At 74.0% G+C, this 40,392-nt stretch carries 41 protein-coding genes, 1 tRNA gene and 2 pseudogenes; 20 read left to right on the top strand and 24 right to left on the bottom strand.

From position 1 onward, the window contains the following. Positions 1-395: pseudogene (locus FRAQA3DRAFT_RS25395) on the top strand (hypothetical protein); the annotation flags it as partial. Between the two features lie 11 nt (positions 396-406). Here FRAQA3DRAFT_RS25395 and FRAQA3DRAFT_RS25390 read toward each other — a convergent pair. From FRAQA3DRAFT_RS25390 to FRAQA3DRAFT_RS25375, 4 genes are all read right to left on the bottom strand, one after another. Continuing rightward, on the bottom strand, positions 407-931 hold the full coding sequence (locus FRAQA3DRAFT_RS25390; RefSeq protein WP_009741911.1) for a hypothetical protein: 525 nt from the start codon (positions 929-931) through the stop codon (positions 407-409). Further along, complete coding sequence (locus tag FRAQA3DRAFT_RS37695; RefSeq protein WP_232291764.1) at positions 913-1,185, bottom strand: hypothetical protein; 273 nt, start codon at positions 1,183-1,185, stop codon at positions 913-915. The genes FRAQA3DRAFT_RS25390 and FRAQA3DRAFT_RS37695 overlap by 19 nt, the downstream gene beginning before the upstream one ends. 138 nt (positions 1,186-1,323) lie before the next feature. Next, positions 1,324-2,304 carry a zinc-binding dehydrogenase gene (locus FRAQA3DRAFT_RS25380; protein WP_009741910.1) on the bottom strand — a complete coding sequence of 327 codons (981 nt, stop codon included), beginning with the start codon at positions 2,302-2,304 and terminating at the stop codon, positions 1,324-1,326. A gap of 130 nt (positions 2,305-2,434) precedes the next feature. Then, entirely contained in the window at positions 2,435-2,950 is a 516-nt protein-coding gene (locus FRAQA3DRAFT_RS25375; protein WP_009741909.1) for an NUDIX hydrolase, read from the bottom strand. Between the two features lie 237 nt (positions 2,951-3,187). Between FRAQA3DRAFT_RS25375 and FRAQA3DRAFT_RS25370 the strand changes: the two genes are divergently transcribed. The 3 genes from FRAQA3DRAFT_RS25370 to FRAQA3DRAFT_RS25360 all read left to right on the top strand — a co-directional run bounded on the left by FRAQA3DRAFT_RS25370 (position 3,188) and on the right by FRAQA3DRAFT_RS25360 (position 5,568). Beyond that, complete coding sequence (locus FRAQA3DRAFT_RS25370; RefSeq protein WP_009741908.1) at positions 3,188-3,595, top strand: molybdopterin-binding protein; 408 nt, start codon at positions 3,188-3,190, stop codon at positions 3,593-3,595. Between the two features lie 121 nt (positions 3,596-3,716). Beyond that, entirely contained in the window at positions 3,717-4,769 is a 1,053-nt protein-coding gene (locus tag FRAQA3DRAFT_RS25365; RefSeq protein ID WP_009741907.1) for an ABC transporter permease, read from the top strand. A 52-nt stretch (positions 4,770-4,821) separates the two neighbouring features. Next, the gene (locus FRAQA3DRAFT_RS25360) at positions 4,822-5,568 is read left to right on the top strand and encodes an ABC transporter ATP-binding protein (RefSeq protein WP_009741906.1); all 747 of its coding nucleotides are present in this window, start codon (positions 4,822-4,824) and stop codon (positions 5,566-5,568) included. Between the two features lie 24 nt (positions 5,569-5,592). On the opposite strand, the gene FRAQA3DRAFT_RS25355 is transcribed toward FRAQA3DRAFT_RS25360, so the two are convergent. Next, positions 5,593-6,387, bottom strand: a complete 795-nt coding sequence (locus tag FRAQA3DRAFT_RS25355; RefSeq protein WP_009741905.1) for a DUF1918 domain-containing protein — start codon at positions 6,385-6,387, stop codon at positions 5,593-5,595. 192 nt (positions 6,388-6,579) lie between these two features. Beyond that, entirely contained in the window at positions 6,580-8,004 is a 1,425-nt protein-coding gene (locus FRAQA3DRAFT_RS25350) for a phosphoribosyltransferase (protein WP_009741904.1), read from the bottom strand. Positions 8,005-9,150: 1,146 nt separating this feature from the next. On the opposite strand from FRAQA3DRAFT_RS25350, the gene FRAQA3DRAFT_RS25345 reads away from it, so the two are divergent. From FRAQA3DRAFT_RS25345 to FRAQA3DRAFT_RS25330, 4 genes and pseudogenes are all read left to right on the top strand, one after another. Beyond that, positions 9,151-9,873 carry a hypothetical protein gene (locus tag FRAQA3DRAFT_RS25345; protein ID WP_009741902.1) on the top strand — a complete coding sequence of 241 codons (723 nt, stop codon included), beginning with the start codon at positions 9,151-9,153 and terminating at the stop codon, positions 9,871-9,873. Positions 9,874-9,967: 94 nt separating this feature from the next. Next, positions 9,968-10,041, top strand: a tRNA-Ala gene (locus tag FRAQA3DRAFT_RS25340). A 391-nt stretch (positions 10,042-10,432) separates the two neighbouring features. Continuing rightward, a pseudogene (locus FRAQA3DRAFT_RS25335) lies at positions 10,433-11,245 on the top strand (ferritin-like domain-containing protein). A 146-nt stretch (positions 11,246-11,391) separates the two neighbouring features. Continuing rightward, positions 11,392-11,652, top strand: a complete 261-nt coding sequence (locus FRAQA3DRAFT_RS25330; RefSeq protein ID WP_009741901.1) for an acyl carrier protein — start codon at positions 11,392-11,394, stop codon at positions 11,650-11,652. A 104-nt stretch (positions 11,653-11,756) separates the two neighbouring features. Here FRAQA3DRAFT_RS25330 and FRAQA3DRAFT_RS25325 read toward each other — a convergent pair whose 3' ends face one another. Continuing rightward, positions 11,757-12,305 (bottom strand): YbaK/EbsC family protein, encoded by a 549-nt coding sequence (locus FRAQA3DRAFT_RS25325; protein ID WP_009741900.1) that lies wholly within the window; start codon positions 12,303-12,305, stop codon positions 11,757-11,759. A 317-nt stretch (positions 12,306-12,622) separates the two neighbouring features. Here FRAQA3DRAFT_RS25325 and FRAQA3DRAFT_RS25320 point away from each other — a divergent pair, with 317 nt between their 5' ends. Then, on the top strand, positions 12,623-14,182 hold the full coding sequence (locus FRAQA3DRAFT_RS25320) for an MFS transporter (protein WP_198287213.1): 1,560 nt from the start codon (positions 12,623-12,625) through the stop codon (positions 14,180-14,182). On the opposite strand, the gene FRAQA3DRAFT_RS25315 is transcribed toward FRAQA3DRAFT_RS25320, so the two are convergent. Together FRAQA3DRAFT_RS25315 and FRAQA3DRAFT_RS33660 are read right to left on the bottom strand one after the other, a co-directional pair. Further along, positions 14,164-14,907 (bottom strand): response regulator transcription factor, encoded by a 744-nt coding sequence (locus FRAQA3DRAFT_RS25315; RefSeq protein WP_009741898.1) that lies wholly within the window; start codon positions 14,905-14,907, stop codon positions 14,164-14,166. The two genes, FRAQA3DRAFT_RS25320 and FRAQA3DRAFT_RS25315, sit on opposite strands and share 19 nt — an antisense overlap. Further along, a complete protein-coding gene (locus FRAQA3DRAFT_RS33660; protein ID WP_369809377.1) occupies positions 14,894-15,106 on the bottom strand; it encodes an ATP-binding protein in 213 nt (70 codons plus the stop codon). The genes FRAQA3DRAFT_RS25315 and FRAQA3DRAFT_RS33660 overlap by 14 nt, the downstream gene beginning before the upstream one ends. 30 nt (positions 15,107-15,136) lie before the next feature. Between FRAQA3DRAFT_RS33660 and FRAQA3DRAFT_RS36335 the strand changes: the two genes are divergently transcribed. Continuing rightward, positions 15,137-15,274 carry a hypothetical protein gene (locus FRAQA3DRAFT_RS36335; RefSeq protein ID WP_198287235.1) on the top strand — a complete coding sequence of 46 codons (138 nt, stop codon included), beginning with the start codon at positions 15,137-15,139 and terminating at the stop codon, positions 15,272-15,274. A 38-nt stretch (positions 15,275-15,312) separates the two neighbouring features. Here the strand turns inward: FRAQA3DRAFT_RS36335 and FRAQA3DRAFT_RS33655 are convergent, their stop codons facing one another. Genes FRAQA3DRAFT_RS33655 through FRAQA3DRAFT_RS37690 form a run of 3 tightly spaced genes read right to left on the bottom strand, consistent with a single transcriptional unit; the run spans position 15,313 to position 16,453 of the window. Beyond that, positions 15,313-15,435, bottom strand: coding sequence for a WD40 repeat domain-containing protein (locus tag FRAQA3DRAFT_RS33655; protein WP_232291763.1), 123 nt, complete (start codon positions 15,433-15,435; stop codon positions 15,313-15,315). After that, complete coding sequence (locus tag FRAQA3DRAFT_RS38970) at positions 15,396-15,920, bottom strand: hypothetical protein (RefSeq protein ID WP_369809481.1); 525 nt, start codon at positions 15,918-15,920, stop codon at positions 15,396-15,398. Before FRAQA3DRAFT_RS38970 ends, FRAQA3DRAFT_RS33655 begins: the two co-directional genes overlap by 40 nt. Then, the gene (locus FRAQA3DRAFT_RS37690) at positions 15,815-16,453 is read right to left on the bottom strand and encodes a serine/threonine-protein kinase (protein ID WP_232291762.1); all 639 of its coding nucleotides are present in this window, start codon (positions 16,451-16,453) and stop codon (positions 15,815-15,817) included. Before FRAQA3DRAFT_RS37690 ends, FRAQA3DRAFT_RS38970 begins: the two co-directional genes overlap by 106 nt. Positions 16,454-16,691: 238 nt before the next feature. Here FRAQA3DRAFT_RS37690 and FRAQA3DRAFT_RS25300 point away from each other — a divergent pair, with 238 nt between their 5' ends. Next, positions 16,692-17,393, top strand: a complete 702-nt coding sequence (locus tag FRAQA3DRAFT_RS25300; protein WP_009741897.1) for a cyclase family protein — start codon at positions 16,692-16,694, stop codon at positions 17,391-17,393. A 115-nt stretch (positions 17,394-17,508) separates the two neighbouring features. Here FRAQA3DRAFT_RS25300 and FRAQA3DRAFT_RS38965 read toward each other — a convergent pair whose 3' ends face one another. From FRAQA3DRAFT_RS38965 to galU, 6 genes are all read right to left on the bottom strand, one after another. Beyond that, positions 17,509-19,155, bottom strand: coding sequence for a hypothetical protein (locus FRAQA3DRAFT_RS38965; RefSeq protein WP_369809479.1), 1,647 nt, complete (start codon positions 19,153-19,155; stop codon positions 17,509-17,511). Between the two features lie 714 nt (positions 19,156-19,869). After that, a complete protein-coding gene (locus tag FRAQA3DRAFT_RS25290; RefSeq protein WP_035921484.1) occupies positions 19,870-20,502 on the bottom strand; it encodes a GNAT family N-acetyltransferase in 633 nt (210 codons plus the stop codon). A 9-nt stretch (positions 20,503-20,511) separates the two neighbouring features. After that, positions 20,512-21,048, bottom strand: a complete 537-nt coding sequence (locus FRAQA3DRAFT_RS25285; protein ID WP_009741893.1) for a molybdenum cofactor biosynthesis protein B — start codon at positions 21,046-21,048, stop codon at positions 20,512-20,514. Beyond that, complete coding sequence (gene moaC / locus FRAQA3DRAFT_RS25280) at positions 21,045-21,572, bottom strand: cyclic pyranopterin monophosphate synthase MoaC (RefSeq protein WP_009741892.1); 528 nt, start codon at positions 21,570-21,572, stop codon at positions 21,045-21,047. Before moaC ends, FRAQA3DRAFT_RS25285 begins: the two co-directional genes overlap by 4 nt. Continuing rightward, positions 21,569-22,882 (bottom strand): gephyrin-like molybdotransferase Glp, encoded by a 1,314-nt coding sequence (glp, locus tag FRAQA3DRAFT_RS25275; protein ID WP_009741891.1) that lies wholly within the window; start codon positions 22,880-22,882, stop codon positions 21,569-21,571. The genes moaC and glp overlap by 4 nt, the downstream gene beginning before the upstream one ends. Positions 22,883-23,164: 282 nt before the next feature. Further along, positions 23,165-24,097, bottom strand: coding sequence for a UTP--glucose-1-phosphate uridylyltransferase GalU (galU, locus tag FRAQA3DRAFT_RS25270; protein ID WP_009741890.1), 933 nt, complete (start codon positions 24,095-24,097; stop codon positions 23,165-23,167). 379 nt (positions 24,098-24,476) lie between these two features. Here galU and FRAQA3DRAFT_RS25265 point away from each other — a divergent pair, with 379 nt between their 5' ends. Continuing rightward, positions 24,477-25,313, top strand: coding sequence for a 5-formyltetrahydrofolate cyclo-ligase (locus FRAQA3DRAFT_RS25265; RefSeq protein WP_009741889.1), 837 nt, complete (start codon positions 24,477-24,479; stop codon positions 25,311-25,313). Between the two features lie 44 nt (positions 25,314-25,357). After that, on the top strand, positions 25,358-25,732 hold the full coding sequence (locus FRAQA3DRAFT_RS38960; RefSeq protein WP_083873676.1) for an FmdB family zinc ribbon protein: 375 nt from the start codon (positions 25,358-25,360) through the stop codon (positions 25,730-25,732). A gap of 684 nt (positions 25,733-26,416) precedes the next feature. On the opposite strand, the gene FRAQA3DRAFT_RS25255 is transcribed toward FRAQA3DRAFT_RS38960, so the two are convergent. Then, positions 26,417-26,647 carry a hypothetical protein gene (locus tag FRAQA3DRAFT_RS25255; RefSeq protein WP_173402713.1) on the bottom strand — a complete coding sequence of 77 codons (231 nt, stop codon included), beginning with the start codon at positions 26,645-26,647 and terminating at the stop codon, positions 26,417-26,419. 78 nt (positions 26,648-26,725) lie between these two features. Between FRAQA3DRAFT_RS25255 and FRAQA3DRAFT_RS25250 the strand changes: the two genes are divergently transcribed. Both FRAQA3DRAFT_RS25250 and FRAQA3DRAFT_RS36330 read left to right on the top strand, forming a co-directional pair. Beyond that, on the top strand, positions 26,726-27,025 hold the full coding sequence (locus FRAQA3DRAFT_RS25250; RefSeq protein WP_009741886.1) for a hypothetical protein: 300 nt from the start codon (positions 26,726-26,728) through the stop codon (positions 27,023-27,025). 267 nt (positions 27,026-27,292) lie between these two features. Further along, positions 27,293-27,436: a hypothetical protein gene (locus FRAQA3DRAFT_RS36330; protein ID WP_009741885.1), complete on the top strand. Its 144-nt coding sequence runs from the start codon at positions 27,293-27,295 to the stop codon at positions 27,434-27,436. A 154-nt stretch (positions 27,437-27,590) separates the two neighbouring features. Here FRAQA3DRAFT_RS36330 and FRAQA3DRAFT_RS25245 read toward each other — a convergent pair whose 3' ends face one another. Beyond that, positions 27,591-28,352 (bottom strand): alpha/beta fold hydrolase, encoded by a 762-nt coding sequence (locus FRAQA3DRAFT_RS25245; protein ID WP_051054639.1) that lies wholly within the window; start codon positions 28,350-28,352, stop codon positions 27,591-27,593. A 359-nt stretch (positions 28,353-28,711) separates the two neighbouring features. Between FRAQA3DRAFT_RS25245 and FRAQA3DRAFT_RS25240 the strand changes: the two genes are divergently transcribed. From FRAQA3DRAFT_RS25240 to FRAQA3DRAFT_RS25225, 4 genes are all read left to right on the top strand, one after another. Beyond that, positions 28,712-29,437 (top strand): GntR family transcriptional regulator, encoded by a 726-nt coding sequence (locus tag FRAQA3DRAFT_RS25240; RefSeq protein ID WP_009741883.1) that lies wholly within the window; start codon positions 28,712-28,714, stop codon positions 29,435-29,437. Between the two features lie 65 nt (positions 29,438-29,502). Beyond that, entirely contained in the window at positions 29,503-30,327 is an 825-nt protein-coding gene (locus FRAQA3DRAFT_RS25235) for a cysteine hydrolase family protein (RefSeq protein ID WP_009741882.1), read from the top strand. 14 nt (positions 30,328-30,341) lie between these two features. After that, complete coding sequence (locus FRAQA3DRAFT_RS25230) at positions 30,342-32,768, top strand: allophanate hydrolase (RefSeq protein WP_009741881.1); 2,427 nt, start codon at positions 30,342-30,344, stop codon at positions 32,766-32,768. A gap of 35 nt (positions 32,769-32,803) precedes the next feature. Next, the gene (locus tag FRAQA3DRAFT_RS25225; RefSeq protein ID WP_009741880.1) at positions 32,804-33,085 is read left to right on the top strand and encodes a metal-sensitive transcriptional regulator; all 282 of its coding nucleotides are present in this window, start codon (positions 32,804-32,806) and stop codon (positions 33,083-33,085) included. 147 nt (positions 33,086-33,232) lie between these two features. Here the strand turns inward: FRAQA3DRAFT_RS25225 and FRAQA3DRAFT_RS25220 are convergent, their stop codons facing one another. Beyond that, positions 33,233-33,769, bottom strand: coding sequence for a MarR family winged helix-turn-helix transcriptional regulator (locus FRAQA3DRAFT_RS25220; protein WP_009741879.1), 537 nt, complete (start codon positions 33,767-33,769; stop codon positions 33,233-33,235). A 58-nt stretch (positions 33,770-33,827) separates the two neighbouring features. Between FRAQA3DRAFT_RS25220 and FRAQA3DRAFT_RS25215 the strand changes: the two genes are divergently transcribed. Continuing rightward, positions 33,828-34,652, top strand: coding sequence for an alpha-ketoglutarate-dependent dioxygenase AlkB (locus tag FRAQA3DRAFT_RS25215; protein WP_009741878.1), 825 nt, complete (start codon positions 33,828-33,830; stop codon positions 34,650-34,652). A gap of 27 nt (positions 34,653-34,679) precedes the next feature. On the opposite strand, the gene FRAQA3DRAFT_RS25210 is transcribed toward FRAQA3DRAFT_RS25215, so the two are convergent. The 3 genes from FRAQA3DRAFT_RS25210 to FRAQA3DRAFT_RS37670 all read right to left on the bottom strand — a co-directional run. Continuing rightward, complete coding sequence (locus FRAQA3DRAFT_RS25210) at positions 34,680-38,099, bottom strand: serine/threonine-protein kinase (RefSeq protein ID WP_198286973.1); 3,420 nt, start codon at positions 38,097-38,099, stop codon at positions 34,680-34,682. Positions 38,100-38,915: 816 nt separating this feature from the next. Next, positions 38,916-39,554, bottom strand: a complete 639-nt coding sequence (locus FRAQA3DRAFT_RS25205) for a two-component system response regulator (RefSeq protein ID WP_035921478.1) — start codon at positions 39,552-39,554, stop codon at positions 38,916-38,918. 136 nt (positions 39,555-39,690) lie between these two features. Next, the coding region (locus FRAQA3DRAFT_RS37670) for a response regulator (protein WP_009741875.1) at positions 39,691-40,392 on the bottom strand (702 nt) is incomplete at its 5' end.

The raw sequence follows: 40,392 nt of genomic DNA, 5'->3' as shown, positions 1-40,392 counted from the left end.
CCGAACGGCGCGGCGCGCAGCCCCGCCCGGCCCAGGTCGCCCCGCCGGCCGGGCGGATCGGCAGCACCACGCCCGGCACGACCGGCGCCGGCCGCATCGCGGCGGCGCCCGTGGCCGCGGCGGCGGGGCTGGCGGCCCCGCCCGTCGGCGTGGCGGCCCCGCCCGCCGGCGGCACGCCCGCGGCTGCCCAGCAGCAGGCGCCGCCAGCCCAGGCCCAGCAAGCACCACCCCAGGCCCAGCAAGCACCAGCACCACCCCAGGCCCAGAGCCAGAGCCTGGCACAGACGCAGCCTCCGGCCGCGGGGACCGCCGACACCGCGGCCGGCACGTCGACCGCCCCCAAGACCGGTCTCACCCCGGTTCAGGTGGGCATCGTCCCGCTCACCCCCCGCTGACGGCACCGCCGTCAGCCGGCCGGCGGGGGGCGGCCGGCCTCGGCGCCGGGTCCCGCCGGGCGGCGCACGGCGCCGGCCGGCCAGATGATCTGCACGGGCCGGCGCCGCAGCCGGGCGTAGTCGACGACGTCGGCCGTACCCCCGTAGCCGCGGGCCGGCAGGCCGTCCCAGACCGCGATGATCCGGTCGGAGGCATCGACGAGAGCCCGGCTCGCGGCCATCAGGCTGGCCAGGTCGGGGGCCGGGCGGTCCTGCCGGCGGACCTCGGCGGAGCAGCGCAGCAGCCGGTCGAAGTCCCGGCGATGCGCGGCGGGTTGGAAGTCGCGGTACCCGTCCGAGGGGATCACGGAGATCAGCCGGCCACCGAGTGCCAGGACCACGTCGGCGAAGACGGTGTCCGCGCCCTCGGCGAGGCAGGTGATCCCGGCGAAGCCCGTGTCGGCGAGGGGCGTGAGCAGCCGGCGCGCCTGCGCGGCCACGTAGCGGGCCTGATCCCCGGTGAGACCCCGATGGCCCGTCACGCCGACGATGACCACGCCGTCACCCCACCCTGCGACGGACGTGTGAGCAGGCCCGCGAACCGGGCCGCGGCGGGTGCGATCGGCATCGGAGGGCCACCCGGCGAATGTAGTGTCGCGGCCTTACCCCGCCGGTGCGCTTGCGCGGGAAGCCCGCGGGTGCGGGCACGCTCCCAGACCAGCGGGTCGAACGGGGACAGCAGGGCACGAGCGGCGGGCAGCCGGAAGTAGTCGGCGCGCTCGCGGCCGAACGCGGCAATCCCCCGCCACATGCCCTCACCGGCCAGTGCCGCCCGCGCCCGCCAGCGGAACAACGGTTCCCAGGTGACCGGGACGAGCGAGGCCTCGTGCGCCAGTACTCGTAGGCGTACCGCTCGACCTGGACGAGCCGGTCGAACATCTCCTGAGGCTCAGGGGAGCAGGACGACCTTGCCAGTGGTCGCGCGGCTCTCCAGGGCCGCGTGCGCGGCCGCGGCCGCGGCCAGCGGGAAGGTCTGCACCGCTGGCACCAGGGTGCCGGCGGCCGCGGCGGCGAGCGCGGCCTCCTCCAACGCCGCCAGTCCCCCGGGCCGGCGGAACATCCGCGGCCCGAGGACGGAGGCGACCAGCAGCCCGCGTTCCGTCACGTCCTCGGTGGTGATGACGGTGGGCGACCCGGCCGACCAGCCGAACGTGTAGTAGCGGCCGACCGGCCCGGTCAGTTCCAGGGCGGCGCGGCCGGCGGCGCCGCCCACCCCGTCCAGCGTCACGGTCACGGGGCGGCCGTCGAGGGCGGCGCGGACGGCGTCCGGCCAGTCGGGAAGGGTGTAGTCGACGGCGATGTCAGCACCGAGGCGGCGCGCCGCGGCGACCTTCGCGGCGCCCCCGGCGACGGCGACGACGACCGCCCCGACGCCGCGGGCCGCCTGGACGAGCAGGCTGCCGATGCCGCCGGCCGCGGCGGTGATCAGCACGACGTCCTGCCCGGTCAGCTCGGCGACGTCGAGGATGCCGATCGCGGTGCGACCGGTGCCGATCATCGCCACGGCGGCGGGCGCGTCGAGGCCAGCCGGGATGGGATGGACGTTGTCGATCTCACGGACGGCGAGCTGGGCGTAGCCCTGGCCGGTCAGGCCTAGATGGGCGACGACCCGCCGGCCGAGCCATTCCTCGTCGACGCCCGCCCCGACGGCGTCGATCGTGCCGGCGACCTCCCGGCCGGGGATGGTCGGCAGCTCGGGGCGCTGGAACAGTCCGCCGGTCCAGCCCTGCCGCAGGGTGGTGTCGATCAGGTGGACGCCGGCCGCGGCCACCGCGACGCGCACCTGGCCGGCCGCCGGCACCGGGTCGTCGACCTCCTCGTAGCGGAGGTTGCTCGCCGGGCCGAACTCGTGCAGCCGGACTGCGTACATGATCTGTCCTCCAGGTCGCGGTCTTGGTCCGGGTGGCCGGGGGCCGCGCGACGCCCATGCCGGTCCGGCGCCAGCCCGTGGCCGAAGGCTAAAACCTGAAGTCGGATTGAGGTCAACAGCGCCTCGGCGGTCAGCGGCCGCTCGCCCCGTACCAGGCCGGCCGGGCGTGCAGCAGCCACTCGGGGATGAGCTGGCGCAGGGTGGCGGGGCGTAGCTGCAGGTCGGGGAGGCTCGCGAGGGATACCGAGACGATGTCCAGGTCGTCGAGCCGGCTACCGAACTCCGCGGCCCGGGACCGGTCTGCCGCGAAGACGACGTCAAGCACGCCGACCCGCTCGTCCCGCTCGGTCGCGGATCCCTCGATACAGCCGGCGAACGCCAGATGATCGGGCTCGATACCCGCCTGCTCGTCGAGCAGGCGGCGCAACGCCCCCTGCACCGTCTCCCCGGCGTCGACCTGGCCACCGGGCAGGTGGAACCACGTCTGGCCGCGTTCGTTGGCGAGCAGGATCCGGTCGCCCTCGACGAGCAGCGCGCGGACGTTGATCCGCACCGGCGCCGCGGCCGGCTCCGTGGGATCGAGGGCCGGGCCGCTGGCGGTGCTGGCGGTGCTGGCGGGGGCGGACGGGCGAGCGGACGGCGTCACGGGCGCTCCAGGGACGGCAGTCGGCGGACGGGCAACATCCGCATGGTGCCCCGTCGGGGCGGATGCTTGGGCGCCAACCGGCCATCCCGCCGGCGACGGGCCGGCGGAGGCCACGATCGGGCCGATCCCGCCCCACCGGACAAGCTCCGCGCAGGCGGACGATACACCGCCGAAATCACCGCAAAATCGGGTTAACTACTCCGAACTTGCCGAACCTGCGGGGTTATCATCACAAGCATGCCGAGATTCCGGATCAGTGAGGCGGCAACGCTGCTCGGTGTCAGCGACGACACCATCCGCCGATGGGCGGACAGCGGCCGACTGCCTACCGTGCTGGACGACGCCGGTCGCAGGGCGATCGAGGGTGCCAACCTGGCCGAGTTCGCCAAGGATATGGCAGGAGACCAGACAAGCGCGGCGACCCCCGTCGTCGCCGAGTCGGCCCGCAACCGCTTCCCCGGGATCATCACCCGGGTCACGCGGGACACGGTGATGGCCCAGGTCGAGATCCAGGCCGGGCCGCACCGGCTGGTCTCCCTGATGAGCCGGGAGGCCGCCGACGAACTCGGCCTCGAACCCGGCGTCCTCGCCGTCGGCGCGGTGAAGTCGACCAACGTCGTCATCGAGATGCCCGACCGCCGCTGACCGGCCCGCGGTCCGGGTCCCGGGGATCACCCACTCCGCAGCGGATCACCCTCGCCACAGCGGATCACCCGGTCCGCAACCATCACCCGTGTCACCCCAGTGAGAGGGATCCGCGCCGGCGATGACGAGCCCAGGTGGTACCCCGCTCCCGTGGACCGCCCCGGCGCAGCGGGCCGTGACCGGTTCCCGGCTGTCCTTCCGCTCGCGGAACCGATCGGGGCGCGGCCCCGCGGACGCACCGGACGGCCACGACACCCTGCCGGCTCGCGGCCCGGCCCGACGACCCCGCATCCGGCCGTCGGGCCGCACGGCCCGCCGGGAGACCCGCCGCCGGGCGCCGTGGGCGCTGTGGGTGCCGGGCGTGATCGCGGCGTTGTTCCTGCTCCTGCCGCTCGTCGGCCTGCTCGTCCGGGCTCCCTGGTCCGGGCTGCCCGATCTGATCACCGAGCACGACGTCCGCGAGGCACTGTTCCTCTCGTTAGAGACCGCCACCGCGGCGACGGCGCTGTCGCTGGTGTTCGGCATTCCGCTCGCCTGGCTGCTCGCCCGGACCAGGTTCCCGGGGCGGTCCCTGCTGCGTGCGCTGGTCACGCTGCCGCTGGTGCTGCCGCCCGTCGTCGGTGGCGTGGCGCTGCTGCTGGCGCTGGGCCGGCGCGGCATCGTCGGGCAGCACCTGGACGCCTGGTTCGGGATCACCCTGCCCTTCACCACCGCCGGGGTGGTGGTCGCGCAGACCTTCGTGGCGATGCCCTTCCTCATCGTCTCGGTGGAGGGCGCGCTGAACAGCGCCGATCGCCGCTTCGAGGACGCCGCCGCCACCCTCGGGGCAGGCCCCTGGACGACGTTTCGCCGGGTGACCGTCCCGCTGGTCGCGCCCGCCGTCGCCGCCGGTGCCGCGCTGTGCTGGGCCCGCGCGCTCGGCGAGTTCGGTGCGACGATCACCTTCGCCGGTAACTTCCCCGGCAGCACCACGACGATGCCGCTGGCCGTCTACCTGGCCCTGGAGACGGACTCGGATGCCGCCATCGCGCTGTCCCTCGTCCTGCTGGCCGTCTGCGTCGCGGTGCTGGCAGCGCTGCGCGCGCGCTGGTTCCCGGGCGTCCGGCGGCTGCTGCGGGGTCGGGCGTCCCGCGAGACCCCGCTCACCGTCGGCCCCGAGGAAGGCACCCGTTGACCGCCGGAGTTCCCCGGACACCGAACGCCGCCGCCCCCGAGGGAGGCCGCCCATGACCGCCGGCATACCCAGGACCGCGCACACCGGGCTGCCGGAGACGGGGATGGGGATGGGGATGGAGCCGGAGTCGGGGACGGCGGCGGGCGGCCTCGACGCCCGGGTGACGGTGCGCCGCGGCCAGTTCGTCCTGGCCGTCGACCTCCACGTCGCCCAGGGGGAGACGGTCGCCGTCCTCGGCCGCAGCGGCGCCGGCAAGAGCACCCTGCTGCGCACGCTGGCCGGGCTGCTCCCGCTCGACGAGGGGCGGATCACGCTGGCCGGGCAGGTCCTCGACGACCCCGCTCAACGCCGTTTCGTCCCGTCCGAGCGCCGTCCCGTCGGCGTCGTGTTCCAGGACTACCTGCTGTTCCCGCACCTGCGCGCCCGCGACAACGTGGCGTTCGGCCTACGGGCCCGCCTCGGCCAGGGCCGCCGGCACGCCCGCGACCGGGCGGACTCATGGCTGGAGCGGTTCGGGATCGGCGAGCTCGGCGACCGCCGGCCCGGTGCGCTGTCCGGCGGCCAGGGCCAGCGGGTGGCGTTGGCCCGCGCGCTGGCCACGGAGCCCCGCCTGCTGCTGCTCGACGAGCCGCTCGCCGCGCTGGACAGCACCACCCGGGGGGAGGTCCGCACGTTCCTGCGCACGGTCCTGCCGACGCTGTCCGCCCCCGTGCTCATCGTCACGCACGACCCGACCGACGCCGAGGTCCTCGCCGACCGCACGATCGCCCTCGAGGCCGGCCGGGTGGCCCAGGCCTGACCTGCGGCGGTGCCGGCCCCGCCGTCAGTGCGCGCGGCCCGCGGCCGCCCTCCCGCCGCCGCGGCGGACCTCCGCGTCCGGGCCGGGGTACACGAAGCTGACGTGCCCGGTGTCGGACCAACGCACGGCGAACGGCGGGTCGCCCGCATCCGTCCGCACCTCGCAGATCTCCCCGAGCCGGTCCGGCGTCCTGGGGATGTGGCTGTGGACCACCAGGGTGTCGCCGGGGTGGGCGTGCAGCGGGGTGCGCCGGCGGGCGGGCGCGGCGAAACCGGCCATGCGGACCGCCATCGCCGTAACCCCGGCCGCGGTGGCGGTGGCCGTCATGGCCGTGACCCGTCCCGTCACGACGGGCGCTGCCGCCTCTCGGTGCGGGGCGAACGTCTCATCGCGCAGCGGATGCACCAGGTCGGCGATCTCCCGCTCGCTGCGGATCAGCAGATCGTCGATGGAGACCATGCCGACGATGCGCCGACCGTCGAGGACGGGCAGCCGTCGGATCGCGTGGTCACGGAAGATCTCGTAGGCCCGTTCGACGCCCATGCCGGCGGGCACGGTGATCACCTCGGTGGTCATCAGCGCGTCGATCCGGCCGTCCGGCCCGATCCCCCGTGCCACCCCCCGCAGGACGATGTCACGGTCGGTCACGATGCCGACCAGCCGATCGCCGACCTGCCGATCGCCGACCTGCCGATCGCCGTCGACGACGAGCAGTGCGCCGACCCCCGTTCGCCCCATCTCCCGAGCCGCCTCGCTGATCGTGGTGGATCTCGCCACGGTCACCGGCGGCCCGCTGACTACCGAACCGATGTAGGCCATTCCTGCCCCCTCCGCCCGTCGCCCCGCCCCGGGTGGGCCATGCGCTCCACCGACGTCGTTCCCCTCGTTTCGAGGAGCACGCACCCGATAACGCAGAGCGCCGGATCCGGGCGGGAATTCAGCCTCCGGGCGGGCTGGTCGGGCGCTGTGCGCATGGCCCAGCAGCGTCAGGCGGTCGACGAACAAGGTCGGTCAGGCCCGGTGCGCATGGCCCAGCAGCGTCAGGTGGTCGACGAACCAGTCCCGGGCGAGCGCGGCCACCCGTTCCAGCGCGCCCGGCTCGCCGAACAGGTGGGTCGCGCCCGGCACGATCTCCAGCCGGCTCTCGCAGCCGGTGAGCCGCTCTTGCGCGCGCCGGTTCAGCTCGAGGACCTGCTCATCGAGCCCGCCGACGACGAGCAGGGTCGGCGCCCGCACCGCCGGCAGCACCTCCCAGGCCAGGTCCGGCCGCCCGCCTCGGGAGACGACGGCGGTGACGTCGGCGATGTCGGGGGCGGCTTCCGAGGCGGCCTCGGCGGCTGCCGCCAGCGCCGCCGCGGCGCCCGTGCTCGCGCCGAAGTAGCCCAGCGGTAGGGCAGCGGTCGCGGGCACCTCCCGCAGCCAGGCGGTCGCGGCCAGCAGCCGCCGGGCGAGCAGCCCGATGTCGAACACGTTCCCGACGTCGCGCTCCTCGTCCGGGGTGAGCAGATCGAACAGCAGCGTGGCGAGCCCGGCGGACGCCAGAGTGTCGGCGACGAACCGGTTGCGCGGGCTGCTGCGGCTGCTGCCACTGCCGTGCGCGAAGACGACCACCCCGCCCGGCTGCGGGGGCACACTCAGCCACCCGGCGAGCCGGACCCGATCCGCGGGAATCGCCACCTCCACGACCCGGCCGGCCCCGGGGCCCCCGCCGTCGCGTGCAGCACTCCCCGCGCGCGCTCCCCCCGCGCGGGCAGCCTCCACCTCGTCCGCATCACCTGTCCCGGTTGCGCCCTCCACCCGGCGGGCGGCAGCCCGGCGCAGCAGGTCGGTGACCTCCTCGTCCGGTGTCTGATCGAAGTCGGCGTAGAACTCGCCGATGCCGAAGAAGCTCGCCGGCGCCTGGACGCAGATCACCTCGTCGGCCTGCTGGCGCAGCCGGTCGATGCGGTCGCGGGCGGCGACGGGCGCGGCCAGCACGACCCGGTCCGCGCCCTGGGCCCGGACGGCCTGGCAGGCGGCCAGCGCCGTCGAGCCGGTCGCGATCCCGTCGTCGACGATGATCACCGTGCGGCCAGCGAGGGGGATCCGCGGCCGGCCGTCCCGGAAGCGGTGGGCGCGCCGCTCCAGCTCCACCGCCTCCCGCGCCTCGACCTCGGCGAACCCTTCTGGACCGACATGGGCCAGCCGCAGGGTCTCCTCGTTGACGACCCGCACCCCGCCCTCCGCGATCGCGCCCATGGCGAGCTCGGGCTGGAACGGCACACCGATCTTGCGGACGAGGATCACGTCCAGCGGCGCACCCAGTGCTCGCGCCACCTCGAACCCGACCGGGACCCCGCCGCGGGGCAGCCCCACGACGACGACGTCCTGGCCGCGCAGGTGCGCCAACCGCGCGCCGAGCTGCCTGCCTGCGTCCACACGAGTGTCGAAGATCACGGCTGTCTCACCGTCCTCCCCGTTCGGACTGGACGTCTGCGCCGTCGTGATTCCCGGGAAGGCCAGGACCGATCCACCTCTGGGCTACACAACACCGCCCGCTACCGCCCGATCGAGCCCCACCAGATCCGATGCCCACGGGGCAGCACCGCCAACCCGGTACTCCCGGTCGGGCCATTCGGTCGACAGGCGCGGATCCCGCCGGACGCAGTGGCCGCAGGGCAGGCGCCAAACGCCGGTCGCCTTGCCAGGCTGGCATGGGGGAGCCGCCCCGCCGAGGCCGGCCGCGCGATCGGTCGGCCCGATCCACCGCGGCCACCGGCCCGGCCCGGTCCGCCGGGCACCCGGCCGCGCCGCACCCCCGACCGCCCGGCCGGCCGCCGGGTCACCCGCCCGACGGCACCCGTCGGAACTGCGCGGACGGCCGGGCGCCCGCGACGCTGCCCACCACCCGGCCGCTCACCGCCGGGGCGACGGGATACCCCACGGGAGCTGTTACGGGAGAGCCGACGGGAGATGCCCCGAACGCCCCACGGGCCATCCCGCCCGACCGCGTCCACGCCGCCCCGGGCAGGCCCGCCGGGCGTCCGCGGACCGGCACCCGTCTCGGCCCCCATGCATAATGGAGAGGTGACGCTCCGCTTGCAGCACGGCGCCGCCCCTCACCGGGCGTGGCGAGTGGTCTGTCGTCCCGGGGGCTGTCCGTGTTGTCCCAGCCCTCGCGCCCACTGAGGTTCGCCGCCAGCGTGACGAGCCGGTCGCCCCGATAGTTTCGGGGCTGGCCCGGGTGCGAGGGGCCTCGGAGTTCGGTGCATCGAACCTGGGCGCGAGACCATCCTGACCGGCGGGCCAGCCCCCGCTGATCGTCCGTCGTCCCGGTCACCGGCCCGAAACGAGCCGGCAGTTTCCTCGGATCGCCACCTCCGCTGGACGTGGCGCGATGCACCGCTCCGTCATCTCCCGCTGATCGCGGGCATCCGGCGCTCGCCGATGCCCCCGAGGGTTCCGCGACGTACCGCTGTCGGCGCCGGCATCCGGCCGCGGTGGCGTGCCGCGTGCGATGCCGGCCAGGTCCGGCGGTCAGATCGCCGAGCCTCCGGCGGGAGTTCCCCGACATGCGTATCGACCAGGAAGGCAGCATCCGCCGTGTCCTTCAAGGCGTGGATGGCCCGTCTGCGGGACGAGGGATACCTCGTCTGCCCGGGCAACTCCGCGGTGCCGGTTGAGATACGAGGCGTCCGCCCGGACGGTGTCGGCCTGCACTTCCGCTGCCGGGGCACGTCCGTCCGGCTCGCCGTGTACCGGCCCGGTCGGGCAGCGTGGCAGGTAGCCGTCCGGGATGAGGGATGGTGCCCCGAGGAGGCACTGCAACTGTGGGTCCACCGCCCCCTGGACGGCCCGCCGCCGCCCGCCGAGGCACGGCTGGCCTTCCCCGGGGACGGCGGGCCGGACCAGGAACTCGTCGTCGACGGCGCCCGAGCGTGGGGCTGGTCGCGCCACGAGGCGGGCCTGCTGCGGCCGACCGCCGCCGCCTACCTGTTCGACCATCTCCTCGCGACCCTCACCGGTTCCGGGGCGCAGGAGGCCCTCGGCATCCGCGGGCATGGCGGCTGGACCGGCCCGGACCGCCCGGTCGGCGCCGGCGTCGCGCCCGCCCGCACGGGCTCCCCGACGCGCCGCACAGGGGCCCCGGTCCGGACCGGCGCCGCCGTCACCGCAAGCGCCGCGGAGCACCCCGGCCGCCGCGCGGACCTCGCCGAGGTGGCCCTCCCCACCGCCCGCTCCGAGGCGCACAGCGAGACCCGATCCGAGACTCGCTCCGAGGCCCGCTCCGAGGCCCGCAGCGACCGCGCCGTCCGGATCGGCTGACCACCGTGCGGGCCCGCGGATGGATGACGACGCACTCCGAACGGGGGTGGTCGTCGCATGGCCCCCGCCGTCCTGTAAGCTTCAGTTACTTCCAGGGGGTGTAGCTCAGCCTGGTAGAGCGCCTCCCTCGCACGGAGGAGGCCAGGGGTTCGAGTCCCCTCACCTCCACAGGCGTCGTCATGTTCGAAATTTGACCTTGACGCTTCTTGGCACCGCAAGAACCAGCGCCGTTCGGGTACAGCCCGAGCGGCGTTTCTCTTTGCCCATCGTGGGCCCTGGAGGAGCGCGGGTGCCATAGTCGGCGGGCCGGTCGCGGCGCTCGGCGGCGGCGGTGGCGAACAGGACCGTCAGGTCCTCGGCGGCGGGCTGGCGCGGGTCGTCCAGCCGATGCCCGTCGCTCGCCGCAGACGAGTTGCCTTGTCGAACGGCCGGCCGCACGAGTGCGGTAATAGCTGATCGCGATGGGCCGATTGGGATCTGAGCAGTGGGTTGTCGCGGCCGGACGGAGAATAATAGTAGGACCGGAAGGCATGGCAGGAAGCTCGGAGGGAGCTCACAAATGCCGACCGCCGCCCCCGAAGAAGCCCACGGTTTCGAGATTTTCCAACATTACGAGCGCCTTCAGTGGAAGGTTTCGGAGCTCGGGTTGGAGAACGTCCGGCGCGATCTGGTCGACCCGGCCTACATTTCCCTCGTCAAGGGTGTCGTCATGGGCGAGGCGACCTCGTTGCCCGGGCTGCACGGATTCCTCAGCGAGTTCGACGACGACTACGACTGCTCGGCCTTCGTGGCCGTCTGGGCCTACCAGGAGCTCCAGCACCACTACGCCTTCCGGGCCTGACTGAAGGCGGTCGACGTGCACATCGACCAGGCCAGGATCGAGGCGTTGCGCGAGCCGTACGAGCGTGGCATCACGCCAAGCGCCACCCTGGCCACGAACGTGATCTCCGAGATCATCGTCAACACCGCGTACCGGGCTCTCGCCGCCTGGGTGCGTGAGCCCGTCCTGTCCGACCTGTTCCTGCGGGCGAGCCGCGACGAGGCCGGCCACGCCCGCGAATTCCTGTTCTATCTGAAGCGGCGGCTGAACACGCACCCGCACGAGCTCACCTCGGTCCTGGAGCGAATCCACTTCTACGCGACGAGCTCGCGGCTCAACCACCCGGTCGGGGTCTACAAGCATCAGCTCGTCGAGGAGATGCGGGGATACGAGACCGTCGATGACGTGATCGACGTCTATCTGCGGTTCTCGCCGCCGGACGAGCAGGACCGGCTCCAGGCCAAACTGCGCCGCGCGCTCGGGAGCGCGGTCGGCCGGGACCTGACCCGAAACTCCGACATCCGGCAGGCCCTCGCCGACTCCATGGCCTGACGGCGCAGGCATCGCCCGCCCGCCATCACCACGGCGCCGGCCGGCGTGGCCGGCGCTCGCCCGTCGCTTCGACCGCATCGACCGCATCGACCGCATCGACCGCATCGACCGCATCGACCGCAGATCGAACGATCCGAGGAGTCCCGATGTCGTCATCCCACGCCGAGATCGTCAGCACGGTGACCGAGATCGTCGCCGGCGCGCTCCGCCTGCCCGCCGAGTCCCTCGCCGTGGACCTCAACCTGCGGACGGTCGAGGGCACGGACTCGGTGAAGGTCCTGCTCGCAATCGCCCGAATCGAGCGCGAGTACGGAATCGAGATCGAGGATGAGGACGTCTTCACCCTGACCACCATCAACGACGTCGTCCGCATCGTGCAGGCGCAGCTGGCAGAGACGACGGTTTGACGCCGAGCTCGCCAACCGGCCGCGTCCACCGCCCAGTCACCGGACTTCCTTGCCTCTCCAGAGGGTTCGGTGTCCGATTCGTCCCTCTGGAGAGGCAAGGGGGGTCAGGTGCCGAGGTCGTCGAGGACCTCGGCGGTGGGGAGGGCGGCGAGCGCCGCTCCCGGCAGCCACAGCTTGGACCGGCGCAGGCCGGAGCCGACGACGACGCGGGGATGCTCGGCGACCGCACGGTCGATCAGCAGCGGCCAGTCGGCGGGCAGCCCGACCGGGGTGATGCCGCCGTACTCCATTCCGGTTCGGGCGACGGCCGTGTCCATCGGCGCGAACGACACCTTGCGGGCGGCGAGCCGGCGCCGGACCAGCCCGTTCACGTCCGCCCGGGTCGTCGCGAGGACCACGCACGCCGCGAGCGTCGTCTCGGCCCCGCGCCTGGCCGCGACGATCACGCAGTTCGCCGAGTCGCCCGGGGCGACCCCGTACCGCTCGCAGAACGCGGCCGTGTCGGCCAGCTCGGGGTCGATCTCCGCGACCTCGACCTTCTCGACGGGCGGCGCGGACCCCGCGTCCGACCAGGACGACAGGGCCGCCGCGGTCGCCGCCGCGAGCAGGTCCGGTCGGCGTAGGGCCGGCACCGGCTGGAGAACGTCGGTCACAGGAGCGAGATTACGGCGCCGCCGCGGTCCGCAATCCGTTGACTCATTCCCGTAGTGGCGCGCTCGCGCGGCTACGCGACGCAACCCTTCGGTGGACGGTCACATCTCAGGGGCGGGATGCGACAGGAGGGGCGACGGCCGAACCCGGCCGTCCCGACGCGGCCCGCGGCGATCACCCGCCGGGCCGCGGGACGCCTCCGCTGGAAGGACCTCCCCCTTTGGACACGATCACCGGCGGGTCGCGAGCCGCCACCGGCCGCACCGCGTCAAACGGCCCCGGCTTCCCCGGCACCGCCGCGGCGGCCTCCACCCCGACGATCGGCTCCGGGCCGCTGCTGGCGACCCGCCGCGGACAGGGGCTGCTCGCCCTGCTCTGCGCGGTCGCCTTCCTGGACTTCGTCGACGCGTCGATCGTGAACGTGGCCCTCCCCGACATCCGCCGCGACCTGGACTTCTCCGCCCAGGGCCTGCAGTGGGTGCCCAGCGGCTACCTGCTCACCTACGGCGGGTTCATGATGCTGGGCGGCCGGGTCGCCGACCTGCTCGGCCGGCGCCGGGTCCTGCTCGCCGGGACGGTGCTCATCGGGCTGTCATCGCTCGTCGGCGGGCTGGCCGGTGATGCGGGCGTGCTGGTCGCCGCCCGTCTGGCGCAGGGCCTCGGCGCCGCGCTCATGCTCCCCGCCGCGCTGTCGATCCTCACGACCACCTTCCGGGAGGGTTCCGACCGGCACCGGGCGCTGGGCGTCTGGGGCGGCGTCGGCGGGCTCGCCTCGGCGGTCGGGGTGTTCCTCGGCGGAGTGCTCGCCGAGGGGCCGGGCTGGCGCTGGGTGTTCTTCGTCAACCCGATCGCGGCGGCGCTCGTCATCCCGGCCGTCATCAAGCTGATCCCCGGCGACCGTCGGCGCGCGCGGCTGGCCGATTTCGACGCGGTCGGCGGCGTCCTGGTCACCGGCGGGATGCTGCTGCTCGTGTTCGCCCTGGTGGAGGCGCCGGACCGGGGGTGGGGATCGGGTCGCACGATCGGCGAGATCGCCGGGGCGGGCGTGCTGCTGACCGCCTTCCTGATCAACGAGCGGATGGTCCGCCGGCCGTTGCTGCCTCTGTCGATCTTCCGGCTCCGGGGACTCGGCGCCGCCGACGTCACCGGGCTGACCGCCTTCGCCGGGCTGATCGCGATGTTCTTCTTCCTCACCCTCTACCTGCAGAACGTCCTCGGCTACTCCCCGATCCGGACCGGGGCGGCCTACCTGCCTCTGTGCGCCGGCGTCGGCATCGCCGCCGGCATCTGCTCGCAGCTGCTCGCGCGGGTGGGCACCCGGCCCGTGATCGTCGTCGGGGCCCTGCTGGCGGCCGGCGGCCTGTACTACCTGTCGCGCATCCCGGTCGACGGCTCCTACCTGACCGACCTCCTGCCCGGCCTGATGATCGTGTCGTTCGGGCTCGGCTCGGTGTTCGTCGGGGTCACGACGGCGGCCAACGCCGGGGTCCCGGCCGATCAGGCCGGGCTCGCCGCCGCGCTGCTGAACTCCTCCCAGCAGGTCGGCGCCGCACTGGGGCTGGCGATCTTCTCCGCGATCGCGACCGCCCGCACGGACCATCTGCTCGCCGAGCACGCCACCCCACCGGCCGCGCTGACCGCGGGTTTCCAGCGGGCGCTGCTCACCGGCTGCATCTTCCTGCTGGCCGCCGCGGTCATCGGGCTGCGCACCGCGAACGCGCACGGCGAGCCGCCCCAGGCCCGCCCGGAGGGCGGATCCACAGGCTCCAACCAGGAGGTGGCGGGTAAGGAGGTGGCGGGCCAGGAGGTGGCGGGCCAGGAAGCGGCGGGCCAGAAGGCCGCGGGTCGAAAGGCGGCGGGTCAGGAAGCGTCGTCGTAGCCCTCCCGGACGGCGAACCGGGCCAATTCCACCCGGTTGCGGAGCTGGAGCTTGCCCAGCACGTTGTGCACGTGGTTCTGCACGGTGCGGTGGGAGACACCGAGGCGCTGCGCCGCGTCCCGGGCCGACAGGCCCTTCGCGACCAGACGCAGCACCTCGATCTCCCGCGGCGTGAGCCGGGGGGTCGACGGCGTCGCGGCATCGCGGGCCGCCCGCGACATCTCCCCGAGGACGAGCGCGGCGAGTCCCGCGCTGAAGACGGCGGCTGCGGCGGCCGTGCGGCGCACGGCGTCGACGAGCTCCTCGGGCCGCGCCGACGTGACGACGTAGCCCGACGCCCCGGCCCGAACCGCAGCCAGGACGTCGGCCTGCTCGCCGGAGGCCGAGACGACAAGCACCGCGCCGGTGAACCCGTCGGCGACCGCCGCCGGGCCGAGCAGGGCCCGGATCACCTCGACGCCCGAGCCGTCCGGGAGCGTCAGATCGAGTACGACAAGGCCGGGTCGGGTTGCCGCGACCACCCGCAGAGCCTGCGCCACCGAGCCGGCCGTGCCGACCACCACGAATCCCGCCTGGTCCAGGTCCCGGCTCAGGGCCTCCCGCCACAGCGGGTGGTCGTCGACGACCACCACCCGGGCCGGGGCGGGCCCCTGCGCCGCCGAGCCGTCCACGGCCGGTCCACCGCCAGCGCGGTGGCCGGCCCGCGGCCTGTCAGCGTGGGACACGCAGCTCGACCTCCGTCCCCGCCCCGGGTCGGCTCGTCACGATCACCGTGCCGCCCAGCTCCCGGATGCGCCCGCGTACCGAGACGGCGAGCCCCAGCCGCCCCTCGGCGGCGGCCCGCTCCATCCGCCCGGCCGCCATCCCCACCCCGTCATCGCGGACGGTCACGACCACGATGTCGCCGTCGTCCTCCACGAGCACCCACGCCGATGGCTCGGCCTGCTCTACGTCGTGACCTCGGCGTTCACCCTCGCCAAGTGCGTGCGCGACCAACAGGAGGCGGCCAGCGTCGTCAGCCGCGTGGACCAGGTCCGACTGGAACGGCTCATGGCGGAATACGACCCGCTGAAATCGCCGGTCGGCCGCTGAGTCGACGCCGGCCCCCTTCGCACCCGCACCGCGCGGCCTCACCACACGTCCCACAGGCGGACCGTCTTGTCAGACGACGCCGTGGCGAGGTACCGCCCGTCCGGCGAGAACTCCAGCGATTTCACCTGCTCGGCGTAGGAGCCAGGACCCAACGTCCCCACGGCGACCGGATGAGCGGGATCGGTGGCGTCCCACAGCCGGGTTTCGGTTCGAGGGACGGTTCGCCCGACGACTCGGCAGACCCCTCGACGGGCGACCCCTCGACGGGCGACGGCTCGACGGGCGACGGCTCGACGGGCGACGGTTCGAGGAGCCGGCGCAGGTCGTCATCGAGATGCAGGGGGAGACCGCAGCGTCTCGCCCAGCCCTCGCCGTGAACCTCGCGCGCGGCCGTGGCGAGCTCAAGGGCGAAGGCGTGCGCGTCAGGCTGCCGGTCGTCCGACCGCTTCGCCAGGGCCCGCAGGACGACACCGGCGAGCGAGGGTGGGACGCCGGGCGGCGACGGGGGCGCTACGGTCAGGTGATCTCGCCAGAGCAGGCTCACCGGCTGCCGGGGGTTGAACGGCGCCGTGCCGGACAGCAGCTGGTGGAGCAGGACGCCCAAGGCGTACAGAGCCGTGCCGGGGCCGAGGCGGCGCCCCTCGATCTGTTCCGGCGCCATGTACATCGGCGTGCCGGCCAGCCGGCTGGCCGTGGCGGCCGGCTGGCCGTGGCGGCCGACCCGTCGAAGAGCTTCACGATGCCGAAGTCGGTGACCTTCACCGTCCCGTCCACGGCGAACAGGATGTTGTCGGCCTTGATGTCGCGATGCAGCACCCCGCGGCCATGGGCGTGGCCGAGCTCGGCGGCGACGGCCAGCCCGACCGCGCAGCTCTCGATGGAGCCGAGCCCACGGCTGCGGCGGGCGAGGGTGCCGCAGCCGAGAAGCTCCATCACCACGAGACACAGGCCATCCGCCTCGACGTGGTCGTATGCCCGCACCACGTGTGGATGGTCAAGCCCCGCCAGCAGCCGCGCCTCGACGCCGAAGTCCACCGACACGCTCTCGGTGCCCTCGGCGGTCATCACCTTGATCGCCACAGGCCGGTCCAACCCTCGGTGCCGGCCGGCGAGGACCAGCCCGAACGAGCCCGAACCGAGCTCGGCGCCCAGCTCGTACGCCGGCAGTGCCGCAGCCACCCTCGCCCGATCGACGATCAATGCGGTGCTCCGGGCGGAGCGGACGGCCCGACCGTCCCCGACATCCCGATCATGGTGCGAGCAGCGTCCCACATCGACGACGAAGCGTCACCAATCCGACGGGAACGCGACACCTCGTCCTGCCCACCGGGGATGGAGGACCCGTCCGGGGGATCGGCAGGCATGGTGGTGGGACGGCTCGCCGCGCGCGGGCGCCCCGCCGCCACCGGAGGTCACCATGCCGACCGTCCCCGTCGAACGCGGTGCGCAGGGCGGCGAACTGGTCGACCTGTCAGTGCCGATCGTCAGCGGCATGCCGGTCTACCCGGGGGATCCCGAGGTCGCGGTGACGCCGGCGCTGCGCGCGCCCGAGGACGGGGTCAACGTGCAGCGCCTGCACCTGGGTTCGCAGTCGGGCACACACGTCGACGCGCCCTGGCACATCGACGACGCGCTGCCCCGGCTCGACGAGCTGCCGCTGGACCGCTTCGCCGGACCGGCGGTGCTGGTCGACGCCCGCGGGCAGGCAGCGCAGGGGGCGATCGGGCCCGCCGTGCTCCCGACGGGGCTGCGCCCGGGCGACGTCATCCTCATCGTGACCGGCTGGTCGGATCGCTGGGGACACCCGGACTACCTGCGCCACCCCTACCTGGCGCCCGAGACGGCCAGAACGATCGTCGACGCCGGGGTGCGGACCGTCGGCATCGACGCGCTGAGCGTGGACCGCACCCCCGGGCCTGGCCAGGAGTTCAGCCTCGCGGCGCACCGGGTGCTGTGCGGCGCCGGGGCCGTGATCGCCGAGAACCTCACCGGCCTGGAGAGGCTGCTGCGTGCCCGGGCGCAGGGGCGGACGGTCGAGGTCTTCCTGTTCCCCCTCCCGCTCGCCGCGGCCGACGGCGCCCCGGTCCGCGCGGTGGCCCGGCTGGGCCCCCGGTCCTGAGCGGACGCAGCGCCTCAGCGGACGCAGCGCCTCAGCGGACCAGCGCCTCGACCGCACACGGCCGGCTCGGCCGCGAGTGCAGGGCAGCGACAGCTCGGCGCCGGCGGTGCTCCGCTCAGCTCCCCACGGCGTGCCGGCGCAGCAGCGGGTCCAGCTCGGCGGGGGCCTCGCCGGCCGAGGCGCCGGCCACGGGCTGGCGGGGCGCCGGGCCGGCCGCGGACCCGCCGGCCGACGCGGCCTCGGGGGGCGCGATCAGGCCACCGTGGGTGCCCGGCGGGTTGATCTGGACGCGGCCGGGACGCGAGGTGGTCGGCCGCCGGGGGGGACGGACCGTCGGGCGGGCGGTCACCCACGCGGCGGATGCCGCCGCGACCTCGTCGGCGTCCATCTCGACCTCGTCGTACTCGACCCCCTCGTAGCCGGCGGGCACCCCGGGGCCGGTGGGCGGGGCATAGCCGCCCAGGACCTTCGCGTGGCCGCCACTCGCCGGGTGGCCCGGGGCGGCGTCGTCCCACGCGGCTGGGGGGGCGTAGCCGCCAGCGGCCTGCTCGCCGACCTCGGCCGGACCCTCGGGATAGGCTCCGCCGCCCGCCCAGCGGGTCGGAGCGGACAGCTCGTCCTGCCCGGCGTCGTCACGATGCGGGGGCTGACCGGTCACCAGACTGCCGAGGTCGATCGTCTCCGCTCGGGCGTGCGCGAGCTCCTCCGGGGTGAGCTCCTCCGCCGGCTGGGCAGGCACGTGCCGCTCGCCCGTGCTCGAGCCGGAGTTCCGCTCGTGGTAGGCGAAGGAGGAGCCGACCGGGCGGCGGCGGCTGCGGGCGATCCGCTCGGCCTCGATCCGACGCTCGATCGAGACCCGGGTGATCGCGAGCCGGCGCTCGATCTGGGCGGCGCGCCGCAGGTGGATGATGTAGCCGGCGAGCCCGAGATCGGTCAGCAGTTGCACGGCGATCCACATCCCGCCGAACACGGCGGCCAGCACGATGGTCACCGGGAACAGGGCCACCAGCAGGATCAACCGCTGCCGGCGCGCCCGCATCAGGACCGCTCGCTCGGCGGCCACCCGGTGGAGGGCGACGGTGCGGCGGGAGTCGACCCGCGGCTCGCCCGAAGTGCCAGGCCTACCCGAAGTGCCAGGCCTACCCGAAGTGCCAGGCCTACCCGAAGTGCCAGGCCCGCCCGGAGTGCCAGGCCAGCCCAGGGTTGCAGGCCTGCCCGCAGTTCCAGGCCCGCCAGGCGTCCCAGGCCCGCCAGGCGTCCCAGGCCCGCCAGGCGTCCCAGGCCCGGCCTGCGCTCCCGGGCCGAGCTGTGACGCTGGGCGAAGCTGTGACGCTGGGCGAAGCTGTGACGCTGGGCGAAGCTGTGACGCTGGGCCGAGCAGCCGCCCGACCGAGCCGGCCGACGCGGCGCCGTCGGAGTCCACGTGGGCGTCGGGTGCGCCCGGGCTCGCGGCTACCCGGGCCGCGTAGGAGTCCCGCGCCGCGCCGGGCGGCGCGTCGCTCCAGCCGCCGGGCTCGCCCTCCGCGGCCGGCGGGCCCGCAGGCGCAGACTCCACGTGAGCGATGGGATCGCGCGGACCGGAGGACTCCGCGTGCGACATACCCGTTCCTCTCACCCCACCGAGACGCTCATGATCACTCTCGAATCGATCGGGGTCGGCCTCGTCGTGGCCCGGTGGGCGGCGGGAGAGCACCCGCATCGCCGCCGTGAACCGCTCGGTGGAACGCGGCTCCGACGCCGAGTCGTGGCGGCGCAGCCACATGGGGATCAGCACAAATCCCCACACCGCGACAATCGCCGCCCAGATCAGGGCGCTCATCGGAGCGCCGCCGTCCGACCGGTGTGGATCCCGCGATGAACCGGCGGCGGGACCGGCACGATCCCCACGCCGGACGCCGGGCACGCACCGTCCGCGCAGGGCGCGGCAAGCGCGGCGAGCGCGGAGGTGCTGACCATGAGGAGCCTCTTCTCGCCACCAGCGGATTGCGATTTCGAGGTTGACGCTAGTGAGCGAAATCCACGTGGTCACCGACCCGAACCCCGCGTGTCGCATCCGCAATCGGATGGGTGATGGTCGTCCAGCCGTCGTCTAACCGACTCCGAGCACCCCGTGTGGGCTCGGCGTGACATACGGAAGCACTAGCGGATAGCACGAGCCTCCAGCGGGTAGCTGCGAATGAGCTCGGGCGTGAGTGTCGGAACAACGCGCCGTGACGACAACGGGCGGGCGTCCGGATACCGACACCCGCCACAGGGCGGAGTGGAACTCGTCACCCCACCCCCGATATAACCCGGAAGCGGGCCCCCGGTCCCCCCCGGGCCACGGTGGATCCGGGGCGGGGATCAGGTGGCGGGGATCAGGGAGCGGTGATCAGGGGGCACGGATCGGGGGGCACGGATCGGGGGGCACGAATCGGGGCCGGAGGTCAGGCTCGCCGCCCATGCCGCCCGCCCGCCCGGTGCGAACCGCCGGCGGTCAGGGCCGGCTGTAGCGGCTCTCCCGCCAGCGGCGCACGAGCCCCTCGGGAACGTCCTCGGTCGTCAGCGCGAATCCCAGGTGGTCGCGGTAGTGGCCGTCGATGGCGAGATAGTGCCGGTGCAGGCCCTCCTCGCGGAAGCCGAGCTTGGCCAGCACCCGCTGGCTGGCGCCGTTCTCCGGGCGCACATTGGCCTCGACGCGGTGCAGGCCGACCGGGCCGAAACAGTGATCGACGACGAGCGCGAGGGCGGTCGGGGTGATGCCCCGGCCGGCAAAGGTACTGTCCACCCAGTAGCCGACCTGCGCGCTGTTGAAGGCACCACGGACAATCGTCGACACCGTCACCTGGCCGACGAGCCGGCCGTGGAAAACGACCCCGAACGGCAACGCCACGCCGACCCGCGCCTGCTGGCGCAGCCGGTGCCACATCTGCCGGTACACCGAGATGGTCTGGCGCTCCGCCCAGGTCTCGCGGACCATGACCAGGCCAGGCGGGGTCGCCTCCCACGGGGCCAGCCAGTCGGCGTTACGCAGCCGCACCTCCACCCACGCCGAGGCGTCGCGCAGCCGCAGCGGCCGCACCATCACCGATCCCTCTGACAGCACGGCCGGCCAGCCCGGAGCCCGCATCACGGCGGCCTATTCCGCAGTCCCGGCGAAACCGGGCACACCCGTATGATCATCCGCTCCGCGGATCTGGGCCACGGCATGCCCGACCACACCCGCGAGCACACCCAGCCCGTCCCGGACGCCTCCGGTCGAGCCCGGCAGGTTCACCACCAGCGTCGCCGCGGCCGTCCCGGCGAGCCCGCGCGAGAGCACCGCCGCCGGGACGGCGTCGCGGCCCGCGGCCCGCAGCGCCTCGGCGAGCCCGGGGATCGGCCGCTCGATGACCTCGCCGGTCGCCTCGGGGGTGACGTCACGCGGCCCGAGACCGGTCCCGCCAGTGGTGACGACCAGGTCGACCCCGTCGGCAACCGCGGCCCGCAGCGCGGCGGCGATCCGCTCCCGCTCGTCGGGGACGACCTGCGCCGGGCCGACGGCGAACCCGAGCTCGGCCAGCCCGGCGACGAGCAGCGGGCCGGACCGGTCCGGGTAGACACCCCGGTACGCCCGGTCGGACACCGTGACGACCTGGGCCCGCGCTCCCGGCGGCAGGCTCGACGACCGGCTCACCGGCCCACCCCCGCCGCGCCCGAGGCCGCCGGTCCGGCCTCCCGGGAGGGTCCGGCGCGCCAGTCCCCGTGGCGTCCGCCGGTCTTGGCCAGCACCCGCACGCCGGTCAGCTCCGCGCCGGGATCGACCGCCTTGACCATGTCGTGCAGGGTCAGCCCGGCCACGGTGACCGCGGTCAGCGCCTCCATCTCGACGCCGGTCCGGTCGGCCGTCCGCACGGTGGCGATGATCTCCACCCCGTCGTCGCGGACCGTGAGGTCGACGGTGACCCCGGAGATCGCGATGGGATGGCAGAGCGGGACGAGGTCGGGCGTGCGTTTCGCGCCCATGATCCCGGCGATCCGGGCGGTCCCGAGCGCGTCCCCCTTCGGCACCCCGGTGCCGCGCAGCAGCCCCACCACCTCGGGGGTGACCCGCAGCAGGCCGGCGGCGGTCGCCGTGCGGGCGGTGACGTCCTTGGCCGTGACGTCGACCATCCGGGCCGCGCCGTGCTCGTCGACGTGGGTGAGCCGGGACGCGGTCATCGGGCGATCGGCTCCGAAGGCCCCGTGCCCTTGTCCGTGGTGTCGGTATCCGCCCAGCCCATGCGGGAGAGGATGGCGCCTGAGTCGGCTCCGAGCAACAGTGCCGACAGCCGGGCGCCGACCGGCACCTCCGTCACGTCCTCGGGAACGATCAGCAACGCCTGCGCGCCGGCCAGCGAGGTGAGCTGGTGCGAGCCCTGGCCCCCGGCCGGGCGGGCGACGGTGGCCGGGCCGGGCCGGCCGTCGTCGCCGAGGCGGTCGAGGCCGACCCGCACGAACGTGCGCCGGCCGGGCGGGGAACGCAGTTCCGTGCCGACCGTCACGACGATCCGCGGCAGACCTGTGGCGGCCAGCCCTCGCATCCGCTGCAGCGCCGGGCGGACGAACAGCTCGAAGGAGATCAACGCGCTGGCCGGGTTGCCGGGCAGCGTGAAGATCGGGACGCCCTCGACCAGGCCGAAGCCCTGCGGCTTGCCCGGCTGCATCGCCACCTGGTCGAACCGGACGCTGCCGGTCCCGGTGAGGACCTCCTTGACGACGTCGTAGGCGCCGACACTGACCCCGCCGGTGGTCACCACCGCGTCGACGTCCCCCAGCACCCCGTGGAGGGCCTTGCCGAAGGCGTCGGGCTCGTCGGGCACGCCGGCCAGCCGGCGGACGACCGCGCCGGCCTCGCGGGCGGCGGCGGCGATGCCGTGGCTGTTCGAGTCGACGATCTGCCCGGCACCGAGCGGCGAACCGACCTCGACGAGCTCGGTGCCCGTCGACAGCACCGCCACCCGGGGCCGCGGGTGCACCGGGGGGCGCGCCACGTTGACGGCGGCGAGCAGGCCGATCTGCGCCGAGCCGATGACCGTCCCCGCCGGCAGCACCAGCGCGCCGGGGGCGACGTCCTCCCCCGCGCGGCGGATGTGCAGCCCGCGGCCGGCGGGGCGGCGGACCGCGACCGACTCGCGGCCGCCGTCGGTCCACTCGAGCTGGACCACGGCGTCCGCGCCGCGGGGCAGCGGGGCGCCGGTCATGATCCGCGCCGCCGTGCCGGGCTCCAGCGGCGCGGGGGTGCCGGGCCCGGCCGGGATGTCGTCGACGACGGGCAGGGTGGTGGGGGCATCCTCGGTGGCCTCGGCGACGTCGGCGGCGCGCACGGCGTAGCCGTCCATGGCCGAGTTGTCGAAGCCGGGCAGCGCCACCGTCGCCCGGACGTCCGCGGCGAGCACGCAGCCGTGGGCCTGCTCCAGCCCGGCGCGCCGGGGGCGGGTCGGCGCCACCGCCGCGAGAATCCGCTCCAGGTGTTCATCCACCGTCGTCATGGGCGCCCGTCCCGTTCCTGTTGCCCGTTGATGCCGGCCTGGCGCCATCGGCGCGGCCCGGCATCATCCGGGCTACGGCCATCGGAGCCCGGACACCTCCATTGCATCGGCGGCCGCGCGGGTGTCACGCACCCGTGGGCGATCCGCCGATCCACGGCGACCTGCGCGCCGATCGCGCCCGGGCCGATCCCGGGAGCGTTCCCGGCCACGCCGGAAGCGTCAAGGTTAAACGAATGCAACCAGGTCAATCGGGGTGACGACAATCGGAGGAAAACCCATGAATTAGGACAAACTTCCCTTGGGGCCGCCGGCAGCGACATACTCCTCGAGCCACGGATAGAGATCGGGGCCGAGATCGGCCCGCTCGCAGGCCAGCCGGATGACCGCCTTGAGGTAGTCGACCCGGTCCCCGGTGTCGTAGCGCCGGCCGGTGAACACCACGCCGTGCACCGGCTGGGCGTCAGCGTCCCCGGCCGCCGCGCGCAGCGCCAGCGTCCGCAGCGCGTCGGTGATCTGGATCTCCCCGCCGCGCCCGGGCTCGGTGTGCCGCAGCACCTCGAAGATCTCCGGGGCCAGGACGTAGCGGCCGATGATCGCCAGGTTGCTCGGCGCCTCCGCCACCGGCGGCTTCTCCACCAGGTCCAGAATCCGCACGATCCCGTACCGGTCGTCCGGCCCGGTGGGGACGGACTCCACCGTGGCGACGCCGTACATGGAGACCTGTTCCTCCGGGACCTCCATCAGGGCGATGACGCTGCCGCCGAAGCGGGCCTGCACCGCGAGCATCTCCGCCAGCAGCGGGTCGCGCTCGTCGATGAGGTCGTCACCGAGCAGGACGGCGAAGGGCTCGTCGCCCACGTGCGCGGCAGCGCACAGGACGGCATGGCCGAGCCCCCGCGGCGAGGGCTGGCGGACCGAGTGCACCTCGGCGAGCTCCGCCGACGCGCGGACCCGGCGCAGGCGGGCCTCGTCGCCCTTGCGCTCCAGCGCGGCCTCGATGTCCGCCTCCCGATCGAAATGATCCTCGATCGCCTTTTTCGTGCGGCTGGTGACAAGGAGGACGTCGCGCAGGCCGACCCGAGAGGCCTCCTCGACGACGTATTCGATAGCCGGCCTGTCGACGACCGGCAGCATCTCCTTGGGCACCGCCTTGGTGGCCGGCAGGAAGCGAGTGCCCAGACCCGCGGCCGGAATAACCGCCTTCGTCACTGGCATGGGGAAACCTTAGCCGGGTCGAACTGCACGAGCACCGCGGCGGCCGCCTTCACGGGCAATGCACAGGTCACACGGTACGCGGCCGACTGCCGGGCGCCACCGGCACGGCCATGGCGCCGCCGGCCCCGCGCGCCGGGCGCCCACCCGGCCCACCCGCCGCCCACGACTCCCACGGCCCGGACGACCCGCTCGCAGCAATCCGCGCGCCCCGTCCGCGGACCGTGGAGCCCCCGCGGCGGCCGCGACGGCGGTCCGGGGTGTGACCCACCGTGGCCGCGCGGGCCGGTAACCCCCTCCTCTGGGCGACTCCACGGCATCATCCGAGGTCAGAGTCCCCGGCAACCGCTCCTGCGGCGCCGACCTGCGGGAGGCTGTCAACGTGCAGGGAAACCACCCACCACCCGATCGGCATCGGGAGATGCTCGCCGCCGAGCCGACGGTCCGTCCGCGCTCCCGGACGATGGCCGGCGCGGCGCTCGGATCGGGTGGTGACGCCGCGACCGGATCAGCCAAATCAGCCGGATCAGCCGGATCAGCCGGATCAGCCGGCGGCGGACCCGCCGGCCCGCCGGGCGCCCAGTCCGGGCCGCAGCCGCCGACGGACGCCGCCAAGCAAAGGCTGCGCGCGCGACTGCTGGCCCAGCGGCAGGCCTCCCTGGCTCTGCGCCACGAGCCCTGGTCACCGACGGACACGGCGGTGCTGGCGACCCGGATCCTGCAGATCCCCGAGGTCGGCGACGCCCACTGCGTCGCGGCCTACGTGGGGCTGCCCGGCGAGCCCGATCTCGCCGATCTGCTCGCCCGACTGCTCGCCCGGGGTACCCGGGTGCTGCTGCCGGTGCTGCGTGCCGATCTCGACCTGGACTTCCGCGAACACGTCGGCACGCTGGTCCCGGGCGCCATGGGCACCCGGGAACCACCCGCGGCGGCACCGCTCGGGGACCTGTCCCGGGCCGACGCCGTGATCATCCCTGCGGTCGCCGTCGACCGGGCGGGACGGCGGCTCGGCCGGGGGGGTGGCTCCTACGACCGCGCGCTGCGCCGGGTCGCGCCCGACGTCCCGGTGATCGCCGTGCTGTACGACCAGGAGCTGCTCGATCTCGTCCCCACGGAGGAGCATGATCGCAGCGTGAAGATCATTGTTACGCCGAGCCGTACGCTACGGTGCGAACCGACTGACGGCACCCGGGAACATCCGGGGCCGTCCACGAGCTAAAGTTGGCAGTCGCCACTTCTGAGTGCCAACTCCGGGAGGAGTACGTGCCTACCTACCAGTACCGCTGCACCGACTGCGGACGTGACCTTGAAGTCGTGCAAAGCTTCAGCGACGCGTCACTGACGGAGTGCCCGACCTGCGCCGGACGACTTCGTAAAGTGTTCGGTTCGGTGGGCGTGGTGTTCAAGGGCAGCGGCTTCTACAAGAACGACAGCCGGTCAAGCTCCTCCGGCGGTTCCACGCAGCACCGCCCGAAGGACACCGCGGACGCCACGAGCTCCAACGCCAGCAGCTCCGCCGGCGGAAGCGACTCGTCGTCCACCGCCAGCTCCGACTCGTCGTCGGCCGCCACGGCGGGCAGCGGCTCGTCCTCGTCGGCATCGACGTCGAGCACGGCCTCCAGCACCGCGGCGGCCTGACCGACCGAAGCACGTTCACCATCTGCCGAAGGCGTCCGGGCACTCGCCGCCCTGGACGCCTTCGGCATGACCGGGCCGCCCTCGCCCACCTCTGCGAGGCGCACCCGCGGCCGGCACCTCGACCGGCCCCCGGAACCCGTTGCGGTGCGCTCGGCGCACTGCGGTACGCCACGCACGCTTTTCCCGGCCCCGGAGGCGTACCCCGGCGCACCGCAACACCCCACGCGGCCAGGCGCAACACCCCACGCGGCCAGGACGGGGCTGTTCCCGCACGGGCCGCGTCCTGGCCGCGGCCAGGACGGGACGGCACCTCGACCGGCCCCGGCTCACGATGAGGCCGCGACGGGACGCGACGATCGCAGTCCCGCGGCCGGGCGGGCCGGCCAGGAGTGACCGGGCAGGAGTCCGCGCCGGCGGGCTGGCCATCCCCACAGTGGTAACCGGTAACCGGTAACCGGTGACCGGCGCTGCGCTCAGGTCGGAGCACCGCTCACCGGTGGGCCGGGATGGGAGCGGACGTTCCGTTTCGTGCAGCTCCCCGAAATGCGCTGATAGTGCGATTCAGCACGGCTGCCAGGCATTTCCGTTCGCCTCCGGACGGCATGCGCCGACGAGGCCGACGGCGGCGGCGGGCGCCGATCCGGATCGGATCGCGCGCCCGCACCGCCGTACCAGACACACCGCCTACTGTTTGCGGCGTCGATAGTGCTCCACGATCCAGGCGTCTACCTCTCGCTTGCGCCAAACTCGGGTGCCTTTGGCACCGCTACCCGTCGGCGCGTTGATGACCTGCAAGGGTGCCGGAAACCGGGAGTCCTTGCGCGTCCAGTAGTCCACCGCCTGGCGAGTGATCTTGAGTTGGAACGCGATGTCCCCGATGCCGACCAACTGCTCACCGTCGTCCACGCGGAACATCGTAACCACTTTGCTCTTCCCCAAGAACCTCGCTAGGGTCTATTTTGCTGCGTAGCAAATTTACGGAGGAGGAAACCGATGCCCCCCACGCCACGCCGCGCCGATGAGGTCGGGGCCCTGTTAGACCGGGACGAGGACTACGACGAGGATCCGATCGGGGATCCGCCGATCACGGTGAGCCGGTACCGGGCGTCCATCCGGGCGGTCCTTGGCGTCCGGACGCCGGAGCCCGGGATCGTCGCTTCCGCGTGGTCCCAGCGGGAGACGGACGCGTTCCTGGCGGGCAGCCGGGCCACCCTGCGGCTCGTCATCGAGGTCATCGGGCACGCCCTGACCACGCCGCCGGCCGATCGCGGTGGTTCCGGCGGCGTAGATTGACCATTCGGCGCGCGGCCGGCGAACCGGGTAGGCACCATCCTGCCCGGTTCACCGGCCGCTCGCCGCCCGGTGGCGGCATTGCAGGTAGCCGGCCCAGGCAGTTGACCGGCCCGGCCGCCGCGCCGAAGAACGGCCCGTACCTAACCCGTCCGCCGGACACAGTCCCATCCCGTCGGCAATCGATTCACCAGCGAACTGCCGCCCCAGCCGCGATCGCCGGACCGGGACCGTGCCGACGAACAAGCCGCGCCACACGAGGGGAAGATCATGGGTGCCACTGAGCCGCGCGACGACGACTCGTTCGACGACGAACGGGAGATCGGATGGGGCGACGAGTCATTGTCCGAGGAAGACGATCCGGACATCGAGCGACTCCTCGCCGATCTTCCGCCACACCACGTCGAGCGCTGATCTGCGAGGACACCGCCGGCCCCCCCGCGGGCCGCGGGGGCGGAAAGCCGCGCGCCCGACTTTCCCGGCGCAATACGTCTACCGGCAGGTAAGCCTGGGCGCCCGGGCCGGCACCCGCACCAGGTGCGGCGAATTGCGGGTGCCATGGCACGGTTTACTCGGTTGCGCCCGTGCCCGGCACGCGCAATCCGTGGTCAGGACCGGAATCCCCGCGGGAACCAGGCGCCGAGCGGTCCCTGGAGCCGAGGTGGACCCCCTCAAGCAGACGAGCGAAGGCGGCCGGCGCCTCCAGGTGGGCGGCGTGTCCGCAGCCGGGCACGACGCGGACCGCCAGCCCCAGCTCCTCCCGCAGGAGCAGCGCGGCGCGATGCCGCACGGGCGGCGAGTCCGCCCCCACCGTGATGATCGTCGGACAGATCCGCGCGGGCAGGGACCGCGGCTCGAAGTCCAGGAACATCGCCAGGTCTCGTTCGACCGCGTCCGGGTCGGCCGGGGCGTCGGCGGGGCTCCACGCGGGCCCGTACAGCGCGCGGGCGAAGGGGATCACGCCGCCCTGCGCGAACGCGGCGGCCATCGGCGCGAGCAGGCCGGGCAGCAGCGACCCCACCGCCGGCTCGTGCAGCACGGCGCCCGCCAGGGGCACGCCCGCGGCCAGGAACGCCAAGCCCAGCGTGGCACCGCCGCTCACCCCGCCGTAGACGGTGCCGTCGAGCAGCGGCCGCAGCGCCGCCAGCTCCGCCGCCAGGCTCCCGGTGGACGGCCGGTCCGGGGCCTGGACCGGCCGGTCGCCGAGCTCTCGGCGTACATGCCGCCACACCGCCCCGGTCGTCGCCGTGCCATGCACCAGCACGACGGGTGGCACCGCCGCCCCAGCCGCACCGGCCGCTTCAGCAGACCCAGCCACCCGGGTCGTCATCCTTCCCGGCACCGCGGCCCCCTCCGTCTCGTCAACCGTCCCGACGTTCACCACCGCGCCACCCTCCGTCCCGCCCGCCGTCCCGCCCGCCGTCCCGAGCCGTTCACGGACGGCCGTTAACGCGTCCGCAATCCTCGTCGCAGGAAAGTAACAACGAGCGCATTGATCGGAAACATTCGAATCCTTACCGTCCAATGCATGTACACGACGCTGTATACAGCGCAGTATGCAACAGGCGCGGAAATCCTGTCACGATCGGCTCGGGTGGCCGTCCGTGGACGGGCGCCGAGCGTTGCCCGGCGGCGGCCCGGCCGAGGGGGGTGGCGCACCGTCGACGTCGATGTCGGATGCTCGGCTGCATGACACCGTCGCCGACCCCGAAGTCCTCCGCCGCCGGCAACCTCCGCGACCAGGCCTATGTCGCGCTGCGTCGACGGCTGATGTCCGGGGAGTTCTCCTTCCGGGACCGGCTCGCCGAGGAACGCCTCGCGGCCCTGCTCGGAGTGTCGCGTACCCCGGTCCGGGAGGCCCTGACCCGGCTGGCCGGCGACGGCCTGGTGGAGAAGCGGCCGGACGGCGGCTACTACCCGGCCGAGCCCGACCTCGGCTCCCTGCGCGACCTCTACGAGATCCGGGTCACGCTGGAGCTGCGCGGGCTGCAGCGCGCGGTGGAGTCCGGCACTGCACACGACCCGGCCCTGTTGGAGCCGCTGCGGGATGCCTGGCGCGCGCTGCGGGACGATCAGCCTGCCCCCGATCCCGCTTTCGTCGCCCTGGACGAGGATTTCCACATCACCCTCAGTCGCGCGTCGGGAAACGTCGAACTCGCACATATGTTGGATGCAATAAATGCCCGGATCCGCCCCGTTCGGATGCATGACTTCGTCACGGCCGACCGGGTTCATCTGACGATCGCCCAACATCTCGGGATCGTCGAGAGGGTGCTCGCCGGCGATCTCGAGGGCAGCGTGGTCGCCCTGCGCCAGCACGTCGGCGAGTCCATGGACGTCGTCGAGAAGCGGGCGGCCCGGGCGATCACCCAGATGGTACTGAACCGCAGCCGCGCATCGGGGATCAGGAGCTGACCGCGGACCCGGCAGACGCCCACCAGCACGACCGATCATCGTCGGCTCGCACGAGGAGGACCGTCATGACCACCGCAACCTCAGCCCTCACCGGTCGGGGCACCGAAGCCCCCGTCGGCGCGGTCCGGCCCGCCGTCACGGCTGGCCCGCCCCCGCCGAATCCGGACCGGTTGGCCGCCGCCGGGGACCTGCGGATCGGACCGGTCGTCGCGAAGCCCTACGCCTGGCCCTACGACGGTTCGTTCAGCCCGGCGACAACCGCCGTCATCAACATCGACTGGCAGGTCGACTTCTGCGGTCCGGGTGGCTACGTGGACGCGATGGGCTACGACCTCGCGCTGACCCGGGCCGGCCTCGCCCCGACGGCGGCGCTGCTGGCCGTGCTGCGCCCCCTGGGCTTCCTCATCGTGCATACCCGGGAGGGGCATCGCCCGGATCTGTCGGACTGCCCGCCGAACAAGCTGTGGCGCTCGAAGCAGATCGGCGCGGGCATCGGGGACCGGGGCCCGCGCGGGCGGATCCTCACCCGCGGCGAGCCCGGCTGGGAGATCGTGCCCGAGGTCGAGCCGCTGCCGGGCGAGATCGTGATCGACAAGCCGGGCAAGGGCTCGTTCTACGCGACCGACCTGGACCTCGTGCTGCGCCGGCACGGCATCACCCACATCATCCTCACCGGCATCACCACCGACGTGTGCGTCCACACGACGATGCGGGACGCCAACGACCGCGGGTACGAGTGCCTGCTGCTGTCGGACTGCACCGGGGCCACGGATCCCGGCAACCACGCGGCCGCGCTGCACATGGTCACGATGCAGGGTGGTGTCTTCGGAGCGGTGGCAACCTCCGATGCGGTGCGCACGGCGGTCACCACGGCCACCGTCGCCGTCTGACCCCGCCCCGCTCCATGGTCATCGACGTTCCCTCCCCCGAACCGGCCACGCACTCCCCCCAACCGGCCACGCAGTCCCCCGAACCACCGGTGCGCACCGCCCTCGGCCCGGGCCAGGTCTCCCCCGATCCGACCAGCACCGCCCCGGACCTTCAGGCGGCGGTGCTGCGGGCCGGGTACCGCAGCGGTCGTCTGCGGGTGACCGAGGTGATCGCCGCCGTCTATGACCGGATCGAGGCCCGCGGGGACGACGCGGTGTGGATCTCAAGGTTCCCCCGGGCGCAGGCGCTGGCTCGGGCCGCGGCCCTGGACGCTCACCGGGATGACCTGTTCGGACCGCCCTCGGCCCCCGTCGCCTCCGCCGGCACCACGGCCGGCGCGGGCGGGCCGGACCATGCCCCGGTCGGGCTGGTGGGCGCGACACCGGACCTGCCTGCCCTGTTCGGACTGCCCTTCGCCGTCAAGGACAACATCGACGTCGCCGGACTGCCCACCACGGCCGGTTGCCCCGGCTTCGCCTACGAGCCGACCGAGGACGCCCCGGCCGTGGCCGCGCTGCTCGCCGCCGGGGCCGTCTGCGTCGGTAAGACGAACCTCGACCAGTTCGCGACCGGCCTGTCCGGGGTGCGCTCGCCGTACGGGACCCCGGTCTCACCGTTCGACCCCACCATGATCGCCGGCGGGTCGAGTTCCGGCTCCGGCGTCGCGGTCGCGGTCGGCCTCGTGACCTTCGCGGTCGGTACCGACACCGCCGGATCGGGCCGGGTGCCGGCGGCGCTGACCAACGTCGTCGGGCTCAAGCCGTCCCGCGGCCTGGTGAGCACCCGCGGCCTGGTCCCGGCCTGCCGGTCGTTGGACTGTCTGAGCGTCTTCGCCCTCAGCGTGCCGGATGCGCGCCTGGCCCTGTCGGTCATGAACGGCTATGACGCCGCCGACCCCTACTCGCGCCGGCTGCCCCTCGTGCCCCCGCCGGACGCCGCGCCCGCCCCGGACCCGGTTCCGGCTCCGGTTCCGGTTCCGGTTCCGGTGTTCCCACCCGCGCGGGGGGCGGACGGTAACACCGGTCCTTGGCCATGCCCCCCGCACGGGCTACGGGTCGGGGTGGCCGGGCCGGAGCAGCTGACCTTCTTCGGTGACCGGGGGGCCCGATCGGTCTACGAGGACGGGCTGCGGCTGATCCACGGTGCCGGCGGACGGCCCGTCGAAATCGATCTGGGACCGTTCCTGGCGGCCGGGGCGCTGCTGTACGGCGGGCCCTGGCTGGCGGAGCGGTTCGCCTCGGTGGGAGAGTTCGTGACCGCCCGGCCGCAGGACGTGCATCCGGTCATCCGCACCGTGCTCGAACCGGGCGCGTCGATCACCGGGGTCGAGACGTTCCGGGGTCTGTCCCGCCTGCGTGCCCTGCGCCGCCAGGCCGACGAGGTCTGGCGGGACATCGACGTGCTCGCCCTGCCGACCGTGCCCACGACCTACCCGGTCGAGGCCGTCCAGGCCGATCCGATCGGCCTGAACGTCAGGCTCGGCCGGTACACCACCTTCGTCAACCTGCTCGATCTGGCCGCAGTCGCGGTCCCGGTCGGCTTCGCCGACGGGCTTCCGCACGGGCTGACCCTCATCGCCGCGGCGGGCCGGGACGAGTTCCTCGCGGACATCGCCGCGAGCCTGCACGCCCGGACGGGCCTGCCCCTCGGGGCCACCGGCCACGCCCTGGCCCGGTCGGGCCCTGCCGTCACCACCCGGACCGCCACCACCACCCCGAGCACCACCACCACCCCGAGCACCACCACCATCCCGAACACCGCGCCGACCCAGACCACCGCGCTCCCCCAGACCAGGCCAGCCGCCCCGACCAAGGCAGCCGCCCCGGCGGACCTGGCCTCGACAGACCCGACCGCGGCAGCCGTCCCGGCTGCGGGCCCCACCCGGGCCGTCCCGATCGCCATCCCTCGCCCGAGCGGTGAGCCGGCGCCGGCGAGCCGGGACCGATCGGGGGGTGACGCGGCGGCTGGTCGGCCGGGAACTCCGGCAGGCTTCCTCGACCTCGCCGTGGTCGGCGCGCACATGAGCGGGCTCCCACTGAACGGCGAACTGACCCGGCTCGGCGCGGTGCTGCTGCGCCACGACCGCACCCTGCCCCGGTACCGGCTCTACGCACTGCCCGGCCTGCAGCCGCGGCGTCCCGGCCTGCTGCGGGTGCAGACCGACGGCGCGGCCATCGATGCCGAGGTGTGGCGGTTGCCGCTGGCCGCGGCCGGCGGCTTCCTGCTCGGGGTACCGTCGCCGCTGGCGATCGGGACCCTGGACCTCGCGGGCGGCCCCACCATGGGCTTCCTGTGCGAGTCGGCGGCGGTGGACGGCGCGCTGGACATCACCGCTCTCGGCGGCTGGCGCCCGTATCTGGCCCGAACACGATCGGACGCCGCACCCTCACAGGTACCGTAGGGGGGTACTGGTCAACGTGGGGGAAGGCGCGGCGGATGCACGGCTACACCGACACCAAGGACGAGTACACCGCCCGGTTGCGCCGGATCGAGGGGCAGGTCCGCGGCCTGCAACGCATGATCGCCGAGGACAAGTACTGCATCGACATCCTGACCCAGGTCTCGGCTGCAACCCGAGCCCTGCAGTCGGTCGCTCTCGGCCTGCTGGAGGACCATCTCGCGCACTGTGTGGCCCACGCCGCGGCGGAGGGCGGCCCCGTCGCCGACGAGAAGCTGCGGGAGGCATCCGCCGCGATCGCCCGGCTCGTCCGCTCGTGAGGGCCGGATCCGGGCGCCTGCCGGCTCAGCCTGCAGGTCTGCCAGGGGCAGGCCGGAGTCCTGGATGCAGTGCGGGCGCGCGAGTCCGCGCACCGACGGCGCAGGGCTGACCGCCCGACGGCTTTGCGGTGGACGGCTCCCCGCCGGTCACCCAGTCGGTTCGCCGCGATCGCCCAACGCCTCCACCAGGTTCGACAGCGCGGGCAGCGCGACCAGGATGGCCCTCCGGTCGGCCTCGACCAGCCGGGCCAGGGCCGCGCCGAGGCGTCGCTCATGGGCGCGCTGCCAGCCGGACAGCGCCGCCGCCCCGGCCGGGGTGAGCCGCAGCAGCGCCGCCCGCCGATCGGCGGGGTCGCGCTCACGGTGCAGGTAGCCGACGTCGGCGAGCTGCTGCACCAGCGTCGAGACGCTGTTGGGGGCGAGCCGCAGACGCCCGGCGAGCTCACCGACGCGGGTACCGTCCTTCTCGGCCAGGCACTGCAGGAGCTCGACCTGCGCCATTGGCAGGGACTCCCACGAGTACTCGGTGCGGATGCTCGTCCGCAGCACCCGGCGCAGCCGGGTGACGACCTCGGTGAGTCGGCGCACGTCCCGGTCGAGACCCGTGGCGACGTCGCCGGCCGTGGGCGGCGGGCCGACGGCCGAGCCCACGGCGACGCCGGGCTCGGGGGAACGGCCGGTCATTCCGGCTCTGTCAACGTCACGTGAACAGCCTCCTGAATCTCGCAGGTTACGCCGCGCGGTGACGGCAGCGGCGCCTCGTGACCATCGATCGGCCCACACCCGGACCCCGTCGTGGGCGCGGGGTAGCGTCGACGGGGTGACGGACGCCGCCCGACCCGCAGTGGGCGCCGGCCGCGCGGGCGGGCCCGCCGCGGCGCCGGGCACCGGCGCGTCCCTGCCGCCGGGCGCCGGCGCCGTGGATCCGGCGGCGCGCTCGGATCGGACCTGGCTGGACGAGCGGTCCTGGGTCGACGTCACCCGCGGCTGGCTGCGCGGCGCGGACGAGCTGTACGAGGCGATGCGCACGGGCCTGCCCTGGCGGCAGGGGACCATGTGGCGCTACGAGCGCCAGGTCACCGAGCCACGGTTGACCGCGTGGGTTCCCCGCGGCGGGACGGTGCCCTTCCCCGCCCTGCTGGACGCCTACCGGGCCCTGCGGCGCACCTACGGGGTGGAGTTCGACGGGTTCGGCATGTCCCTGTACCGGGACGGCTCCGACTCCGTCGGCTTCCACCGCGACCGCGAGATGCGCTGGCTGGACGACACGATCATCGCCATCCTCACCCTCGGCGCGCGGCGGCCGTTCCTGGTGAAGTCGCGACACCTGCCGCCGGGCCGGCGGCTGCTCAACGACCCACACGCCCCGGGCGGGCGCGATCTGTCCCCCGCCGGCGGCGACCTGATAGTGCTGGGCGGTGGCGCCCAGGCCGACTGGCTGCATGCGGTGCCGCGGGTGCACGGGCACGTCGGCGCCCGCATCTCCGTGCAGTGGCGGTGGACCTCCCGGGCCGGCCGGCCCGAGCAGGGGCCCGGCTACGGCGCGGCCCGGCACTTCAGCCGGTAGCCGCGGCCGCGCGGCCGCCTGGTGGGGTCAGCCGCAGGGCGGGTCGTAGCGCCGGTGGCCGAGATGGCTGCGCCACTGGTCGCGGCCGATGCGGTCGGTGACCCGGGCGCATACCTCGTCCTGGGCCGCGAGCAGATCAAGCTGCCAGAGCCGGACGCTGTCCCCGACGGCGGCCGCCAGGGTGCCGGCGGGCCCGGCGAGGCCGAGGGTGGTCGCACCGGCGGTGGTGCCGACCGGCAAAGTGCCCCGGCGCACCGGCCGCAGCGACGAGGCCATGTCCCACAGCGTGATCTGACCAGCCGCGCCGCCGACAGCGAGCACCCGGCCGTCCGTGGACAGCGCGAGGGCCCCGCGCGGATCCGGCGCGGCGGCCGGGGCCGGTCCGGGCGCGATCGACGTGAACCGGCGCAGACCCCGCGGATCGCCGAGCCCGAAGATCTCCGTCTGGGCGCCGCGGGAGGTCGTGGTGGTCGCCGCGAACCAGCGGCCGTCCGGGCTGACGACGATCGCCCGGACGTTGGCCGCGGCGGTGCGCTCGGCGCGGCTTCGAAGGTTCCGCGGATCGGTGACGTCCCAGACGCCGAGGCGACCCGGGCCGCCGAGCACGAGCGAACGCCCGTCGGGGGTGAAGGCCACGCTGGTGACTTCCGCCGGCCGGGTCAGCACGGCGAGGGCACGCGGCGAGCGTGGGCGGCCGACGTCCCACAGCCGGACCGTCCGGTCCACCCCCGCCGAGGCCAGCGTCCGGCCGTCCGTGCTGACCGCGACGGCCGTCACGGCGCCGGCATGCCCGCGCAGGTCGACGAGCGGCACGACCTCGGCGGCGGCGGTGCGCACCTGGTCCAGCTCGCCGTCGTCCACGATCCGCGGCGGGATCAGCTGCCATAGCCGGATCACGCCGTCCGCCCCGGCCGTCACGACGGTCTGCGGGGCCGGGGCGGTGGCGGACGGGCGCGCCACGACCGTGACGGCACGCAGCGCCGCCCCAGCCGCCTGCGAGGCGCGATCGGCGGCCTCGGCGTCGCCGGGGGTGAGCTCGGCGGCGCTGAAACCGCGCCGGGTGGTGCCGGCGGATCGTCTGCCGGAGCCGGCCGCGCGCTGTTTCCGGTCGGCGGCGGCGGTCGGCGGCGGGTCCGCGGACAGGTCGCCGACCCGGCGTACCCGAGCGGGATCGGCGATGTCCCACACGGACCCGCCGGCATCGCCGACCGCGATCAGGTACCGGCCGTCCGGGGTGAGCCGCAGATCACGGATGGCACCGTTCGACGCGACGATCTGCCGGACACTCGCCTCGACCAGCGCCTGGCCGGCCAGCCCGGTCGGCTGGACCCGGTACGCGGCGACGGCAAGCTGCCCGGCGAGGTCCGGCTCCCGGTCGAGCAGGCGGATCGCGGCCCCGGCGGCATCGCGGGACGTCGCCGAGCTGGCGCGGTCACGCACCGTGTCCAGGACCGCGAGCGCCGGGATGACCAGCATCGACGTCGCCGTGGCGATCGAGAACAAGCGCCGCAGCCAGCCACGGGCCGGCCGGCCGTGTTCCGGCGCCGGCGCCGCGGGATCCTCCCGGCCCCCGCCGGTCGCGCGGGACTCACCGATCTCACCGGTCGCGGCGTCCTGGGGCGATCCGCCCGCCCCGGCGGCCGGCGCCGGCCGGTCCGCGGCACCGTCCGGGTCCGACGGCACCTCGCTGGGAGGGTCCGTCGGCAGACCGGCCCGATCCGTCGGGCCGAGTTGATCCGGCACGCCTGCGACGCTGTCCGACCGGGGCGGTCGGACAGCGGTCCGCCGCTCCCCCGCGGGCGCCCGGCGGACGTCCGAGGGCTGCCGGGCAGACGGGGACGATGCGGGCAGGGCCTGAGGAAAGATCAGGGCGGTCGTCACCGCCGCGAGCACAGTGGTCGCCTCAGCCGCCGGAGTTCCCCGCGCCCCCGCCTGCTCGCCGAGCATTCCGGCGGCGCCCGAGACACCGGCGCCACCGGAGGTGTCCGTGCCGCCTGAGTCGCCTGAGCCGGCCGTGTCGTCCCCGGACGGCTGCCCAGGGCTGACCGGTCCGGATAAGGAGGTCGGGCCGGCCGGGCCCACGGCAGGCGATGTCGATGCGGCAGGCGATGTCGACGCGGCAGGCGATGTATTCGCGGGGTGCGACGACGTCCCGGCGGGCGAGGCCGTCGCGTCAGGCGAAATTCCGTTGTCCGCGGGCCTCGCCACCGCTCTGGTAGGGGTGTCGGTCGAGGCAGGAACGGGCAGGCGGTCGCGGGTCGTCTGCGCGTCCGGCTCGTTGGCCTCGCCCCCAGCGGCCGTATCACTCCCGGTACCGAGTTCGGCCCGCAGCTCGGTCTCTGCCTCCGGCTCGGCCTCAGCTACGGGCTCCGGCTCGGGCGCGGGGTCCGGCTCCGGCTCCGGCGCGGGCTCCGGCTCCGTAGCCGGCCGGGCTGGGGCCGTAGTGCCTTCGGAGAGCGCTGCGGCCGCTGGATCCGCCGTCTCGGGGACCGGCTCCGCCGCCGAGCCGGCCGCCTCGATCGGGGTTTCCGAGGCGATCCCGGGCTCGCCATCCTCCCGAGCCGCCGGCGGGCTTACCGGATCGTCGGTCACCGGGCCGGCCGCGGGCAGCGGGCCGGCGGTCACCGCCGTCGCCCGGACCGTCGGCGCGTCGGCGTCGGCGTCGGCGTCGGGCAGAGCCACCACGCCATGCTCGGAGGCACCCCGCATGTCATCCGCGGGGGCACCCACCATGAGGTGCTCGAGCAGGTCGACAGCGCGGGGCCGGCGCTTGGGGTCCTTGCGCATCGCCGCCGAGACCAGTTCGCGTAGCTCGGGATCGAGCATGGACAGATCGGGCTCGGCGTAGACGGCACGCTGGAGCAGGGCACGCGGCGTGCCGGCGCCGAACGGCGGACGGCCAGTCGCGGCGAACAGCAGCACGCCGCCCCAGGTAAAGATGTCGGACGCGGCGGTCACCGCCTGCCCGAGAGCCTGTTCCGGGCTGATGAACGCGAGCGTCCCGATGCCGGACGCGGAAGTGCCCGAATTGTCGGCGGGTACCGCGTTCAGCACCCGAGCAAGACCGAAGTCGACCAACCGCAGCCCATGCTCGGAAAGCACCACATTTGTCGGCTTCAAATCACCGAAGACAATTCCCTCTCCATGGAGCGCGGACAGTGCCGCCGCAAGCCCGACGGCAAGCCGGGCGGTGTCCGCCCAGTGCAACGGACCGTCATCCTCGACGCTGGCCGCGAGAGTCGGCGCGTCGATGTACTCGACGACCACGTAGGGAGGGCGGGCCAGCGTATCCAGGTCCAGGACCGCGGCGAGGCAGAACGGGCCCAACCGCCGGAGATGATCAAGATCGATGCGCAGGCGCCGACGGAACTCCGCGTCACGGCCGAACGGCGCGGTGATCAGCTTGATGAGGACGGGACGCGCAAGATTGTCACGCGCAAGAAACACCGGGCCGGTCCCGGCATCGACCAGCTTCCGTTCAACCGTATACGGACCGATAGTCCCGGGATCCAGCCCGGCGAGGCCATAGGGAGTGCGCCGGGCTATCGCCATACGACGAAACCTCCTACGGCTGCACAAACCGGCTGTGCGGGCACGCCGGCGGATCTGGTCGACAAAAGCATGCTATCGGCGCAGGGCGAAGGCGGGGACGGCATCCATTCGGTCGCGGCGTGGTGTCAGCCGGGACACAGGGAAATGGGCGGTCCGGAACGGACCGTCCGATGCGGCGGCGCGGCTGCTCTGGCACTGCTCGGAGCTGCTCACACGACGAAGCGTGAGGCGTCGGGGACAGGCCGGAGCCTCCGATCGGGTCCGTCGCCGCCCGCGGCGACGGTGTGATGTGACCGACACAACGGCCCGCCACGGGTCGGAGGTCCCCCGGTCGGGGACCCTCGGTACCCCGATGCACGCCCCCGGCACCCGCCCGGACGTGCCGGCCGACCGGTCCGCTCCGCGGCGACGCGACTACACGCAGACACGGTCATCCGGCGGCGCCAGCGCGATCGCGCCCGGCGCCAGCCGGCCACCGCGGGCCGACCGGCGCCGCGGGCCACCCCACATCCCGGCTCGGCCAGCCGCACGACCCCAACGGCACGCGTCCCCCCGAGGTCACAGCCCGAACCGACGTCACAGCCCGAACCGAGGTCACAGCCCGCACCGAGGTCACAGCCCGCACCGAGGTCACAGCCCGAACCGACCTCGCTCGGCGCGCACGGCATCGCCGCGGGCCGGCGGCGGACCGGATGACGCGGACGGATGCCGTCAGGCGTTGCTTGAGCGGGCGAAGGGCTGCAGCCGGGCGACCAGCCCGCGCACCTCGGCCCCGGCCGCCGCGAGCGTCTCCTCGGCGGAACTCCCGCCGCCGCCTTCCAGCAGGACGTCGAGCGCGATGAGCCGCTCGGCGACCTCCGTCATCAGATCGAAGTCCCGGACCCGCTGATGAACCAGCTCGGACAGCCGCTCGTTCTTCTCGAACAGCTCCACGAACACACTGACCTTGGCCCGCAGCAACCACGGATCGAATGGCTTCGCAATGTAATCGACCGCACCGACAGCGTAGCCGCGGAACGCGTGATGCGGCTCCCGATCGATCGCCGTGAGAAAGATGATCGGGGTGTCTCGGGTGCGTCCTCGCTGCTTGATCCGATGTGCCGTCTCGAATCCATCCATCCCCGGCATCTGGACGTCCAGAAGGATCACCGCGAAGTCGTCGACGAGAAGGCGTTTGAGCGCCTCCTCACCCGACGACGCCGTGACAAGATCCTGATCCAGTGAGGCGAGAATCGCCTCCAGCGCCATGAGATTGTCGGCCCGGTCGTCGACCAGAAGGATCTTGCTGCGGGGTCGTTCCGTGGCCGGCCCGCCTTCGCCGTCGACGGAACCGCCGCTCCGCTCGGTCACCCGCCTGCCTCCTCCTTCGCGATCGCCTTGCCGGTCCATGGTGGGTGTCGCCACCCCACCACCATCGCTGATCGCTCCCGACGGCATCTCACCGCCCCACCGATAGACACCCGAATGCGCACCATACGCGATCTGATCAATACAGATACGACCGCATCACCCCGAGGAGGTGGTCGAGATCCACCGGCTTGGTGATGTAGTCCGTGGCGCCGGCGGTGATGCTCTTCTCCCGGTCCCCGGGCATGGCCTTCGCGGTCAGCACCAGTATCGGCAGGTCGGCGAAGGCGGGCATGTCCCGGATCATCGAGGTCGTTTCGTTGCCGTCCATGCCGGGGAGCATGACGTCCATCAGCACGAGGTGCACCGGCGCGGTGTCCTGCTGCAGGGTGCGGATCGCATCGTGGCCGTTGTCGGCGTAGAGGACCCGCATTCCATACATCTCCAGGGCGCTCGTGAGCGCGAACACGTTGCGGACGTCGTCGTCCACGACCAGGACGGTCGTCCCGACCAGCGGGTCGGACTCGTCGAGGTCGCCTGCGGGCAGCCGGGTTCCGGCGTCGGCCGGCTCGGTCAGGAACGGGGTGCCCACCGTGGTCTCGCTCGGCCGCCAGCCCGTGGTGGGCGTGGTCGTGGCCGGCGGCGAGACCCAGGTCTCGGCCGGGCCGGCGTGGGCCGCAGCCCCGTTCGCCGTGCCTGACCCACCGGCAACGCTCGCGGCGCCGGAGCCGTTCGCCCGGCCTGAGCCGATCGCGCCGCCTGAGCCGCTGATCGCGCCGGAGCCGTTGACGGCGCCGGTCGCGCCGCCCGAGCCGTTCGCGGCGGCCCCCGCGCCGGACCC

Source organism: Frankia sp. QA3, from assembly GCF_000262465.1.
Lineage (GTDB): Bacteria > Actinomycetota > Actinomycetes > Frankiales > Frankiaceae > Frankia.
This window is presented reverse-complemented; position numbering and strand designations above follow the sequence as displayed.

What these genes read in the sequence shown, in the direction of transcription:
- FRAQA3DRAFT_RS25225 (WP_009741880.1), top strand. Translation starts at nt 32,804, where the DNA reads ATGCACGGCTACACCGACACCAAGGACGAGTACACCGCCCGGTTGCGC.
- FRAQA3DRAFT_RS25220 (WP_009741879.1), bottom strand. Translation starts at nt 33,769, where the DNA reads ATGACCGGCCGTTCCCCCGAGCCCGGCGTCGCCGTGGGCTCGGCCGTC.
- FRAQA3DRAFT_RS25255 (WP_173402713.1), bottom strand. Translation starts at nt 26,647, where the DNA reads ATGTTCCGCGTGGACGACGGTGAGCAGTTGGTCGGCATCGGGGACATC.
- galU (WP_009741890.1), bottom strand. Translation starts at nt 24,097, where the DNA reads ATGCCAGTGACGAAGGCGGTTATTCCGGCCGCGGGTCTGGGCACTCGC.
- FRAQA3DRAFT_RS36330 (WP_009741885.1), top strand. Translation starts at nt 27,293, where the DNA reads ATGGGTGCCACTGAGCCGCGCGACGACGACTCGTTCGACGACGAACGG.
- FRAQA3DRAFT_RS25330 (WP_009741901.1), top strand. Translation starts at nt 11,392, where the DNA reads ATGTCGTCATCCCACGCCGAGATCGTCAGCACGGTGACCGAGATCGTC.
- FRAQA3DRAFT_RS25360 (WP_009741906.1), top strand. Translation starts at nt 4,822, where the DNA reads ATGACCGCCGGCATACCCAGGACCGCGCACACCGGGCTGCCGGAGACG.
- glp (WP_009741891.1), bottom strand. Translation starts at nt 22,882, where the DNA reads ATGACGACGGTGGATGAACACCTGGAGCGGATTCTCGCGGCGGTGGCG.
- moaC (WP_009741892.1), bottom strand. Translation starts at nt 21,572, where the DNA reads ATGACCGCGTCCCGGCTCACCCACGTCGACGAGCACGGCGCGGCCCGG.
- FRAQA3DRAFT_RS25355 (WP_009741905.1), bottom strand. Translation starts at nt 6,387, where the DNA reads ATGGCCTACATCGGTTCGGTAGTCAGCGGGCCGCCGGTGACCGTGGCG.
- FRAQA3DRAFT_RS25230 (WP_009741881.1), top strand. Translation starts at nt 30,342, where the DNA reads ATGGTCATCGACGTTCCCTCCCCCGAACCGGCCACGCACTCCCCCCAA.
- FRAQA3DRAFT_RS25365 (WP_009741907.1), top strand. Translation starts at nt 3,717, where the DNA reads ATGACGAGCCCAGGTGGTACCCCGCTCCCGTGGACCGCCCCGGCGCAG.
- FRAQA3DRAFT_RS25240 (WP_009741883.1), top strand. Translation starts at nt 28,712, where the DNA reads ATGACACCGTCGCCGACCCCGAAGTCCTCCGCCGCCGGCAACCTCCGC.
- FRAQA3DRAFT_RS25290 (WP_035921484.1), bottom strand. Translation starts at nt 20,502, where the DNA reads ATGCGGGCTCCGGGCTGGCCGGCCGTGCTGTCAGAGGGATCGGTGATG.
- FRAQA3DRAFT_RS25245 (WP_051054639.1), bottom strand. Translation starts at nt 28,352, where the DNA reads ATGACGACCCGGGTGGCTGGGTCTGCTGAAGCGGCCGGTGCGGCTGGG.
- FRAQA3DRAFT_RS25370 (WP_009741908.1), top strand. Translation starts at nt 3,188, where the DNA reads ATGCCGAGATTCCGGATCAGTGAGGCGGCAACGCTGCTCGGTGTCAGC.
- FRAQA3DRAFT_RS25380 (WP_009741910.1), bottom strand. Translation starts at nt 2,304, where the DNA reads ATGTACGCAGTCCGGCTGCACGAGTTCGGCCCGGCGAGCAACCTCCGC.
- FRAQA3DRAFT_RS25300 (WP_009741897.1), top strand. Translation starts at nt 16,692, where the DNA reads ATGCCGACCGTCCCCGTCGAACGCGGTGCGCAGGGCGGCGAACTGGTC.
- FRAQA3DRAFT_RS37695 (WP_232291764.1), bottom strand. Translation starts at nt 1,185, where the DNA reads ATGTGGCGGGGGATTGCCGCGTTCGGCCGCGAGCGCGCCGACTACTTC.
- FRAQA3DRAFT_RS38965 (WP_369809479.1), bottom strand. Translation starts at nt 19,155, where the DNA reads ATGTGGCTGCGCCGCCACGACTCGGCGTCGGAGCCGCGTTCCACCGAG.
- FRAQA3DRAFT_RS25250 (WP_009741886.1), top strand. Translation starts at nt 26,726, where the DNA reads ATGCCCCCCACGCCACGCCGCGCCGATGAGGTCGGGGCCCTGTTAGAC.
- FRAQA3DRAFT_RS25235 (WP_009741882.1), top strand. Translation starts at nt 29,503, where the DNA reads ATGACCACCGCAACCTCAGCCCTCACCGGTCGGGGCACCGAAGCCCCC.